This is a genomic window from Neorhizobium galegae (assembly GCF_021391675.1).
Taxonomy (GTDB): domain Bacteria; phylum Pseudomonadota; class Alphaproteobacteria; order Rhizobiales; family Rhizobiaceae; genus Neorhizobium; species Neorhizobium galegae_B.
Genome location: NZ_CP090095.1, coordinates 2,874,029 through 2,928,923, shown reverse-complemented (window position 1 = coordinate 2,928,923; position 54,895 = coordinate 2,874,029). Strand labels below are relative to the sequence as shown.

The 54,895-nt window shown below is 63.2% G+C and carries 56 protein-coding genes (2 of these 56 cut by a window edge); 25 read left to right on the top strand and 31 right to left on the bottom strand.

The window, feature by feature from the left end; genetic code table 11:
- Positions 1-719, bottom strand: the 5' portion of a protein-coding gene (locus tag LZK81_RS14530) for an extensin family protein (RefSeq protein WP_233953722.1). Its footprint begins 532 nt before the window's first position; 719 of the gene's 1,251 nt are visible here — the first part of the coding sequence; the start codon lies at positions 717-719; its stop codon lies off the left edge, out of view.
- 310 nt (positions 720-1,029) lie between these two features.
- On the opposite strand from LZK81_RS14530, the gene LZK81_RS14525 reads away from it, so the two are divergent.
- The gene (locus LZK81_RS14525; RefSeq protein WP_233953721.1) at positions 1,030-3,219 is read left to right on the top strand and encodes an anthranilate synthase; all 2,190 of its coding nucleotides are present in this window, start codon (positions 1,030-1,032) and stop codon (positions 3,217-3,219) included.
- Position 3,220: 1 nt separating this feature from the next.
- A complete protein-coding gene (locus LZK81_RS14520; protein ID WP_418936442.1) occupies positions 3,221-3,724 on the top strand; it encodes a GNAT family N-acetyltransferase in 504 nt (167 codons plus the stop codon).
- Between the two features lie 2 nt (positions 3,725-3,726).
- On the opposite strand, the gene LZK81_RS14515 is transcribed toward LZK81_RS14520, so the two are convergent.
- Together LZK81_RS14515 and LZK81_RS14510 are read right to left on the bottom strand one after the other, a co-directional pair.
- A complete protein-coding gene (locus LZK81_RS14515) occupies positions 3,727-4,143 on the bottom strand; it encodes a GFA family protein (RefSeq protein WP_046603810.1) in 417 nt (138 codons plus the stop codon).
- Between the two features lie 57 nt (positions 4,144-4,200).
- Complete coding sequence (locus LZK81_RS14510; RefSeq protein ID WP_233953720.1) at positions 4,201-5,148, bottom strand: LysR substrate-binding domain-containing protein; 948 nt, start codon at positions 5,146-5,148, stop codon at positions 4,201-4,203.
- A gap of 183 nt (positions 5,149-5,331) precedes the next feature.
- Here LZK81_RS14510 and LZK81_RS14505 point away from each other — a divergent pair, with 183 nt between their 5' ends.
- From LZK81_RS14505 to queF, 3 genes are all read left to right on the top strand, one after another.
- Positions 5,332-6,912 carry an MFS transporter gene (locus LZK81_RS14505; RefSeq protein ID WP_233953719.1) on the top strand — a complete coding sequence of 527 codons (1,581 nt, stop codon included), beginning with the start codon at positions 5,332-5,334 and terminating at the stop codon, positions 6,910-6,912.
- Positions 6,913-7,102: 190 nt separating this feature from the next.
- Entirely contained in the window at positions 7,103-7,972 is an 870-nt protein-coding gene (locus tag LZK81_RS14500) for a cation diffusion facilitator family transporter (RefSeq protein ID WP_233956565.1), read from the top strand.
- Entirely contained in the window at positions 7,969-8,433 is a 465-nt protein-coding gene (queF, locus tag LZK81_RS14495) for a preQ(1) synthase (RefSeq protein ID WP_046603813.1), read from the top strand. Before LZK81_RS14500 ends, queF begins: the two co-directional genes overlap by 4 nt.
- Positions 8,434-8,795: 362 nt before the next feature.
- On the opposite strand, the gene LZK81_RS14490 is transcribed toward queF, so the two are convergent.
- Both LZK81_RS14490 and LZK81_RS14485 read right to left on the bottom strand, forming a co-directional pair.
- Positions 8,796-9,644 (bottom strand): DUF2076 domain-containing protein, encoded by an 849-nt coding sequence (locus LZK81_RS14490; protein WP_233953718.1) that lies wholly within the window; start codon positions 9,642-9,644, stop codon positions 8,796-8,798.
- Between the two features lie 97 nt (positions 9,645-9,741).
- The gene (locus tag LZK81_RS14485) at positions 9,742-10,326 is read right to left on the bottom strand and encodes a HupE/UreJ family protein (RefSeq protein ID WP_233953717.1); all 585 of its coding nucleotides are present in this window, start codon (positions 10,324-10,326) and stop codon (positions 9,742-9,744) included.
- A gap of 215 nt (positions 10,327-10,541) precedes the next feature.
- Here LZK81_RS14485 and LZK81_RS14480 point away from each other — a divergent pair, with 215 nt between their 5' ends.
- Complete coding sequence (locus LZK81_RS14480) at positions 10,542-11,132, top strand: ATP-dependent Clp protease proteolytic subunit (protein WP_233953716.1); 591 nt, start codon at positions 10,542-10,544, stop codon at positions 11,130-11,132.
- Positions 11,133-11,229: 97 nt separating this feature from the next.
- Here the strand turns inward: LZK81_RS14480 and LZK81_RS14475 are convergent, their stop codons facing one another.
- The 4 genes from LZK81_RS14475 to LZK81_RS14460 form a co-directional block, all read right to left on the bottom strand.
- Complete coding sequence (locus tag LZK81_RS14475; RefSeq protein ID WP_046609227.1) at positions 11,230-12,264, bottom strand: MerR family transcriptional regulator; 1,035 nt, start codon at positions 12,262-12,264, stop codon at positions 11,230-11,232.
- Between the two features lie 104 nt (positions 12,265-12,368).
- Positions 12,369-15,062: an EAL domain-containing protein gene (locus LZK81_RS14470; protein WP_233953715.1), complete on the bottom strand. Its 2,694-nt coding sequence runs from the start codon at positions 15,060-15,062 to the stop codon at positions 12,369-12,371.
- Between the two features lie 253 nt (positions 15,063-15,315).
- Positions 15,316-16,287, bottom strand: a complete 972-nt coding sequence (locus LZK81_RS14465) for a class I SAM-dependent methyltransferase (protein WP_233953714.1) — start codon at positions 16,285-16,287, stop codon at positions 15,316-15,318.
- Between the two features lie 177 nt (positions 16,288-16,464).
- Entirely contained in the window at positions 16,465-17,409 is a 945-nt protein-coding gene (locus LZK81_RS14460; protein WP_233953713.1) for a GGDEF domain-containing protein, read from the bottom strand.
- Positions 17,410-17,692: 283 nt separating this feature from the next.
- On the opposite strand from LZK81_RS14460, the gene LZK81_RS14455 reads away from it, so the two are divergent.
- From LZK81_RS14455 to leuA, 4 genes are all read left to right on the top strand, one after another.
- A complete protein-coding gene (locus tag LZK81_RS14455; RefSeq protein WP_046609229.1) occupies positions 17,693-18,871 on the top strand; it encodes a benzoate/H(+) symporter BenE family transporter in 1,179 nt (392 codons plus the stop codon).
- A gap of 38 nt (positions 18,872-18,909) precedes the next feature.
- A complete protein-coding gene (locus tag LZK81_RS14450; RefSeq protein WP_233953712.1) occupies positions 18,910-19,173 on the top strand; it encodes a BrnT family toxin in 264 nt (87 codons plus the stop codon).
- Positions 19,160-19,396: a type II toxin-antitoxin system BrnA family antitoxin gene (gene brnA, locus LZK81_RS14445; RefSeq protein WP_233953711.1), complete on the top strand. Its 237-nt coding sequence runs from the start codon at positions 19,160-19,162 to the stop codon at positions 19,394-19,396. Before LZK81_RS14450 ends, brnA begins: the two co-directional genes overlap by 14 nt.
- 326 nt (positions 19,397-19,722) lie before the next feature.
- Positions 19,723-21,432, top strand: a complete 1,710-nt coding sequence (gene leuA / locus LZK81_RS14440; protein WP_233953710.1) for a 2-isopropylmalate synthase — start codon at positions 19,723-19,725, stop codon at positions 21,430-21,432.
- Between the two features lie 265 nt (positions 21,433-21,697).
- Here leuA and LZK81_RS14435 read toward each other — a convergent pair whose 3' ends face one another.
- From LZK81_RS14435 to LZK81_RS14425, 3 genes are all read right to left on the bottom strand, one after another.
- On the bottom strand, positions 21,698-22,543 hold the full coding sequence (locus LZK81_RS14435) for an anti-sigma factor family protein (RefSeq protein ID WP_233953709.1): 846 nt from the start codon (positions 22,541-22,543) through the stop codon (positions 21,698-21,700).
- Positions 22,544-22,545: 2 nt separating this feature from the next.
- Positions 22,546-23,031 (bottom strand): RNA polymerase sigma factor, encoded by a 486-nt coding sequence (locus LZK81_RS14430; protein WP_046603823.1) that lies wholly within the window; start codon positions 23,029-23,031, stop codon positions 22,546-22,548.
- 98 nt (positions 23,032-23,129) lie between these two features.
- A complete protein-coding gene (locus tag LZK81_RS14425) occupies positions 23,130-24,083 on the bottom strand; it encodes a metallophosphoesterase family protein (protein ID WP_046609374.1) in 954 nt (317 codons plus the stop codon).
- Positions 24,084-24,148: 65 nt separating this feature from the next.
- Here LZK81_RS14425 and LZK81_RS14420 point away from each other — a divergent pair, with 65 nt between their 5' ends.
- On the top strand, positions 24,149-24,637 hold the full coding sequence (locus LZK81_RS14420) for an NUDIX domain-containing protein (RefSeq protein ID WP_233953708.1): 489 nt from the start codon (positions 24,149-24,151) through the stop codon (positions 24,635-24,637).
- Between the two features lie 207 nt (positions 24,638-24,844).
- Here the strand turns inward: LZK81_RS14420 and LZK81_RS14415 are convergent, their stop codons facing one another.
- Positions 24,845-25,834: a glutathione S-transferase family protein gene (locus LZK81_RS14415; RefSeq protein ID WP_233953707.1), complete on the bottom strand. Its 990-nt coding sequence runs from the start codon at positions 25,832-25,834 to the stop codon at positions 24,845-24,847.
- A gap of 261 nt (positions 25,835-26,095) precedes the next feature.
- Here LZK81_RS14415 and LZK81_RS14410 point away from each other — a divergent pair, with 261 nt between their 5' ends.
- Positions 26,096-26,614, top strand: coding sequence for a GNAT family N-acetyltransferase (locus LZK81_RS14410; protein ID WP_233953706.1), 519 nt, complete (start codon positions 26,096-26,098; stop codon positions 26,612-26,614).
- A gap of 76 nt (positions 26,615-26,690) precedes the next feature.
- Entirely contained in the window at positions 26,691-28,004 is a 1,314-nt protein-coding gene (locus tag LZK81_RS14405) for an MFS transporter (RefSeq protein WP_233953705.1), read from the top strand.
- A 7-nt stretch (positions 28,005-28,011) separates the two neighbouring features.
- Here the strand turns inward: LZK81_RS14405 and LZK81_RS14400 are convergent, their stop codons facing one another.
- The 6 genes from LZK81_RS14400 to LZK81_RS14375 form a co-directional block, all read right to left on the bottom strand.
- Positions 28,012-28,431 (bottom strand): GNAT family N-acetyltransferase, encoded by a 420-nt coding sequence (locus LZK81_RS14400; protein WP_046603828.1) that lies wholly within the window; start codon positions 28,429-28,431, stop codon positions 28,012-28,014.
- A gap of 40 nt (positions 28,432-28,471) precedes the next feature.
- Positions 28,472-28,888 (bottom strand): GNAT family N-acetyltransferase, encoded by a 417-nt coding sequence (locus tag LZK81_RS14395; RefSeq protein ID WP_233953704.1) that lies wholly within the window; start codon positions 28,886-28,888, stop codon positions 28,472-28,474.
- 4 nt (positions 28,889-28,892) lie between these two features.
- Complete coding sequence (locus LZK81_RS14390) at positions 28,893-30,959, bottom strand: hypothetical protein (RefSeq protein WP_233953703.1); 2,067 nt, start codon at positions 30,957-30,959, stop codon at positions 28,893-28,895.
- A 303-nt stretch (positions 30,960-31,262) separates the two neighbouring features.
- Entirely contained in the window at positions 31,263-34,103 is a 2,841-nt protein-coding gene (locus LZK81_RS14385) for a DUF4159 domain-containing protein (RefSeq protein ID WP_046603831.1), read from the bottom strand.
- Positions 34,100-35,023 carry a DUF58 domain-containing protein gene (locus LZK81_RS14380; RefSeq protein ID WP_037076391.1) on the bottom strand — a complete coding sequence of 308 codons (924 nt, stop codon included), beginning with the start codon at positions 35,021-35,023 and terminating at the stop codon, positions 34,100-34,102. Before LZK81_RS14380 ends, LZK81_RS14385 begins: the two co-directional genes overlap by 4 nt.
- 25 nt (positions 35,024-35,048) lie before the next feature.
- A complete protein-coding gene (locus tag LZK81_RS14375) occupies positions 35,049-36,062 on the bottom strand; it encodes an AAA family ATPase (protein ID WP_046609376.1) in 1,014 nt (337 codons plus the stop codon).
- A gap of 235 nt (positions 36,063-36,297) precedes the next feature.
- Here LZK81_RS14375 and LZK81_RS14370 point away from each other — a divergent pair, with 235 nt between their 5' ends.
- The 3 genes from LZK81_RS14370 to LZK81_RS14360 are packed head-to-tail and all read left to right on the top strand — an operon-like array spanning position 36,298 to position 38,812.
- Entirely contained in the window at positions 36,298-36,921 is a 624-nt protein-coding gene (locus tag LZK81_RS14370) for a DUF1285 domain-containing protein (RefSeq protein WP_233953702.1), read from the top strand.
- Positions 36,918-37,553 carry a CoA pyrophosphatase gene (locus LZK81_RS14365; RefSeq protein ID WP_046603833.1) on the top strand — a complete coding sequence of 212 codons (636 nt, stop codon included), beginning with the start codon at positions 36,918-36,920 and terminating at the stop codon, positions 37,551-37,553. The genes LZK81_RS14370 and LZK81_RS14365 overlap by 4 nt, the downstream gene beginning before the upstream one ends.
- The gene (locus LZK81_RS14360; RefSeq protein ID WP_233953701.1) at positions 37,550-38,812 is read left to right on the top strand and encodes a CCA tRNA nucleotidyltransferase; all 1,263 of its coding nucleotides are present in this window, start codon (positions 37,550-37,552) and stop codon (positions 38,810-38,812) included. Before LZK81_RS14365 ends, LZK81_RS14360 begins: the two co-directional genes overlap by 4 nt.
- Positions 38,813-38,895: 83 nt before the next feature.
- Here the strand turns inward: LZK81_RS14360 and LZK81_RS14355 are convergent, their stop codons facing one another.
- The 3 genes from LZK81_RS14355 to hemF form a co-directional block, all read right to left on the bottom strand.
- Positions 38,896-39,087 carry a DUF1059 domain-containing protein gene (locus LZK81_RS14355; protein WP_046603835.1) on the bottom strand — a complete coding sequence of 64 codons (192 nt, stop codon included), beginning with the start codon at positions 39,085-39,087 and terminating at the stop codon, positions 38,896-38,898.
- A gap of 103 nt (positions 39,088-39,190) precedes the next feature.
- Positions 39,191-39,457, bottom strand: a complete 267-nt coding sequence (locus LZK81_RS14350) for a hypothetical protein (protein WP_046609245.1) — start codon at positions 39,455-39,457, stop codon at positions 39,191-39,193.
- 127 nt (positions 39,458-39,584) lie between these two features.
- Positions 39,585-40,499: an oxygen-dependent coproporphyrinogen oxidase gene (hemF, locus tag LZK81_RS14345; protein ID WP_233953700.1), complete on the bottom strand. Its 915-nt coding sequence runs from the start codon at positions 40,497-40,499 to the stop codon at positions 39,585-39,587.
- Positions 40,500-40,674: 175 nt separating this feature from the next.
- Between hemF and LZK81_RS14340 the strand changes: the two genes are divergently transcribed.
- Positions 40,675-40,932: a hypothetical protein gene (locus tag LZK81_RS14340; RefSeq protein ID WP_046603838.1), complete on the top strand. Its 258-nt coding sequence runs from the start codon at positions 40,675-40,677 to the stop codon at positions 40,930-40,932.
- A gap of 9 nt (positions 40,933-40,941) precedes the next feature.
- Here LZK81_RS14340 and LZK81_RS14335 read toward each other — a convergent pair whose 3' ends face one another.
- The 5 genes from LZK81_RS14335 to LZK81_RS14315 form a co-directional block, all read right to left on the bottom strand.
- Positions 40,942-41,370, bottom strand: a complete 429-nt coding sequence (locus LZK81_RS14335) for a hypothetical protein (protein WP_233953699.1) — start codon at positions 41,368-41,370, stop codon at positions 40,942-40,944.
- Positions 41,371-41,530: 160 nt separating this feature from the next.
- Positions 41,531-41,833 carry an addiction module antidote protein gene (locus tag LZK81_RS14330; protein WP_233953698.1) on the bottom strand — a complete coding sequence of 101 codons (303 nt, stop codon included), beginning with the start codon at positions 41,831-41,833 and terminating at the stop codon, positions 41,531-41,533.
- 3 nt (positions 41,834-41,836) lie between these two features.
- Positions 41,837-42,133: a type II toxin-antitoxin system RelE/ParE family toxin gene (locus LZK81_RS14325; protein WP_233953697.1), complete on the bottom strand. Its 297-nt coding sequence runs from the start codon at positions 42,131-42,133 to the stop codon at positions 41,837-41,839.
- Between the two features lie 61 nt (positions 42,134-42,194).
- Positions 42,195-42,674, bottom strand: coding sequence for a redox-sensitive transcriptional activator SoxR (gene soxR / locus LZK81_RS14320; RefSeq protein ID WP_326491512.1), 480 nt, complete (start codon positions 42,672-42,674; stop codon positions 42,195-42,197).
- A 71-nt stretch (positions 42,675-42,745) separates the two neighbouring features.
- Positions 42,746-43,225, bottom strand: a complete 480-nt coding sequence (locus LZK81_RS14315; protein WP_233953695.1) for a tRNA (cytidine(34)-2'-O)-methyltransferase — start codon at positions 43,223-43,225, stop codon at positions 42,746-42,748.
- A gap of 380 nt (positions 43,226-43,605) precedes the next feature.
- On the opposite strand from LZK81_RS14315, the gene LZK81_RS14310 reads away from it, so the two are divergent.
- From LZK81_RS14310 to LZK81_RS14295, 4 genes are all read left to right on the top strand, one after another.
- A complete protein-coding gene (locus tag LZK81_RS14310; protein ID WP_233953694.1) occupies positions 43,606-45,462 on the top strand; it encodes an ABC transporter ATP-binding protein in 1,857 nt (618 codons plus the stop codon).
- A gap of 130 nt (positions 45,463-45,592) precedes the next feature.
- Positions 45,593-45,862 (top strand): ribbon-helix-helix domain-containing protein, encoded by a 270-nt coding sequence (locus LZK81_RS14305; protein WP_046603843.1) that lies wholly within the window; start codon positions 45,593-45,595, stop codon positions 45,860-45,862.
- A complete protein-coding gene (locus LZK81_RS14300; RefSeq protein ID WP_052753492.1) occupies positions 45,859-46,188 on the top strand; it encodes a type II toxin-antitoxin system RelE/ParE family toxin in 330 nt (109 codons plus the stop codon). The genes LZK81_RS14305 and LZK81_RS14300 overlap by 4 nt, the downstream gene beginning before the upstream one ends.
- A 67-nt stretch (positions 46,189-46,255) precedes the next feature.
- Positions 46,256-48,118 (top strand): ABC transporter ATP-binding protein, encoded by a 1,863-nt coding sequence (locus LZK81_RS14295; RefSeq protein ID WP_233953693.1) that lies wholly within the window; start codon positions 46,256-46,258, stop codon positions 48,116-48,118.
- Positions 48,119-48,127: 9 nt separating this feature from the next.
- Here LZK81_RS14295 and LZK81_RS14290 read toward each other — a convergent pair whose 3' ends face one another.
- The gene (locus LZK81_RS14290) at positions 48,128-49,066 is read right to left on the bottom strand and encodes an endonuclease/exonuclease/phosphatase family protein (protein WP_233953692.1); all 939 of its coding nucleotides are present in this window, start codon (positions 49,064-49,066) and stop codon (positions 48,128-48,130) included.
- Positions 49,067-49,458: 392 nt separating this feature from the next.
- On the opposite strand from LZK81_RS14290, the gene petA reads away from it, so the two are divergent.
- From petA to LZK81_RS14270, 4 genes are all read left to right on the top strand, one after another.
- Positions 49,459-50,037, top strand: coding sequence for a ubiquinol-cytochrome c reductase iron-sulfur subunit (gene petA / locus LZK81_RS14285; RefSeq protein WP_046603845.1), 579 nt, complete (start codon positions 49,459-49,461; stop codon positions 50,035-50,037).
- Positions 50,038-50,050: 13 nt separating this feature from the next.
- Positions 50,051-51,322, top strand: a complete 1,272-nt coding sequence (locus LZK81_RS14280; RefSeq protein ID WP_046603846.1) for a cytochrome b — start codon at positions 50,051-50,053, stop codon at positions 51,320-51,322.
- A 27-nt stretch (positions 51,323-51,349) separates the two neighbouring features.
- Positions 51,350-52,225: a cytochrome c1 gene (locus LZK81_RS14275; RefSeq protein ID WP_046603847.1), complete on the top strand. Its 876-nt coding sequence runs from the start codon at positions 51,350-51,352 to the stop codon at positions 52,223-52,225.
- A 112-nt stretch (positions 52,226-52,337) separates the two neighbouring features.
- Positions 52,338-52,877, top strand: coding sequence for an adenine phosphoribosyltransferase (locus LZK81_RS14270; RefSeq protein ID WP_233953691.1), 540 nt, complete (start codon positions 52,338-52,340; stop codon positions 52,875-52,877).
- Positions 52,878-52,923: 46 nt separating this feature from the next.
- Here LZK81_RS14270 and LZK81_RS14265 read toward each other — a convergent pair whose 3' ends face one another.
- The 3 genes in view from LZK81_RS14265 to ychF are tightly spaced (at most 21 nt apart) and all read right to left on the bottom strand, a layout consistent with a single transcriptional unit that may run on beyond the window.
- Positions 52,924-53,391, bottom strand: coding sequence for a MaoC family dehydratase (locus tag LZK81_RS14265; RefSeq protein WP_046603849.1), 468 nt, complete (start codon positions 53,389-53,391; stop codon positions 52,924-52,926).
- Positions 53,388-53,858 carry a MaoC family dehydratase gene (locus tag LZK81_RS14260; RefSeq protein ID WP_046603850.1) on the bottom strand — a complete coding sequence of 157 codons (471 nt, stop codon included), beginning with the start codon at positions 53,856-53,858 and terminating at the stop codon, positions 53,388-53,390. Before LZK81_RS14260 ends, LZK81_RS14265 begins: the two co-directional genes overlap by 4 nt.
- Positions 53,859-53,879: 21 nt before the next feature.
- Positions 53,880-54,895, bottom strand: partial view of a redox-regulated ATPase YchF gene (gene ychF, locus LZK81_RS14255; RefSeq protein ID WP_233953690.1) — the 3' portion only. It continues 88 nt past the right edge of the window; only the last 1,016 of its 1,104 coding nucleotides appear in the window; the start codon falls outside the window, past its right edge; the stop codon is at positions 53,880-53,882.

The following is a 54,895-nucleotide window of genomic DNA, read 5'->3' as shown; positions in this document are numbered from 1 at the left end:
CAGGCCTTCAGCTCGCCGGGGTCTTCCTTGACGAGCGGCGGCGGGGGCGGTGGGGGTGGGGCCTCGGCCTTTTGCTCGTCCGGCTTGGTTTCGTTCGGTTTAGCGTCGTCCGGCTTGGCCGCATCCTGTCCTGGTGCCGCCGGCTGGCCGGGCTTGTCTGCCGGCTGCACATCGGCAGCAGTCGTGCCGGGTTTCGGCTGCGGCTTCGGAACTTCGGCCTCATGTGCCGGTTCCGACGCGGTGCCGGGCTGCTCGACGACGGGCGGGCTTGGGGGCGGGCTTTGCGCCGGGCTGAGGGACGGGCCTTGCGGATTTTCGTTCGGCCGGCTTTGTCCCACAGGCAGCTGGGCCACAGGCGGCGGTGCCTCTGGTCGCGGAGGTTCCTGAACCACCGGCTTGGCACTGCTGTCTGCTTGCCGAGGTGCCTCCGCCGGCTTCTCCGCCTCTCCGGCGGCGGGTTTCGGAATCGGGATGGGAACATTGGCCGGCGCCGGCGGTTCAGGTGCTGGGCCGCGTGCCTGCGATTTTGGGGACGCGCGGCGACGCGGGGCGCGGTTACGCGATTCGCCATCCTGCAGAAGGCGGGTCAGGAAGTTCACCTCCACGACGCCCGCCGGGACGCCGGAATGTTGCGCCTGCGGTATCGGTCTTTCGGGCGGCAACCCGGCCCCGATGATCAAGGGCAGGCCTGCCAGAATTGCGATCCACGAATGCTGCATGCCGTATCCTTCTCGGCTGGGTTTCTTCGACCCTTAAGGGACGATAAACGCCGATCGCCGGTTTTGGTCGCATCGGAGCCCCAGAATTCTGTTTGGGGGGCATGGAAATTCGCTTGCGTGGCTCAAAAACCCCAGCTAACAATTCGGCCCATGATGAACTCGATGAACATCGCTAACTGGTGGCCGGCACGCTCAACGCGGCCTTGACCAGTCATGTCCATCGACAAGACCACAAGCCGCCCGGAACCCGAGGCGGCTTTTTTGTTATCCGCCGCAGGGACCCGGGCAAAGACATTGGAGAGGCAGGACAATGGTAACGATCATTCGGGATGACGGTTCGGAGGTTTACGAGACGAGGGGCGGGATTGCGGTCAGCCGGCAGCGGCGCGCCGCACCCTATGCGGATGCGATCTCCTCCTATGTCGACAGGCTCGACGAGCGGCGCGGCGCGGTGTTTTCCTCCAACTACGAATATCCGGGCCGTTACACCCGCTGGGACACGGCGATCGCCGATCCGCCGCTCGGGATCTCCTCGAATGGCCGCAAGGTGTGGATCGAGGCTTTCAACGGCCGCGGCGAGGTGCTGCTCGGTTTCGTCGCGGACAAGCTGAAGACCGTGGCCGACCTGACGCTCGGGGCGCGGACGGACCGCCGCCTCGACCTTACCGTCAACGAGCCGACCCGCGTGTTTACCGAGGAAGAGCGCTCGAAGATGCCGACGGTGTTTTCCGTGCTGCGGGCGATCGTCGACCTGTTCCATTCGGAAGCGGATTCGGCGATCGGCCTGTTCGGCGCCTTCGGCTACGACCTCGCCTTCCAGTTCGATGCGATCAAGCTTTCGATGTTGCGGCCGGAAGACCAGCGCGACATGGTGCTGTTCCTGCCGGATGAAATCCTCGTCGTCGACCATCATGCCGCTAAGGCCTGGATCGACCGCTACGACTTTTCCAAGGACGGGGTGACGACGGAAGGCAAGGACCAGGAGATCGCGCCCGATCCCTTCCAGCGCAACGATACGATCCCGCCGAAGGGCGACCATCGGCCGGGCGAATATGCCGCTCTCGTCACCAAGGCGAAGGAAAGTTTTCGGCGCGGCGACCTGTTCGAAGTGGTGCCGGGCCAGAAATTCATGGAGCGCTGCGACTCGAAGCCCTCGGAAATCTCCAACCGGCTGAAGGCGATCAATCCGTCGCCCTATTCCTTCTTCATCAATCTCGGCCACCAGGAATATCTGGTCGGCGCTTCGCCGGAAATGTTTGTGCGGGTGTCGGGCCGGCGCATCGAGACCTGCCCGATTTCCGGCACGATCAAGCGCGGCGAAGATCCGATCGCCGACAGCGAGCAGATCCTCAAGCTATTGAATTCCAAGAAGGACGAGTCCGAGCTCACCATGTGCTCGGATGTCGACCGCAACGACAAGAGCCGTGTCTGCGAGCCGGGTTCGGTGAAGGTGATCGGCCGCCGGCAGATCGAGATGTATTCGCGGCTCATCCACACGGTCGACCATATCGAAGGGCGGCTGCGGCCGGACATGGACGCGTTCGACGGCTTCCTGTCACACGCCTGGGCCGTTACCGTCACCGGCGCGCCAAAACTTTGGGCGATGCGGTTCATCGAGAACCATGAAAAGAGCCCGCGCGCCTGGTATGGCGGGGCGATCGGCATGGTGGGCTTCAACGGCGATATGAATACCGGGCTGACGCTGCGCACGATCCGTATCAAGGACGGCATTGCCGAAGTGCGGGCCGGCGCGACGCTGCTCAACGACAGCGATCCCAACGAGGAAGAGGCTGAAACCGAACTGAAGGCGTCCGCCATGCTGACAGCGATCCGTGATGCAAGGGCCGGCAATGCGGCCAAGGTGGGCCGCGACGTGGCGCGGGTGGGGCAGGGGGTGAAAATCCTGCTCGTCGACCACGAGGACAGCTTTGTCCATACGCTTGCCAACTATTTCCGCCAGACCGGCGCCACCGTCTCGACCGTGCGCACGCCGGTGCCGGAAGAGGTGTTCGACCGTTTCGATCCGGACCTCGTCGTGTTGTCGCCCGGTCCCGGCAATCCGAAGGATTTCGACTGCAAGGCGACGATCAAGTTGGCCCGCTCTAAAGGCCTGCCGATCTTCGGCGTCTGCCTCGGCCTGCAGGCGCTTGCGGAAGCCTATGGCGGGGAGCTCCGGCATCTGGCGGTGCCGATGCACGGCAAGCCGTCGCGCATCCGGGTGCTGGAGCCGGGCATCGTCTTCTCGGGGCTCGCAAAAGAAGTGACCGTCGGGCGCTACCACTCGATCTTCGCCGACCCGAAGACGCTGCATCCGGATTTCATGATCACCGCCGAAAGCGAGGACGGCACGATCATGGGCATCGAGCATGTCAAGGAGCCGGTGGCGGCGGTGCAGTTCCACCCGGAATCGATCATGACGCTCGGCGGCGACGCCGGCATGCGGATGATCGAAAACGTCGTGGCGCATCTGTCGCGGCGGGCGAAGACCAAGGCGGCGTAAAGTGTTGTCCGAAGCCATCCCGATCGAATCCATCCGCGAGGAGCATATCGAGAGCTTTCACAAGGCTCTCGACACGGTCTCGCGCGAGCGAAAATACCTGAGCTTCCTTGAGGCGCCGCCGCTTGAAGACGTGCGGCCCTTCGTGCTCGACAACATCGAGAATGGACATCCGCAGGTGGTTGCCGTTGTTGGCGGCGAGGTGGTCGGCTGGTGCGACATCCGTCGGCATCCGCGCCCGATCCATGCCCATTGCGGCACGCTCGGCATGGGTATCATCCCCGGTTACCGCGACAAGGGTCTCGGCACGCGGCTGATCCGCGCTGCGGTCGGGCAGGCCCGCGAACGCGGCTTCCATCGCGTTGAGCTGCATGTGCACGCGGACAATGTGAGAGCGATCGCGCTCTACGAAAAGGTCGGTTTCGTGCGGGAAGGCGTGGCGCGGGATGCGGTGAGGATCGACGGTCGGTATATCGACAGTATCAGCATGGCGGTGATCTTCGGATAGGATCAATCCCGCTCCTCGAACGAAGCGCCGCCGGTTTCCTGCGGCAGGTCGTCGGTGATTTCGACCCAGGGCGCTTTCGATGTGGCGCTGAAGTGCATTGCGGCCGTCATGCCGGGATCGTCGTCGAGCGTGCCGAGCCGGAAGCCGAGTTCGCTGGGGTCGGAGGCATCGGCCTTGTAGATCGGCGAGCCGCAGCAGCTTGCGAAGAAGCGCCGGACGCCGGGGCTGGATTGCCAGCTTGAAAGCAATGCCTCTCCCGAAACGAAATGGAGTGCCGACGGTGCGAGGCCGGCCGTCGTGCCGAAACTCGATCCGGATTGCTTGCGGCACCGCCAGCAATGGCAATAGGTGATCGGGCCGATGAGTTGGCCGTGGATTTCGTAGCGGACCTGTCCGCAGGCGCAGGAACCCTTCAGCATATTTCGTTCCTCTGGCATATCCGAGATCGTGTTTCTGCGTTGATTGCCGGCTCGGGGTCAGCCGTTCGATGCGGCCAGCAGCGAAGCCTCGGGTGCCACCGGCAGCTTCTCGCAGGTCTCGGCAAACAGTTTCTCGCTCAAAAAATCGACGAGCACCCGCACCTTCGGTGACAGATGCCGGCTGGAGGGCCAGAGGAGGTGGAACTGGCCGGGGGCGTTGAGGTGTTCGTCCAGAATGGTCCGCAGCCGGCCATCGGCGACGGGTTGCCTTGCCAGGAAATCCGGCATGCAGCCGATGCCGAGGCCGGCAATGACCGTGTGGCGGAGCGCCTCCATGTTGTTGCAGGTGAGCGCCGTGCGCAGGCGCGGCTCGGGGCCTTCGGGTGGCAGGGTGATCGGCCAGTCCTGGATCTTGCGGCTGTTCGGATAGCGGAAACGGATCGCCAGATGACCGTCAAGTTCGCGCGGGCATTCTGGAGTGCCGTGGCGTTCGAGGTAGGAAGGTGCGGCGCAGAGAAGCATCTGGAACGGTCGCAAAGTCCGCGACATCAGCCGTGAATCCGGCAGGTTGCCGCTGCGGATCGCCACGTCCACCTCCTCGTCGATCAGGTCGACGATCCGGTCGTTGAAATCGAGATCGAGTTCGATCTCCGGATAACGCTCGACGAATTCCGGCAGGACCGGCAGCAGAAGATGATAGGTGACGATCGGTACGCTGACCCGGAGCTTTCCGCGCGGCACGGCGACAGCGCTCGCCAGCGAGGCTTCGGCGTCGTTCAGGTCGTCGAGCACGCGGCGGCAGCGTTCGTGGAAAAGCCGGCCCTCTTCGGTGAGACGCAGGCTGCGGGTCGAGCGCTGGAAAAGCCGGACGCCGAGTTCCTTTTCGAGACTGGTGACCGCCTTGCCGACGGCCGAAGCCGACAGGCCGAGCACACGGCCGGCGGCGACGAAACTGCCGAGATCGGCGGTGCGAACGAAGGCCGTCAGTCCACCCAGGCGATCCATCTGTCGTCTCCCATTCGAGCGTTTCCTTCCGCCATGTAAGGAACAGACGCGGTATTTTCCAAGCATTATATCGAATCTATCTTGTGTTGGTCCATTCGACGCCCCGGCCGGGCGGGCTCAGGCGGTGGTTTCTCCCAAGGCCACCAGCCTTTCTCTTTGCTCCAACACAGCGGAATCTCCGAGATGAGAGACAACACACATGCTGTAACGGCAGCCGGACGGCTGTTCGTCCTGATCGCAGTCTGCTGCGCGGCGGCTGCTATGCCGCTGACCTTTACCGGCACTGCCGTCGGCCTGCCCGCCATCAGCCGGGCGCTCGGCGGCGACCCGATCGCCCTCAACTGGGCCACCAATGCCTTCATGCTCACCTTCGGCAGCACCTTGATGGCGGCCGGCGCACTCGCCGACAGTTTTGGGCGCAAGCGGATTTTCCTCTCCGGCCTCGCCGTCTTCGCGATCTTTTCGGTCGGTCTCGCCTTTGCGGGTAATATCGTCTGGTTCGACGTGCTGCGAGCGCTGCAGGGCATCGGGGCGGCAGCCGCCTTTTCCGGCGGCATGGCCTCGCTTGCCCAGGAATTCGACGGCGCGGCGCGGCTGAGGGCATTCAGCATCGTCGGTGCCAGTTTTGGCATCGGGCTCGCCTTCGGGCCGATCGCGTCCGGATGGATGATCGCGATGTTCGGTTGGCCGGCTATCTTCGTGCTGGTGGTGGCGCTTGCGGTGGTCGCGCTGATCCTCGGCGCGATCTTTATGCGGGAATCGCGCGATCCGGACGCCTCCGGCCTCGATTGGAAGGGGGCGCTCAGCTTCACCGCGGCGCTGACCGCTCTGACCTTCGGCATGCTGCAGGCGCCGGAAAGTGGCTGGGGCGATCCGCTTGTCGTCGTCATGCTGCTGGCCGCCGTCCTGCTCTTCCTCGCTTTCGGCCTGATCGAACGGACGGTAGCGCGGCCGATGCTCGACCTGACGCTGTTCCGTTATCCGCGTTTCGTCGGCGTACAGTTGCTGGCGGCGGCGCCGGCCTATGCGTTCGTGGTGCTGCTCATCCTCCTGCCGGTGCGGTTTATCGGCATCGAAGGCATGGACGAGATCGCCGGCGGGCGGATGATGATCGCGCTGTCCGGACCGCTGCTCGTCCTGCCGATCGCGGCCGGACTGCTGACGCGCTGGTTCGCGCCGGCGACGATTTGTGGCGCGGGCCTGGCGATTTCGGCGGCCGGCCTGTTCTGGCTCGGCCAGTTCCCGGTCGGCTCCGAGCCGGTGGCGCTGATCGCGCCGCTGCTGACGATCGGCGTCGGCATCAGCCTGCCCTGGGGGCTGATGGACGGTCTTGCCGTCAGCGTCGTGCCGAAGGAACGGGCCGGCATGGCGACGGGCATCTTCAGCACGACGCGCGTGGCCGGCGAGGGAGTGGCGCTTGCCGTGGTGACGGCGGTGCTTTCGGCGCTGACCAGTTCGAACCTTGGCCCAACTGCCGGCGACCAGGCGGGCGCCATCGCCCAGCGGCTGGTGACGGGCGATATGCGGGAAGCGGCAGAACTGCTTCCGTCTATGGGGCAGGCAGCCTTGCTGCAAGGCTATAGCGACGGGTTCTCATCGCTTCTGTGGCTGCTGACCGCGATCACGGCGTTGACGGCTCTCGTCGTGTTCTTCTTCCTCGGGCGGGGAGGCGAGACGGTGGAGGATATCGAGGAGGAGGCGGAGCTGGCGGCCGTGGCCGCGATGCCGTCCGACGAAGCCGGATTGTGCCAGCCAGCCCTCTGACAACCGGCCCTTTGACAAACGGGCTCATCTGCGCCATATGCAGGCCATCCGAAACCGCCGCAGCGAGACCATCTCGCTGCGGCGGTTTCGCCGTTTTGGGCCTTCGGTCCTGCAAATCATTCGCACGCGCAAAAAGGAAGACATCGTGGCGAGGGAAGTCAAAATCGTCGAGCGGCTGGCCTTCTGGGGCATGCCGCTGTCGCTCGGCGTCATGTCCTTGAAGATGCTGGCCTGGTGGGTGACTGGTTCGGTCGCGCTGCTCTCGGACGGGCTGGAATCCTTCGTCAACGTCGCTGCCGCCTTCATCGCCTATTTCGTGATCCGCTACGCGCAGCGGCCTGCCGACCACGACCATCAGTTCGGCCATCACAAGGCGGAATATATTTCGGCGGTGGTCGAAGGCGGGCTGATCATCGTTGCGGCATTCCTGATCATCAACGAGGCCTGGGACGGGCTGTTCGCGCCAAAGTTGCCGGATGCGCCGGTGCTGGGCCTGGCGATCAACGCGCTTGCCGCCGTCATCAACGGCGTCTGGGCGACGACGCTGATCCGGGTCGGTACGGCGCATTATTCGCCGGCCATGGTGGCCGACGGGCAGCACATCATGTCCGACGTGGTGACCTCGGCCGGCGTGCTCGTCGGCCTCATCCTTGCGCTTGCGACCGGTTACGCGGTCCTCGACCCGGTACTCGCCATCCTGGTTGCGATCAACATCCTCTGGCAGGGCTACAAGGTGATCGCCCATTCGGTCGGCGGGCTGATGGACAAGGCTCTGGAGCCGGACGAGGAAGCGGCGGTGCGCGAGGCGATTGCTACCCATTCCGTCGGCGCGCTCGGCGTCCACGACCTGAAATCGCGCCGGGCGGGGGCAGCAGTCTTCATCGATTTCCATCTGGTCGTGCCGGCAGGTATGAGCGTCGAAGAGGCACATGCGATCTGCGACCGCTTGGAAGATGCGATCAAAGAGATTATTGCGGGCGCCACATTGGCGATCCATGTGGAGCCCGAAAGCGAAAATCCGCATGGACAGAAGGTCGAATTCGAAGGAACAGGCAAATGACGATGACGGATGTCAGCGGGCTCTCGCAGCTCGGATCCCAGGTGGAGGCTCCGCAGAGCCCCGAAACCGCAGTGCTGGAAAAGGTGCCGAACGGCAACCAGGGCACCGATTACGTGGTGCGCTTCACGGCGCCGGAATTCACCTCGCTCTGCCCGATGACCGGCCAGCCGGATTTCGCGCATATCGTCATCGACTATATTCCGGACGGGTTCCTGGTGGAATCGAAGTCGCTGAAACTGTTCCTGCATTCGTTCAGGAACCACGGTGCGTTCCACGAGGACTGCTCGATCTATATCGCCAAGCGGATCGTCGATCTGCTCCAGCCGAAGTGGCTGCGGATCGGCGCCTACTGGTACCCGCGCGGCGGCATCCCGATCGACGTGTTCTGGCAGACCGGCGAGGCGCCGGCCGGCGTCTGGCTGCCGGAGCAGGGGGTGGCGACGTATCGGGGACGTGGGTGAGGCGCGACGGCTTGCCGGCAAAACGCTCCAGTGGAGCGTTTTGAGCGCCGGGATGGTGCGGCAGACTCTTTCATCCCGTCACTTCAAAACCGAGCGAGTGTGGCGTGCGATCGATATTGATGTTGCAATCCGCCCGCCCCCCTCTGCCCTGCCGGGCATCTCCCCCACGTGTGGGGAGATCACAAGTGGGGCGACCGCCGTTCCCCGACAGACCTCGAACAGCCAGACCACGCAGAATGAGACGTGGAACTGGATGCGGTGAGCAAGCGCCCAGCCAATCTCCCCACCTGTGGGGGAGATGCCCGGCAGGGCAGAGGGGGGCGGGCGCACTCTAACATAGAAGATCAGCCTTCCGCCCCCGCCTACACGTTCATCGAATCGTCGCTGCCGATATCGCTGTTGTCGAAATCCGCCTGGTCGTCGGAAAAATTGTCGTCGGTGTAGTCGGCCTGCTGCCAGCCGTCGTTCGAGCCCGCCTTGTCGGCTGCGTCGTTGCTGTTGGCGGGGGCATTGCCATCCGAGGCCTGGCGGATCGCGTCATCCCCGAAATAATTGTTGTTGACGACGGTTTCCTCGGCCGGGGCGTTGCCGCTTCCGAATGGGTTCGCACCGGCGAGGGGCGAGCCCAAGCCGAGGGAGTTCATGTGGCTGCCGAAAATGCCCGACAGCGAGTTGGCGAGCAGCATGCCGCCGGCGACGCCGGCTGCGGTGCCGAGCGCGCCGCGCAAAAAGCTGCCGCCGGCCGAGGGGGCCGACATCTGGCCGCTCCAGGGGGCGGCGGACGGCGGGGGTGCGCGATAACCGTCGTCATAGTCACTGCCGGTGCGGTAGTTCTGGCGCGGGGCGCTGCCCCATGGGCCTGGCTGGGGGCCGGTTTGAATTCCCGGACGGGGAGCCGGCGGTGATTGCTGGGGCTGGCCGCTGCCGAAGACCGAGCTCAGGAACCCGCCGCTCTGTTCGGCGCGGTGATGTTCGCTTGTCTCCGCTTCGAGCTGGTGGATACGGTCTTCCAGTTCCCGGATCCGGTTGGCGGCGGCTTCCAGGCCCTTTTCCTGCACGATCACGGCCTGGGCCAGATAGTAGGTGGCGTAGGGTTGTTCACGGGTCGCCTGGTCTATCAAGGTCTCGGCATCCCGGTCGCGCGGCGTGGCGGCGGCAGTGCGGATGCGGTCGAAAAGGGCAGTCAGAAGCTGGCGTTCTTCCGGTGACATGTTTGCCTCCTTGCAGGCGTTTGCAGTCACCAAGAAGGTAGGCAGGGATTCCGGCATTTCAAAGCCGGAATCCCTTACATTTCGGTAATCTTCGGGCTCAGCCGAAGGCCAGCGACAGGCCGAGAAGCGCGGTTCCTGCGCCGAGGATACGGGCGATGTAGGGGCTGAAGCGGGCGATGCCGAGGCCGAGCGCGATGCCGGCTGCATGCAGGAATGCGGTGGCGATCATGAAGCCGATGCCGAACTGCACTGCACCTGCCGAGCCGAGCTCGCCGCCATGGGCGTGGCCGTGGAACAGCGCGAAGACGCCGACGACGGCCGCTGCCGCAGAAACCGGCAGTTTTACTGCGGTTGCGACGAGCAGACCGAGGCCGATCACCGAGGCGAGGATCGCCGGTTCGACGAAGGGGAGGCTGGCGCCACCGAGGGCGAGGAGGAAGCCGGCGGCCATGGTGCCGACGAAAGCCAGGGGGACGATCCACAGTGCATTGCGGTTGCTGCCGCTCGCGATCTGCGCGGCCCACAGGCCGACCGCGACCATGACCAGGATATGGTCGGCGCCGAACAGCGGATGCGAGAAGCCAGCCAGCAGCGAACCATGTTCCTCAGGGTTAAGATGGGCGAAGGCAGGTGCTGCGGCGGCGGCAAGAATGGCGGCGGTGAGCGAAAGGCGTTTGAGCATTTGGGTCCCCTGGAAATTATGTGCACGCGGAATGACTTGCGAAGATAGGCAAGCGCTTTGTGGCTGTCCATCGGCAATTGCCGCGGCAGAAGGCTCGGTACTACGTCATTCACCTTAGTCCGTGGAAGGTGCCGTCTTAGACTCTGAGCTCCATTGTTTTACGGCGGCGAACACATTATGTCCGGTATATGAATCTGATGCAGGAGACTCTCAGCGTGCTCGACGACGAAGACGACAAGGACGACAAGATCAAGGAACTGCCGCTCGGCAAGGAAACGGAAGCGAATCTTTTCAAGTCGCGTTCGATCTTCATCTACGGAACGATCACCCAGGAATTGGCGCAGAAGGTCTGCACCCAGCTCGTGGCGCTTTCGGCCGCCAGCGACGACGACATCCGCATCTATGTGAGCTCGCCCGGCGGCCACGTGGAATCGGGCGACTCGATTCACGACATGATCAAGTTCATCAAGCCGAAGGTCTGGATGATCGGCACGGGCTGGGTCGCATCGGCCGGCGCGCTGATCTACGTGTCCGTTCCGAAGGAGTGCCGCATCTGCTTGCCGAACACCCGCTTCCTGCTTCATCAACCGTCCGGCGGCACCCGCGGCATGGCATCCGACATCGAGATCCAGGCCCGCGAAATCATCAAGATGAACGAGCGGCTGAACAGGATCATGGCCGAAGCAACCGGCCAGTCGGTCGAGAAGATCGCCGCCGACACCGACCGCGACTATTGGCTGTCCGCCGAAGAAGCCAAGGTCTACGGCCTGGTTTCGAGGATCGTGACGTCGCAGAGCGAAATCTGATCCTTCACCGCATTTGTGAATTGAAAAGCCCCGCCGGTTGCCACCGGCGGGGCTTTTTGTTGTTTGCGGCTCGCGTATCGAGGACGGCGCCTGCGGTTCAGGCGACCTGCGGACGCCAGGCGATGACGCCTTCCGTGCGGGCGCGGACGTCGGGAGCGGCAAGGCAGGTGGCGACGGCCTCATAACCCGGTGCACCCGGGACGGGTGCGACGCGGCTCGGGGGGCTGTGGTTGGCGGGGCAAAGGATGATCGCCTCGTCCGGTCCGACGGCGCCGAGATCGAGGATCGCCGAGGAGCGGGTCATGATGAAGAGCGGGCAGGCGCCGGGACCGCGGTTGCGCAGATAGGCTGAGACCGCCTCCTGCGATGGCTGGTCCAGACCCTGCTCGATCATGTCGATGACCGGGATGCGGGCCGCGTCGGCTTCGATGGCGACGAGGAGGGCGGTGAGGGCAGGCGTTGCCGCTGCTCCTTCGTCGAGGAGCCAGGCGAGCGTCTGTTCGACGCATGCTTTCAGGGCCGGATCGGCTTCCATCCGTGCCCGGGCGTCGGCGGCATCGTTTTCTGCCCGATCGAGGTCAACGAAGATTGCGCCCGGCAGATGTTCGGCGATCGCCTTGGCGAACCGCGTCTTGCCGCTGCCGAGCGGGCCGATGATGTAGTTGATCGGTCTCATATCCCTGAGCTCGAAGCGTTCGCCGCCCCAGGGCCAGGGAAGGTCGAAAGCGGCGGCGATCTCGGCCGCCGGCCGCGCCAGCCGGGCGAGCTCCTGCATCCGGGGCGGTTCGCCGCCGGCAAGGCCTGTGCGCAGGTTACGGACTTTTTCGACCGTCTCGGCGATCCGGCGGGCCTCCGTTTCAAGCCGCGCCTGATGGGCGGCAAGCGCAGGAGCAAGGTCCTGCGCCTCGCCCTTCAGCACCCGCGCCACCTGTGCGAGGCTGAGGCCAAGGGCTCGCAACGCGGCGATCTCGCCGGCGCGGGTCATTTCGACCGGGCCGTAGGTCCGCCATCCGGCCGCGGTGCGGACAGGAGCGATCAGGCCGCGCTGCTCATAGAGGCGCAGCGCCTTCGGGGATATGCCGAGCCGTTCGGCGGCGTCGGACGGGTTCAGGTAGTGTGCGGAAGAACTCAAGGAATCACCTCGTCGGTTGTTGACCGCTCCTCCTATCGGGGCAGCCCCAGGGGCCGGGTCAACATCTGTTTTGCGAGGCGCGATTTTTTCCGAAGGCGGTTCGCTCAGCGGACCAGCGCCGCCGATGGCGCGAACCACGTATGGTTGCCTGCCCGCCAGTCCGTCGCGAAAGTGATGAACTCGTTGGCCGGCATCGGTTTTGCGAAGACGTATCCCTGCAGGGTCTGACAGCCGAGGCTGCGCAGGATGTCCACATGCGCTGCCGTCTCCACCCCTTCGGCGACGATCTCGATGCCCTGGGAGCGGCCGATCTCGATGATCGAGGCGACCAGCCGGCGCTGCGAGCCGGCGGCTTCGAGCGGCGCAATCAGCTTGCGGTCGATTTTCAGCCGCTTGGGCCCGAGTTCGAGAAGGCTGACGATCGAGGCATGGCCGGTGCCGAAATCGTCGATTTCGATATCGATCCCGAGCGCCTTGAGGTCGAGAATGGCGGATCTCAGATCCTTGTCCTGATCCTCGAAGGAGATCGATTCGAGAAGTTCGAACGAAAGGGTTCCGGGCGCGATCGGCAGTTCGGCCAGTCTTTTGAACAGCCTCTCGTCCTTCAGGCGCTGCGCCGAGATGTTGACGGAAAGATGCGGGATATCGAGCCCGAGCGCGCTCCATCTTGCCGATTGGAAGAGCGCCTTTTCGAGAATGATCGCATCGATATCGGCCGACCGGTGCAGGCTCTCGGCAATCGCCAGGAAACTGTCCGGTGCCAGCAGGCCGCGTTTGGGATGCTGCCAGCGCGCCAGCGCCTCGACGCCGACTATGGCGAGCGAATGCGCATCGAACTGGGGCTGGAAAAAGGGGATGATCTGGTCGCCTTCGAGCGCGCTCAGGAACTCGTCGGACATGCGCTTGCGCAGCACGACCGCCGAGCGCAGTTCCTTCGAGAAAACCTCGACGCGGTTGCGGCCGCGCTTCTTGGCTTCATAGAGCGCGATATCGGCATTGATCAGCAACTGGCTCAGTTCCTCGCCGGCTGCGGTCTGGCAGGCGATGCCGGCGCTGCAGCCGATGCGACATTCATGCCCGTCGATATCGATGGGGCGGGCAAGGGTGTTGACGATCGACTGCGCGAGGTATTCGGCCCGGCGCTGCGGCTCGGCCCCGCCGGTCACGACGACGAATTCATCACCGCCGATGCGCGAGGCGAACTCGTCGTGGTCTATCAGTTCGAGCAGGCGGGACGTGGCCGCCTTCAGGACCGCGTCGCCCGCCGCGTGGCCAAGCGTGTCGTTGACCTCCTTGAAGCGGTCGAGATCGATGTGGATGAATGCCAGCCGGTGGCCCGCAGCCTGGTTCTCTCCGGCGGTCATGAACTGGTCGAGGAAGCGCCGGTTCGGCAGGCCCGTCAGGGCGTCGTGCAGCGACTGGTGTTCGAGCGTGCGCCTTGCCGAACGCAGTTCGTCGTTCTGCAACTCGGCCTTCGTCTGGGCCTGCCGCAGTTCGGAATGCAGCGTAACGTCCCTGGTGACGTCCCAGTTGGCGCCGACCACCCGCTTGACGCCTCCCGCGGTCCGGTAGGTGGCTCCGTGCGCACGGATGTGGCGGATCTCGCCGCTGCGGGAGACGACGCGGAACTCGGTACGGTAGCTCGTTTCATCCTTGAGCGCCTTGCGGAAGCAGGCCTCGGCGGCTTCCAGGTCGTCGGGATGCAGCGCATCGCGCCAGTCCACGTATTCGCGGACATCCCTGTCCGGCGCGTCGTAGAGCTCGCGCATGCGCTGGTCCCAGATCAGCGTGTCGGTCGAAGGTTCATATTCCCAGACGCCGACGCCGGAGGCCTGAAGCGCAAGTTCGAGGCGCTGGGACAGCGTTTCCAGCTGTTCCTCGCGCTGCTGCAGAGTAAGAATGTTGCCGTGGCGCTGTTTCATCAACAGCCCGGCCCAGAGGAGTGGGGCGGCGATGCAGAAGGCGATCAGAAGGGCGGTGATCCGGAAACCAAACATGTCCGGCGGCGAGCCCTGCCACCCGTCTTTCGGGACTGCGGCGAGGTACCAGGTGTCGTAGCCAAGCTCGATCCTCGATTTGACTGGGTCTTGCGAAAATATGGTGCCGGTTCCGAGGAATATGTCGCGCTCGGCGGGGATGGGCCGCTGCGAGATTGCGATGTCCAGTGTCTGGCGCTGGGTATTGACGTTGCTGTCCGCGTAGAGTCTGTCGAGGTCGATGACCGCCGAGACGACCCCCCAGAACCGGCCGTTGGCAAGCGAGAAGACCGGATAGCGGGCAATCAGCCCCTGGCCGCCCTGTACCAGATTGACCGGGCCGGTGATGACGAGCGTCCGCCGCTCGACGGCTCTCATCACGGCATCACGCTGGAGCTCGTTGGTGCGGTAGTCGAGGCCGAGGGCTTTCTTGTTCGCCTCTTCGGGGTAGACAAGGCCGACTACCAGATCCTTGGCGGCGACGACGTTGCGCAGCTGGGACGGAACCCCGAAAACCCGCTCAGAGAGCGCCGTGAATTGCGGCTGGTTCATGTTCGGATTGGCGGCAATCGCGGCGATGAGCCCATAGATCAGGTTGACGTTGCCGCGGATATTGGTTTCCAGGCTGGCCGCAACCCGGGCCAGTTGCTCGGCTGCCTTGACCTGCTGCGCCACGTGGTATTGTTCGCGTTTCTCGATGTCGGCGCGGACCACCCCGACCAAGAGGCCGGCAACAGCAAGTATGGCCGGAAAGAAATAGCCGAGGCCGAAGAACTGAAGACCAGACGATTTCGATTTCGAGATGAAGGGCAGCGAGGTCATGGAGATTTCCGATGGTGTCCCCCACTGTCGCCGACAAAATTTAAGATTGTCTAATTTATCCCCACATCAGTTAGATTAGGCGCGGATACCGCCGGTCCAAAGACCGGCAGGGTGGGAAAAACGATTGCCGCATCGACCATCGCCACTGGCGCCCCTCAAGGAGGACGCCTTTCGCGTCATCCGGGCGCAGGCCTCGCCTCCAGCTTCGACGATCTCGTCCAACCGCCTGGCCGCATCGACGCATTGGAATTGCCTATACCGGCGTGCGCTTCGGCGCGCCCGGCCGGCGCCCGTAGACGGCGACGGAATCGTATTTCTTCTCGTCGGAGGCAAAGGCCGTCGAAAGAAGAAGCTGGATCGACCGCAGCACCGTGTGCCGCCTGCCTGAAGGACGGGTGGTATATTCGCGGGTCCGGTCGTAGATCGAGGCCTCCCATTGCCGCCAGCTCGCATGGTGGTGGCGGGTATAACCCATGTATTGGAAGCTGGAGAAGGTGAAGCCGCCGAGGCTGATCACCTTGCGAAGACAGGCGGGCGTAAAAAAGTAGAGATGACGCGGCGCGTCGAACATGGCCGAGCAGACGCCGAGGCTTTTGAAATGGGTGGCCGCGCAGTTGGGCACTTCGCAGAACAGTATCCCACCCGGGCGCGTCAGGAAGAAGGCCTTCTGGAGCGCCAGGATCGGGTCTCGGCAATGTTCCAGCACATGGCGCATGATCACGAGATCGCAGCTCTGTCCCTTGAGATCGGCCGGAAGCTCCTCGCAGGTGCCCGCAAGCACCGTGATCCCCGCCTTGGCCGCCTCGGCTCTTGCCGCTGCATCCGGCTCGACGCCGAGGACGTTGAAGCCGAGCGCCTTGAAACGGCCGAGGAGCTCACCGCCGCCGCAGCCGAGGTCGCATATCGAGGCGCCTGGCGGCAGATCCTTGGCGATGCGCTCGGGATCGAGCGACTGGCCCTTGTCGAGGCGCCAGGCGGCGTGGAGCAGCGCCCTGTCGAGGAGGGTCTGATTGACCTCCACGAGATGGCCCTGCCCGTGGGTGTAATACCGGGCGGTATCATAAAAAGACGGAATTTCTTCCGGGTTGGGCATGGGGCTGACGGCGCCGAGCCCGCATTCCGTGCAAACCACGAAGTCTTTATGGGGGTTTTCGGCGCCCTTGATCGGGTCGAGCGGCATATGCGTCCACGGGGCAGTCTGCCCACCGCAGGAAAAGCAGGTCATCTCGTGCTCCGCCAAAGATGGCCGCAATTTGCCGACGATACCGATCTTCAACAACATGCCCAAAGTGATGATCTACCGATGGAGTATGTTGTTATAATTGGGGAATGGCGCTTGCTAATCCGCGTGTGTGCCGATGCACAGCACTCTGTTTTTTACCGGAAGGGATTTCGGCCGTGCCTATGCGGGGCTGATCCGGTTCCGGCCGGCACGCTTGGAACGGTAGAGGCCGTCGTCGGCCCGTTTCAGAATGTCCTCGGAAGAGGCATCCGCCGCCAGAAATTCGCTCAAGCCGCCGCTGATCGTGGCGTGATGGCCAAGCGCCTCCCGGACCTCGGTGGCGACGCGCTGGCGCAGCCGGTTGGCGATGACGATGCCGTGCTCCTGCCGGGTGGCGGGCATGACCACGACGAACTCGTCGCCGCCGAGGCGGGCGAGAAAGTCGGTCTTGCGCAATTCCAGGCGACAGACGCCGGCGATCGCTTTCAGAACCGCATCGCCGACCGCATGGCCGAAGTCGTCGTTGACGGTCTTGAAGTGATCGATGTCGAACATGAATACGGATGTCGGGATATGCTCGTCGCGAAAAAGCTCGAACTTCAGGGCGAGCACGTCCATCAGCTTGCGGCGATTGAAGAAGCCGGTCAGCGCATCGGTCTCGCTTTGGTGGCGCAACTGGTTCTCGACGGCGTTCTTTTCCGTGATGTTGCTGGCGACCCAGACGACCGCATCCTCGCCGTCGACCTGGAAATCGAGCGCCTGGACACGGCCTTCAAACCAGATCGCGTGGTCGGGGCCATCCGTCTCCAGTCCCTTCACGTCGCTGCCGGAGAGGCTGTATTCGACGATATGCAGGGAACGCGAGGCGAGCGCCTTTTCGATTTCCCGTATGAAGCGGTTCGCCTTCTCCAAGACGAGGACGTCATGGACGCTCTTGCCGACGAGATTGCTGCCATCATGATAATAGCGGGTGTCCTTGCCGCCGAAGAGCGCGGCATAACGGCCGCTGCGGGTCAGGACGAAGCATGGATCCGGGAGCGCCGACAGAATGAAATAAAGCTGATCGCGGGAAAAGGCGGTTTCCTGTCCGATCTCGATCTCTGGCGCAAGGTGAGCTGCCGTCATTGCGTTTCCCGGGGCGTTGATGCAATCCGGACTGCATGGCCGGACCGACCGGAAGCAACGGGCGCACTGTCCAGAGACTACCGCCAAACTCCTTCCAAATTATCAACAGATGCGAATATTCGCAGGCACGAACAAAGGCGGGGCCGGCAGCAGGCAAAGGCAAATGGCCGGCCGCAGCCATGGCTTTCCCACTCGGCCGTACCTTTTGCGGCAAACGCGCCTTGCCTTTGCCGGCGGGCCTATGTTCGATTGCGGACTTTCAAATTCATGAGTCCCCGCCCGCATGTTCAAGGATTTTTCCGTTTCGGCCCTAATGATGGGGCTGCTCACAGCCTTTGTCGGGTTCATCAGCTCGTTTGCGGTCATCATGCAGGGGCTGCAGGCGATGGGTGCGACCGCACCGGAAATCGCCTCGGCGCTCCTGGCGCAATCGATCTCGATGGGCTTGCTGGCGATCGTGTTCTCGAGCTGGTACCGGATGCCGATCAGCATCGCCTGGTCGACGCCGGGGGCAGCGCTTCTATCCGGCATCAGCATGATCGAGGGCGGGTTTCCGGCCGTGGTCGGCGCCTTCGTGGTCTGCGGCGTACTGATCATTCTCTCCGGCCTGTTCCGGCCGCTCAGCCGGGCGATCCGGCTGATCCCGGCGCCGCTCGCCAATGCCATGCTGGCCGGCATTCTCCTGGGCCTCTGCCTCGCGCCGGTGAAAGCCGTCGCCTTCAATGCGGCGCTCGGCCTGCCGATCGTGCTGACCTGGATGGTCGTGGTTTCGAGATGGCGTCTCTGGGCGGTGCCGGCCTCACTCGGCGCGCTGATCCTGGTGCTGGTCTTCGGCGTCGACCTTGCACCGGACGCGATGGCGCAGATCGGCGCGGCGATCCATCCGAGCCTCACCTTCGTCACGCCGGTCTTCACTCTGCACGGGGCGATCTCGGTGGCGCTGCCGCTGTTCATCGTCACCATGGCCTCGCAGAACATTCCCGGCATCGCGATCCTGAAGGTGCACCACTACGAACCGCCCCCGGGCGTGATGTTTGCCGGCACCGGTATCTTCTCGATACTCGGCGGGCTCGTCGGCGGCGTGCCGGTCAACATGGCGGCGATCACGGCGGCAATGTGCGCCAGCGAGGATGCCCACCCCGATCCCGCCAAACGCTACTGGGCGGCGATCGTCGCCGGCTTCGGTTACATCGTGTTCGGCCTGATCGCCGGCGGCATTATCGCCTTCGTGTCGCTGGCGCCGCCGATCCTGCTGCAGGCGGTCGCAGGCCTCGGACTGATCGGCGCCTTTGCCAACGCGGCCTTTGCGGCCTATCGCGACCCGGAAACGCGCGAAGCCGCCGCGATCACGTTCCTCGTGACGGCGTCGGGTCTTTCGTTCGCAGGTATATCCGGCGCCTTCTGGGGGCTTGTCGCGGGTGGTGTGATGATGGGATTGCAGCGGGCCGTCCGGCGTGCTTGAATTGCTGGAACTGGTATAATTTCTATACTATATTGGTCATGTTGTTCGAATTCGATCCTGACAAGAGCGCTGCCAACAAGGACAAGCACGGAATCGATTTAGTGGAGGCGCAGGCGCTATGGGCGGACGAAAAACTGTTCATCATGCCGGCCAAAGATGATCGGGAGCCGCGTTTGATGGTGATCGGAGAAATGGACGAGAAGCTTTGGTCCGCTATCTGCGTCTACCGTGGAGAGAGAATCAGAATTATCTCCGTCCGCCGGTCGCGCAAACTTGAGGTAGAGGTTTATGAAAGCCGGTAAGCTCGACGAGATCATTGACAAGGGCGAGGAAGACGTCCTTGAATATTTCGATGTCTCCAAAGGGTATCGCCCCAATCTCGAACCCAAGCGCGTCAATATCGATTTTCCGACCTGGGTCGTGAACGGACTGGATCAGGAGGCGCAACGCCTTGGTGTTACGCGGCAGTCGCTGGTGAAACTCTGGATCGCCGAGCGGTTGGAAGCAAGCCGCCGGGGCAAGTGAAAGCCCACTTGCCTCTCTCCTACTCTGCGGTTATACACTTCGCCCATGACCATGACAGGCGCAATCATGTCCGACCGTTCGTCTACCCGCCGCTCCGCGGCCGGGACGATGGTATTTGCGCTTTCCTCGCTTCTTAGCCTCGACCTTACGCGCGGTTGCCGGGTCCGTTGAGGAGCGCCCGGCGGCCGAAAGCCCGCCCGGCATAAGAGCTCCTCTCACGAACATTCAAGACCGAGCCACAAAAGACCGCTAAAGGTCCGCATTGCCGACGGCCTATCCAACAGACGGATGCCGAGCGACGCGTGAAGCGAGAAGAGACGACGACAATGGACGCCAAGACCCATTCCATCAAGAACGGCATGCCCGATGCGGCGGTGAAATACCGCGCTTACCCGATCATCAACATTCCCGACCGCACCTGGCCTTCGAAGGTCATCGACAAGGCGCCGATCTGGTGTTCGGTGGACCTGCGCGACGGCAATCAGTCGCTGGTCAACCCGATGGGCCATGACCGCAAGGCCCGCATGTTCCGCATGCTGCTCGACATGGGCTTCAAGGAAATCGAGATCGGTTTCCCGTCGGCCTCGCAGACCGATTTCGACTTCGCCCGCTGGTGCGTGGAAGAGGGCGGCGTGCCGGAAGACGTTTCCATGCAGGTTCTGGTCCAGTGCCGGCCGGAGCTGATCACCCGCACGTTCGAATCGCTGGAAGGCGCCCACAAGCCGATCATCCATTTCTACAATTCGACTTCCGAACTGCAGCGCCGCGTGGTGTTTGCCAAGGACGTCGCCGGCATCAAGCAGATCGCCGTCGATGCGGCGAAGATGATCACCGACATGGCGGCCAAGGCCGGCGGCGGTTTCCGTTTCCAGTATTCGCCGGAAAGCTTTACCGGAACCGAGCTGGAAGTGGCGCTGGAAATCTGCAATGCGGTCACCGAGGTGATCAGGCCGACTGCCGAGGACAAGCTGATCCTCAATCTGCCTTCGACGGTGGAAATGGCGACCCCCAACATCTATGCCGACCAGATCGAATGGATGTGCCGCAATCTCGACAACCGCGAAAACATCATCATCTCGCTGCATCCCCATAACGACCGCGGCACCGGCATCGCCGCCACCGAACTCGGCCTGATGGCCGGCGCGGACCGTGTCGAAGGCACGCTGTTCGGCAATGGCGAGCGCACCGGCAATGTCGATGTGGTGACGCTGGCCTTGAACATGTACACGCAAGGGATCGATCCGGAGCTCGACTGCTCCGATATCGAGCGGATCAAGGCGGTCTACGAATATTCCAACCAGATGGTCATTCCCGAGCGCCATCCTTATGTCGGCGAACTGGTCTATACGGCCTTTTCCGGCTCGCACCAGGATGCCATCAACAAGGGCATGAAGGCGATTAAGGTCGCCAACCATCCGGTCTGGGAAGTGCCTTATCTGCCGATCGATCCGCGTGATGTCGGCCGTTCCTACGAGGCGATCATCCGCATCAATTCGCAGTCGGGCAAGGGCGGCATCGCCTATATCCTGGCGGAGGACTACGGCTTGAACCTGCCGCGCAACCTGCAGGTCGAGTTCCGCGAGGAAATCCAGCGGATCACCGACGAAGAGGGCGTGGAGCTTCCCGCCAAGCGCATCTATGAGAGCTTCATCGAGCGCTACGTGGAACAGCCCGGCGGACGGCTGAAATTCGTCGATCACCACACCTTTCCGGCCGGGGTCGATCACAAGGGCGTTCGCGTCGTCGCAGCGGAGATCATCGACGGCGGCGAGGTGAAGCGGATCGAAGGCAAGGGTACGGGGCCGATCGACGGCTTCATCAACGCGCTCTCGACCTATCTCGGCATCGAGCTGTCGGTCGCCGACTATTCCGAACATTCGCTGCAGCACGGCTCCAACGCGTCCGCCATCGCCTATGTGGAGATGGAGCACCCGAACGGAAAACTGTTCGGCGCGGGCATCAACAAGAACATCGTCGCGGCCTCGCTGGAGGCGATCGTCTCGGCGGCGAACCGGGTGTTGGCGGCGAAGGGGTGAGCGGAGAGCCTTTTACCGCATAGCGATAGGAAAGAAGCCGCCCGAATCTTCGGGCGGCTTCTTGGTTCATAGGGTGGGCAGTTTTACTTGCTCGACGTCGCGCTGGCGAAGGCAAGGGCAGCCGCAAAGACGACAAATGCACCTACGATGAAGCTGACGACGACGATGGTTTCGGTTGGCATGATGACCTCCAATGGTTTGAATGGAAGTTATGCCGGGCCCATAGATCGGGTGTTTGAGCTAGGTCAACTGCGGCGCTTCGACCCTAAATCAGCCCCGCCGCCTTGGCTGCGATATCATCCAGATCCGCCGCAGACGAGGGGCCGACGACCATGTAGGTGGCGAGCGGCGTGACCCAGGAGACGAGGCCGGTGTCGTTGCGGATTTCCTCGATCGAGCGGTTGCCCTCGGGCCGGGTCTTGGTGAAGGAAATGGCGATCACGTCGCCGTCTCCTTCACCGTCGGTCCGGCGGTAGAGAAGCTGCCCGACCGGCCCGCCGCCAGCAGCAAACAGGCGGGCGCCCTGGAAGGTCAGACCGCTGGCGCTGAGATCGGGGATCCGAAAACCGACGCCGGTATTGGTGGTCAGCCATTCGAGGATATCGGCAGGCCTGTCGGCCGGGATTTCAGCAAGATGATTGGTCTGGCGTGCATAGAGCCGGTAATGGGCAATGATATCGTCCAGCCAGTCGCGGCTGCTGCCGCCGGGCATGGAAATCATCGAAAACTGCGGCACGGCCGGGTTGCCGCCGATCATATAGCCGATGCCGCCGCCGAGCACGAAAAACAGGGCGCAGGCAGCCACTGCCTGTAGGCCGGACGGCTTGAAGGAAAGCGTCGGGCGCGGCCCATGCGGCAGGCGTACGGCCCGGCGCGGCAGCGGCGCATTCTTGATGGTGCGTACCAGATCGAGCGGCACCGGCTCCTTCAGCATCTCGTCAAACGCGCGCCGGCCGAGATCGGCGCCGCGCTTCAGCGCGTCGTGCAGGGACCGGGCCTGCGGGTCGTTGACCAGAAATTCCTCGACGTCATGCCTGTCATCGTCGCTGGTCCGGCCATCGATATAGGCGGAAAGCCGCAGTTCGAGCGGCGAGGGTTGGGGGATGTTCATCCTCACGCTCTCCGCTCGCTCGTTTCGGCGGCGGCCGCCGCCAGGCTGAGACGTGCGGTGCAAAGGCGGGCGGCAAAGAGATCCGGCTGGATGCCGAGAATGGCTGCCGCCTCCGCATAGGCGAAACCTTCCACATCGGCGAGCAGGAAAACGCTCGCCAGCCCGTCTGGCAGGCAAGCGAGGGTGTCCTTCTTCGACGGACGGGAACTTCCGGCCGTGGAAGCGTCATCGGCGGCATTACCCTCAGCGCGACGGCGCTTCTTGGCTTCATCCACGAATGTGCTGCGGATCATGCTGAAAAGCCAGCTTTCCAGCCGGCCCTCGCCCTTCCAGTGATGGCTTTTCTGGATCGCCCGGCCGGCCGCTTCGCGCACCAGATCATCGGCCTCGGCCGCACTTCCCGTCAGCGTCAGCGCAAATCGGCGCAGGCGCGGCAGGAGCGCTACGAGATCGCGCCGGATGTCGGTCGATGGGCTCGGTTGGGTCATGGATAGGGGCGATTTACCTATGATCTACTGCAATAATCAGAACGAGCTATTAGTTATGACGAGATTGTGGCGATTCCGCAACAATCACGGCATTGTTTCTACAACATTCTCGCCACTTGCGGAATCGACATGGTCGCCGGCTCGTGGCCGTAGAGAAGCCGGCTGTTGTCGAGCGCTACGCCGTCGCCCCGTTCGGTGAGGCTGTAACGCTCGCAGAGCAGGTTCCAGGCGCCGGCTTCACCGGACAGCGTGAAGAGATTGTAGGCGGCGCGGGGCTTGTGCCCGCCGGGACCTTGGGAGGCGGAGGCGATGCCGACCACAGGCACGTTGCCGCTGTGGCTTCGCAGCCAATAGAGCGTGTTGAGGTGGGTATGGCCGTGCAGCACCAGTTCCGCGCCGCCGGTGGAGATCGCGGCTGCGAAACGCCGGATGCCGAGCATGCGCTTGTGCGAGGAGGCAGCACCCCGGATCGGCGGATGGTGGATCAGCACCACCCGGAAGAGACCTTCCTCTCCCGCCATCTTCAACAGGTTGACGGTTTCGCGAGCCTGCCGCGAGCCGTAATAACCCGAGGCCGAAAAGGGCAGGGTGGCATTGGAGGTCGAGCAGCCGATGATTGCGAGCGGACCCCGCCGGCGCAGGGTCGGGAAGATATGGTCGTCTTCGGGCCATTCGGCCGGATCGTCGTCGCTCTTGATGAACGGGTACCATTCGTTGACCGACTTGTCGTGCGCGCCCGGCACATAGGCGTCGTGGTTGCCGGGCACGACCGTCGTGTCATAGGGCTCGCCGATGGTGCGCAGCCACTCGCCGGCAAGCCGCGTCTCGATCTTGGTCGCCAGGTTGACGAGGTCGCCGGTGATGACCATCTGATCCGGTTCGCGCGTCTTCAAATCGCTCAAGAGCAGGTCGAGTGTATTGACGAAAAGGTGCTTGCGCCGATTGCGGTGCCAGTTCACAAACCCGGTGATCCGCTTCGAGAACAGCTCGCGAAGCGTCAGTTTTGGAAGCGGCCCCAGATGGATGTCGGAAATATGCGCGAATTTGAACATGGCGCACACATAACGCATGAGGGCGGAAATCGTTATCGATTTTCTGGACGCTCCCGGAGTTATGAATGAGCGGCGAAGGCGTGCCGGAAATCCGCGGTTTGCGGACCCGGATCGTCGTCTGGCTGCTGCACCGTGCCTTCATGATGACGCGCGGCATGACACTCGGGGTGCGCGCCGCCTGCTTCGATGCCGAGGGCCGCATCTTCCTCGTTCGCCATACCTATGTGCCCGGCTGGTACATGCCGGGCGGTGGCGTCGAGCGCGGGGAGACGGTTCTCGACGCGCTGCGCAAGGAATTGCGCGAGGAGGGTAATCTGGAGATCCGCGGGGAGATCGCGCTTTTCCACGCCTACTACAACCGCAATGCCAGCAGGCGTGACCATGTGCTGTTCTATCGGGTGACGGTGGAGCAGACTGCGCCGCGTGCGCCGGATCGGGAGATTGCCGAGAGCGGCTTTTTCGCGCTCGATGCGCTTCCGGAGGATACGACCGCAGCGACGCTGCGGCGGTTGCGGGAGTTGAGGGGTGAGGCGGAGAGGGCGGATTACTGGTGAGGAGGTGAGCGAGGGATCCAAGTTTGCCCCTCATCCGCCCTGCCGGGCACCTTCTCCCCGTTCTGACGGGGAGAAGGGTAGATGCCGCACCGTCTCCCCCAGCCTCAAGTTTTGGTTTGGAAGGGACTGGGAGCTTGTCGCTTGCGTCCTTCGCCCCGCTTGCGGGGAGAAGGTGCCGGCAGGCGGATGAGGGGCGGATGCGTCAAATCACGCCGCCCGCTTCACGTTCTCCCGACCATGCGGCGCATCGAGATCCATCACCGGGCCGACGGGGACGATGCCGGTCGGGTTGATGGTCCTGTGGCTCTCATAATAGTGGTGCTTGATGTGGAACAGGTTGCAGGTCTCGGCGACGCCCGGTTGCTGATAGAGATCAGCGAGATAGCCGGACAGGTTCGGGTAGTCCGCGATGCGGCGGATGTTGCACTTGAAGTGGCCGACATAGACCGGATCGAAGCGTAAGAGCGTGGTGAACAGGCGCCAATCGGCCTCCGTCGTCGTGTCGCCGAACAGGTAGCGGCTGCCGGAGAGGCGCTTTTCCAGCGTGTCGAGCGTTTCGAACAGCCGGGTGACTGCGGCTTCATAGGCGTCCTGGACGGTCGCGAAACCGGCCTTGTAGACGCCATTGTTGACCGTGTCGTAGACGAGCGCGTTCAGTTCATCGATCTCGCCGCGCAGAGCTTGCGGATAAAAATCCGTCGTCGAGCCGGTCAGGCCGTCGAAGGCGCTGTTGAACATGCGGATGATCTCAGAACTCTCGTTCGAAACGATGGTGTTTTCAAGTTTGTCCCACAGGACCGGCACGGTGACGCGGCCCGAATAATTGGGATCGGCCTTCAGGTAGACCTGGTAGAGATAGTCCGAGCCGAACAGGTCGTCGCCGGTGGCGCCGTCGCGTTTCCTGAACTCCCAGCCGTTTTCCAGCATCAGGTAATCGACGACCGAGACCGAGACCAGGTCCTCGAGCTTCTTCAGCTTGCGGAAGATCAGGGTGCGGTGCGCCCAGGGACAGGCATAGGAGACATACAGATGGTAGCGCCCGGCTTCGGCCTTGAAGCCTTGCCTGCCGGAGGGACCGGCGGAACCGTCCGCGGTCACCCAGTTGCGGAACTGCGATTCGGCCCGCTTGAAATGACCCTTGTTTTCCGTGGTGTCGTACCAGATGTCCTGCCATCTTCCTTCGACGAGCCTGCCCATGGTTATCTCCTTGGAGTTTCCTTGAGGTGATAGATACGGCACCGGCTGCCGAATACGAGGCAGGATTTTATGAACGGTGTGTTTTTGCGTTGGACGCGGGAAATTTTTCCTGCTAATTCGCTTCCCGGATTTTAAGGATAATTCCCTCCATGACCGAAGTACGGACACTGCGACGACGCTGATCATCGACCACGACGCTTCAACAGGCGTCATCGAGATCCTTTGTCCTGTCCGCTCTCTATCCTACGGCTTCGGTCCCCTATGTCTCAGCACAACGTTCTTTATAAGCACGACCTCGTTTATCTCACGGAAGACTCGTCCCATGACGAGGTCATCGAACTCATCAACGCGGAAGCCTTCGGCCCCGGGCGCCATACCCGCGCCGCCGCCCGCATCCGCGAGCAGGGGCCGCATGACCGGACACTCTCCTTCGTCTGTGCCGATGACGGCGAAACGATCGCTTCGGTCAGGATGACGCCGGTCCATGCGGGTTCGGTGAAGGGCCATCTGCTCGGGCCGCTTGCGGTGCGGCCGTCGCACAAGAACCAGGGCATCGGCCGCGAACTGGTGCGGATCGCCATCGAGGCGGCGAAACGCAAGGGTTCGGAAGCGGTGATCCTGGTCGGTGATCCACCCTATTACGGCCCGCTCGGTTTCGAGAAGGTCGCCTATAATGCGCTGCAGTTTCCGGGTCCCGTCGATCCCGGCCGGGTGCTCGTCGTGCCGATCGGTGATGATGTCCATCCGCGGCTGAAAGGCGTCATCGGCTGGCGCGAATAGGCCAATTCCTTTAAGCCTCTCGGGGATCGGTCGGCCATGCCGGCCGTACGATTCGAAAAGTGCGAGGGACAGGCGGATGGCTGCGATCACCATGGACGAGGCGCTGGACCGCGCCGGAGCGGGGACCTATCAGCGACGGCTGATGGGTGTTTTCGGCCTCGTCTGGACGGCCGATGCGATGCAGGTGCTGGCGGTCGGTTTCACCGCCGCCTCCATCGCGGCAAGTTTCGGGCTGACCGTACCGCAGGCGCTGCAGACCGGCACCGCCTTCTTCCTCGGCATGCTGCTCGGCGCGCTCGGTTTTGGCCGGCTCGCCGACCGGATCGGCCGCCGCCGGGTGCTGATCGTCACGGTCGCCTGCGACGCGGTGTTCGGCACGCTTTCGATCTTCGCTCCGGATTTCACCATCCTGCTTCTGCTGCGCTTCCTGACCGGGGCTGCCGTCGGCGGCACGCTGCCGGTTGATTATGCGATGATGGCGGAATTCCTGCCCGCCAGGAACCGCGGCCGCTGGCTGGTTCTGCTCGAAGGTTTCTGGGCGATCGGAACGCTGATCGTCGCGCTTGCCGCCTGGGCCGCAAGCCTTGCCGGCGTCGCGGATGCCTGGCGTTATATCTTCGCGGTCACCGCCATTCCGGCGATCGCCGGCATCGGCCTGCGTTTCCTGGTGCCGGAATCGCCGCTTTACCTGATGCGGGCCGGCCGCAACGAGGAGGCCAAGGCGATCGTCGAGCGGATGCTTGCCGTCAACGGCCATCCGCCGCTCGGGGCAGGCACCGACCTCGTCTCGCCGCCGCCGGTCAAGACGACCGGCATCTTTTCAGGCGATCTGCGCCAGCGCAGCATCATGATCCTGGCGATCTGGTTCCTGGTCTCGGTCTCCTATTACGGCGTCTTTACCTGGATGCCGGCAAGGCTCGCCGGCGAGGGCTTCGGTTTCGTGCGCGGTTACGGCTTTCTGGTACTGGTCGCACTCGCCCAGCTTCCAGGGTATGCGCTTGCCGCCTATGGCGTGGAAAAATGGGGGCGCAAGCCGACGCTGATCGGCTTCTGCCTGCTCTCGTCGCTCGGCTGCCTGATGTTCGTCGTCGCACCCAGCGCCCTCCTGGTCGGGGCGGCATTGCTGATCATGAGCTTTGCGCTGCTCGGCACCTGGGGCGCGCTTTACGCCTATACGCCGGAACTCTATCCGACCGCGTCGCGGGCGACAGGCATGGGTGCGGCCGGCGCAATGGCCCGTCTCGGCGGGCTGCTTGCGCCGTCGCTGGTCGGTTATGTCGTGGTCCAGGGTCTCGGCCTGACGATCGGCATTTTCGCCGGCCTGCTGGTGATCGCGGCGATTGCCGCCACGATGATCAATGCCGAGACGCGCCAGGTCTCCCTGGCCTGAGCGCCGGTCAGAACCGCTTTTCCAGCCACGTCACCGAATGGCCTCCTTCGAGGCCCTTCAGCGTGCCGATCTCGGTGTAACCCTGCTTGAGATAAAGCTTGAGCGCCTCGGGGTTCATGGTGTCGATATAGGCTCCGATTGCGCCCCGGGCGCGGGCCTCGGCCTCCGCCATGTCGAGCATGCGGCCGGCGATGCCCTGGCCGCGCAACTCGTCCGGCACATAGAGCATCGAGATATAGAGCCAGCCGCGGCCGGTATAGCCGGTCAGTCCGCCGATCAGGTCGCCATCCTCGCCATGCAGCGGCACCGCCAGTTCCCGGCGGTTGCTTGGGCCGAAAGTTATAGCATTATGAGTCATCAGCCGTTCGAGGATGAAATCCTCCTCGTCCGCGTTCATGCCTTCGGTGAGTTTCAGCTCGATATCCATGCGGCGCTTCTTCGTCCCATTTTCGGAGCGAATGGATAGACTACAGAGCTTTCCTGAGGAAGGTGCGGGTGCGGCCCTTCGGAAATTCCGGCAACTCGCCAAAGATTTCGTAGCCCTGGCGCAAATAGGCCTTGCGGGCAACCGGGCTGAACGTGTCGATCCAGGCGCCGTGGCAGCCGCGGGCGCGGGCTTCCTCCTCGGCTTGGCTCAGCAGCTTGCCGGCCATGCCTTCGCCCCGCAACGCGTCGGGAATGAACAGCCACTGGGTAAAAAGCCAGCCCCAGGCGGTGTAACCGGAAAGCCCGCCGATCACCTTGTCCTCGACGTCGCGGATCAGCACGGCGAGCGGCTTGCGCTCGGACGGGCCGACATCGGCGTCGTTGAAGGCGGTCAGTCCTTCGCCGATCACGGCCAGTTCCTCGGGGGAGGGCGAGGCGGTCACGTCAAGCTGCGTCATGCCTTTAACGACCCTCGCGCCACCACATGGCCGCGACCGCAAAGAGCAGGGCGGAGAGGCCGGCGAAACCGGCAAACAGCGGCAGCGTGTTGATGCCCCGCAGCACCGTCTCGTCGGTCAGGCGGATGACCATGCGGTCGGGATCGTTGACGCGCACTTCGCCGCGCACCGGCAGGATGTCCGGCAGCGAGATGCTGTCTCCGGACGCGACGCGGGTCACGAGGCCGCGGGTCTTGTCGGCATAAGGCTTCAGCGTGGCTTCGGTCGAGATCATCGCCTTGAATTCCGGCGCATCGACGGTGCCGACATGCACGAGCGTCGAGAACTGGCCGTTGGTGACCTCGAACAAGCCGGTTTCTTCCATGCGGCGTTCCACCCGGTACTGGCCGGGGCCGGCAGCCGTCATCGGCACGGTCTCGGTGCGGCCGGACGGGTATTTGATGGTGGCCGGGCCGGGATCATCGCCGATCGTCTGGCGGGTCGCTTCGAGCGTGCGGCCGACGGCACGGGCGGTCAGCGCCTCTTCCTCGAGTTCCGGTTCCTTCATCAGCCAATGGGCGATGCGGCGATAGAGCGACACATGCGGGCCGCCGCCTTCAAAACCGCGGGCCCAGAGCCAGCCCTGGTCGGAGAGCAGCATGGCGACGCGGCCTTCGCCCTGGCGGTTGAGCACGAGCAGCGGACGGTCGCCGTCGCCTTCCATGACGGTCTGGCCCTGCGGCGTGTCGACGTCGATGGTGCGGAACCAGCGGCCCCAGGCGGGCGGATTGGCGTTGGAGCCGTCGAGCCCGCGGGTCACGGGATGCTTTTCACCCTCCGGCGACAGATGCGGATAGAAGGCGGCGCTGTGCACTTCGCCGGTCGGGGCGGCCGGCAGGACCCGTTCGAGCGGAGTCGAGGCGATCGAATCCTCGCCGGCATGTTCGGGGCCGGCGGCGATCAGCAGCGCGCCGCCATTGTTCACGTATTGGGCGATGTAATCGTAATAGAGGATCGGCAGCACGCCGCGGTGCTTGTAGCGGTCGAAGATGATCAGGTCGAAATCCTTGATCTTCTCGACGAACAGTTCGCGGGTCGGGAAGGCGATCAGCGACAGTTCGTTGATCGGCGTGCCATCCTGTTTTTCCGGCGGGCGCAGGATGGTGAAGTGGACGAGGTCGACGGACGCGTCGGACTTCAACAGGTTGCGCCAGGCGCGCTCGCCGGCATGCGGCTCGCCGGAGACGAGCAGCACGCGCAGGTTCTGGCGGATGCCGTCGATGACATGGACGGCGCGGTTGTTGGCGATGGTCACCTCGCCCGGAAGCTCGGCGACCGAAAATTCCATGACGTTGTTGCCGCCGCGCGGAACCGTGAACGAGAAAGGCGTCTCCTGGCCGGGCGTGGCGCGCAGCGTCGCGGTCTGCTGGCCGTTCATGCGCACGGTGACCTGGGCGGGGCCGCCGCCGGTGCGGCCGTCGTCGAAGACCCGCAGCGTCAGTTCCTGCTCCTCGCCGACGATGCCGAAGCGCGGGGCACGCACCACTTCGACGCGACGGTCGAATTCGTCCGGCTTGCCGGTGATCAGGCCGTGGACGGGCGCGTTGAAGCCGAGGTCCTGGTTGATGCCGGGCAGGTCGTGGATCTGGCCGTCGGTGAGGAATACCGCACCGCCGATACGGGCCGGCGGTACATCTGAGATCGCCGAGCGCAGGGCGGTGAAAAGCTTGGTGGACGGTGTATCGGAATCGCCGTCGTCATCCACCTCGACGACACGCGTTTCGATGCGCGGGTAGCGGGAGAAACGGTCCTGCAGGCTCGCGAGCGCCTCGTCGGTCTGTTCCTTGCGCTGGGCGGTATCCTGGCTCTGCGACCGGTCGACGATGATCGGCACCACGGTCGAAAGCTGGTCGCGATCCTCCTGCAAGAGCGTCGGGTTGGCGAGCGCCAGAAGCAGGGCGACGAGCGCCAGCGTGCGCAAAGTGGCGCCGCGGATGCCGCGCCAGAAAGAGAGGCCGGCGAGTATCAGCGCGAAGACGCCGAGCGCGGCAAGGATCGGCCAGGAGAAGAAGGGGGCGAATTCGATGGTCATGAGGATTTCCCTCTATGGGCCGGGGACGCCGCATATGGTGAGATGACGGTGCGGCAAACTCCCAATGATCTCCCCCTTGAGGGGGAGATGTCACCAGAGGTGACAGAGGGGGGTGGCGCCGCGAACTCAACTGCCGAAGAGTGTGCCGCGGCACCCCCTCTGCCCTGCCGGGCATCTCCCCCACAAGGGGGGAGATCGGCGTGCGGCACCGTCTTCGCACACAAGCACCATCGGAATGGGGGTTGCCGGCAGAAACGATCGAAGAACGGTGGCTGGTGAGTGGAGGGCGTTCATCGGCTGTCCTTACTGGCCAAGCCGTTCCAGAAGCGCCGGGACATGCACCTGGTCGGCTTTGTAATTGCCGGTCAGCATGTACATCATGATGTTGACGCCGGAGCGATAGGCATATTCGCGCTGCATCTCGTCCGGGGGGACGGTCGGCAGAACAGGCCCACCCTGACTGTCGACGGCCCAGGCGCCGGCAAAATCGTTGCCGGTGATCAGCAGCGGGGTCACGCCGTCGCCGCTGGAGGAGAGCTGGGCGCCGGTGTTCTTGGCTTCCTGCCGCGCCTCGACCCAGAGGGGGCTGCCGGTGTAGCGGCCGGGGAAATTGGTGAGCAGGTAGAAGGAACGGGTCAGCACGTGGTCGGCCGGCGTCGGCTCCAGCGGCGGGATGTCGATATTGGCGAGGATCGCCTGCAGGCGTTCGCCATTCGGCGTGGTGCCGCCGCCGTCGAGCGACGAATACTGGTCGCGGGTGTCGAAGAGCACCGTGCCGCCATTGCGCATGTAAGCGTCGATGCGGGAGATCGCCGCTTGGCTGGGCATCGGCGCGGTGGCGGAAATCGGCCAGTAGATGATCGGGTAGAAGGCGAGTTCGTCCTTGGTGATGTCGAGGCCGACCGGCGCGCCGGGTTCCAGCGTCGTGCGGTAGGTGAGGAACTGGCTCAGCCCTTCGAGGCCCTGTTCGGAAATGCTGTCGACGTCCCGCTCGCCTGTCACGACATAGGCGAGGTGGGTCGTGTCGAGGCGTTCGAGGATCTGCTCGTCGCCGGGTTTGGTGCCGGCGCCGGGCGCCATTTCCTGTGCCTGGGATTGGCCGGGCATCAGGGCGAAGAGGCCGAAGGCGAGGGCCGCGATCATCGCCGCGGCACTGCCGGCTGTCCGGCGGCGGGTCGGCACGCGGGAGAAGGCGCCGTTCATGAAGAGCACCACAAGGCTGTCGAGGATCAGGAGCGCGAAGGCGGCTGCAAACAGCGCCGGGCGCAGCGACACGGCTTCGCCGCCCGCAAGGCCTTCGCGCACCAGCGGGCGACCGGCTGTCGTCGGATCGAAGCGGGCGATCACGGTTTTGGGCGCCAGCAGGTTGACGGCAGTGAAACCGTCTTCCGTGCCGTAGAGGCCCGGCGGATGGTCGAAGCTCGCGACCGGCACCTGGTTGGCGGCAATCGCGATCGGACGGGCCGTTCCGGTTTCGGTGGTGAGGACGCCGTCGGCGGTCAGAAGGCGATAAGGGGCGAGGGTCGCGGCAGCGGCATCGGTGGCAGAGCCGGACGAGACAGCACCGCCGGCGCGCGCGAGCTGGACGAGACGGCGGAGCATTTCGACGAAATTGCCAGACAGCGGCAGGTTCGACCAGGTCGCCTCGGCGCTGGTGTGGAAGAGCACGATGCGGCCGGCCTCGACTTCCTTTTCGGTGACCAGAGGCGTTCCGTCGGCAAGGCTTGCCCAGGTGCGTTCGGCAAGATCCGGCGTCGGTTCGGCGAGAACCTGGCGGGTGACCGTGATGTCGGCGGCGCGCGGCAGGCCGGCGAAGGGGCCGAAGCCCGGGAAATCGGCGAGCGACTGTGGCTCCGACCAGGACATGGCGCCGCCGAGAGCGCGTTCGCCCTGGCGCAGGATGACCGGCACCAGCGGATCGTCGGCGGGCGCTGCGGCAAGCCGCGGGCCGGCAAAGCGGATCAGCGTGCCTCCTTGAGCGATCCATCGCTGCAGCGGCGCGTAGGTTTCCGAGGGTAGGCGGCCGACATCGGCGAGGATGATGGCGGACGGATTGCCCTGCAGGATCTGCGGGATGGCGACCGAAAGATCGGCGGTGTTCGGCTGGATGACGTCCGCATAGGGCAGGAGCGCGCGGCTGATGTAATAGAGCGGCTGCAGGAGCGGCTGGAAGTCGCTGCCGCTTTCGCCGGCGAGAAGCGCGATGCGGCGGCGCTTGAAGCCGTCGTCGAGCAGATGCGCGGCGCCGGCCGTGGCAAGCCCGTCAATACTCAGCCGGGCGAAATCGTTGCGCAGTTCGAACGGCGAGGCGATCTCGGCGGTGGCGGTTCCGGAGCCTGCGGCAAACTGCAGGGTGCCGGAAGCGAGCGCGCGTCCTTGCGCGTCCAGCGCGTTGACGTTCATCTGCTGCGCCGATGCCGTCGAGAGACGGGTCGCCGTCACGGACATGGCGGCGGCATTGTTCACCGCGTCAGTCAGCGCTACGGCGCTGTGGCCGTCGCCTTCGATCAGCCGCATCTCGGCGGGCGAGAGGGCTGCGAGCGTCGACATGGCGTCGTTGTCGCTGCCGGCGGCCATGCCGTCGGAGAGGATGGCGAGCGTGCCGGGACGGGTGCCGTTCATGGCTTCGCCGACGGCCTTGGCGGCGCGGGCGCGATCCGGAACCAGCGGTTTGGGGCTGGCGGCCGTCAGCTTGTCGCGGGCAGCCGCTGCGGTGCCGGGCACGGCCTCATGGCTGGCATCGGCTGTGAAGGTGATCGATACCGGTACGTCGGCGCTTTCGGCGTCATCGATCAGGAGGTTGGCGGTCTGGACGCGGCGCTCCCAGTCGGCCGCGGTCGCCCAGCCGTTGTCGACGACAAGCACCAGCGGGCCGCCGGCATTCAGGGAGTTGGCGCGCGGGTTCATCACCGGATCGGCGATCGCCAGGATCACGGCGGCGGCCAGCAGCATACGCAGCAGCGTCAGCCACCAGGGGCTTTTCGACGGCGTCTCCTCGCGCTTGAGAACCGTTGCGAGAATTCTCAGCGGCGGAAAAACTTCCGCCTTCGGGCGCGGCGGGGTGAGCCGCAGCAGCCACCAGATCACGGGCAGCGCGATCAGGCCGAAGAGAATGGCGGGATTTGCGAAGATGAGCGCGCTCATGACCTGCCCCCGCCCGGTTTTTGCGCCGGCAAGCCCGACAGATAACCATGCACGGCGACCAGCGCCTCGGAGGCGAGATGGTCGGTCCGGTGGAAGACAAAACTCCAGCCGAGGCGACGCAGCGATTCACCCAGTGCATCGCGGCGGGCGAAATAGGCGCGCTGGTAATCCTCGCGGATCATCTCGGCGCGGCCGGAGACGAGCTTTTCGCCGGTTTCGGGATCGGTGAATTCGGTGCGGCCGGTATAGGGGAAAGTCTCCTCTGCCGGATCGGCGATCTCGACCACATGGCCACGCAGGCCGCGGCGGCCGAGCGGGGCGATGCGTTCCATCACCCGGTCGGCATCGTCGAGGAAATCGCCGATCAGCACGATGTCGCTATGGCCACGGATCATCGCGGTGTCCGGCAGGCCGGTCGTCAGCGGCGCGTGCATGATCGAGGCGGCGAGCCGTTCGGCGGCGTTGCGGGCCGATACCGGCTCCATGATGCCGGGGCAGCCGATCCGCTCTCCGGACCTAGCGAGGATCTCGGCCAGCGCCAGCATCAGCACCAGCGCACGGCTTTCCTTGGAAGCGATGGCGAGCGTCGACTTGTACATCATCGACGGCGACATGTCGGCCCACAGCCAGACGGTGTGGGCGGCTTCCCATTCGCGTTCGCGGACATAGGTATGGTCGTCGCGGGCGGAGCGGCGCCAGTCGATGCGAGACAGGCTTTCGCCTTCGGCATATGGCCGGAACTGCCAGAAATTTTCGCCGATGCCGCGCTTGCGGCGGCCATGCCAGCCGGCGATCACCGTGTTGGCGATACGCTTGGCTTCCACCATGCAGTCCGGCACAAGCGTCGCGCGGGCCTGGGCTCGGGAGAGGAGTTCGCTACTCGGTGTCTGCTCTACGATCTGGCCAATGGTGGATGCCACGCAGGTTCCTTTCTAGCCGGCGGACTTAGCCGCGGGCCTGCTTCACCAGGCCGGCGATGACGTCGCGTACCGACATGCCTTCGGCGCGTGCCGCAAACGTCAGCGCCATGCGGTGTTCCAGAACCGGCTCGGCAAGCGCATAGACGTCGTCGAGCGATGGGGCGAGGCGGCCTTCGTAGAGGGCGCGCGCACGGGCCGTCAGCATCAGCGACTGGCCGGCGCGCGGGCCGGGACCCCAGGCGACATGCTTGTCGGTATGGGCATTGCCATGGCCGGGGCGGGCGGAGCGCACCAGCGACAGGATCGCGTCGACCACCTTGTCGCTGACCGGCATCTGGCGGATCAACACCTGGATTTCCTGGAGCCGGGCGGAATCGATGACGCCGCGAGCCTTGCCTTCCGATGTGCCCGTGGTTTCGAGCAGGATCTGCCGCTCGGCGGCAAGTTCCGGATAAAGCACGTCGACCTGCAGCAGGAAGCGGTCGAGCTGCGCTTCAGGCAGCGGATAGGTGCCCTCCTGCTCCAGCGGGTTCTGGGTCGCGAGCACGTGGAAGGGGGCGGGGAGATCGTAACGCTGGCCGGCGACCGTGATATGGTATTCCTGCATGGACTGCAGCAGCGCCGACTGGGTGCGCGGCGAGGCGCGGTTGATTTCGTCGGCCATCAGCAACTGGGCGAAGACCGGCCCCTTGATGAAGCGGAAGGAGCGACGGCCGGCATCGTCGGTATCCATGACTTCCGATCCGAGAATATCGGACGGCATCAGGTCGGGGGTGAACTGGATGCGGTTGGCAGCGAGGCCGAGTACGGTGCCGAGCGTGGTGACGAGCTTGGTCTTGGCAAGGCCTGGGACGCCCACGAGCAGTGCATGGCCACCGGAGAGAACGGCCAGCAGCGTGTTCTCGACCACCTTTTCCTGACCGAAGATCACCTTGGCGACTTCGGCTCGGATGGCTGCGATGTCGGAAAGGGCCGTTTCGGCGGCGGCGATGATGGCTTTCTCATCGAGGACGGTATCGGTGGAATTCATCAGGCCCATGTCGCTCTCCATCATCCAAAACTGGCTGGCATCCAGAACCGGCAGGCACTCAGAAACCGACTGGCTTTCCGAGACCGGGCTCTTCATATCCCGGCGTCGAATCGCTGCATCGCAGCATCCGGCTTATCCGATCAAACTTATTCCCCGAAACATGGCTGACAAGCACGTATTGAATGACTATCTCGTGAGGAACAATTGCTTTGGTGAATGCTTAAGGTCGAACCGGGACTGAAAGATGGCGGCGCAAACGATAAATTCGGCACCCGATGCCGCAGGGCTTGCGGCCCTGATTTCGCGCGCTTCCGAGCAAACCGGCGACGGAAAGCGCGGTTTGCCGCCCGTCGACAAGTGGAATCCACCCTTCTGCGGCGATATCGACATGGAAATCCGTGCCGACGGCACCTGGTTCTACATGGGCACGCCGATCGGCCGCGCACCGCTGGTGCGGCTGTTTTCAACGGTGCTGCGCAGGGACGAGGACGGCAGGACCTACCTCGTAACACCTGTGGAAAAAGTCGGCATCCGGGTCGTGGACGCGCCCTTTCTTGCCGTGGAGATGCAGGTGACGCAGCGTGAAGGCCGGCAGGCGCTCACGTTCAGGACAAATGTCGGTGATGTGGTCGAGGCAAGCGCGGAACATCCCTTGCGCTTCGAAATCTCGGGCGAAAACCGCGAGCTGAAACCCTATCTGATGGTGCGCGGCCGGCTGGAGGCGCTCGTTTCCCGCGCGGTCATGTACGATCTCGTGGAACTGGGCGAGGCGATCGTGATAGACGGGGTGCCGATGTTCTCCGTCCGCTCCGGAACGGAGGTCTTTCCCGTGATGCCCAAGGCCGAATTGGACGCCTTATCGCAATGAGTGACTTTCCCATCTTTTCGGCCGGCGATTTCCGCCGCCGGGCGCTGAACCAGAACGGTGGGCCGATCGATCACGCCTGGCGCGATCACGGCGACCATCTGCTCAATCCGACGCTGGTGGATTTCGCCGCGGGGCTGAAGCTGAAGGACGCGGCGGTGCTGGTGCCGGTCGTTGACGACGGCGACGAAGCGAAGGTGATCCTGACGCAGCGGACATCGACGATGCGCAAGCATTCGGGACAGATCGCCTTTCCGGGCGGCGGGATCGATCCGCAGGATCGGTCGCCGGAACAGGCGGCGCTGCGCGAGGCGGAAGAAGAGATCGGCCTCGACCGTTCCTTCGTCGAAACGCTGTCGCGCCTGCCGACCTATTACGCGGCGACGGGGTTCCGCATCACGCCGGTGCTCTCCGTGGTCAGGCGCGGCTTCGAGATCACGCCCAATCCGGCCGAGGTGGACGACGTCTTCGAGGTGCCGCTGTCTTTCCTCATGAACGAGGCGAACCACCAGCGCGGCAGCCGCGAATGGGACGGCAAGGAGCGGCACTTCTACGTGATGCCCTACGAGGAACGAAACATCTGGGGCATTACCGCGGGCATCCTGCGCACGCTCTATGAAAGGCTTTATGCATGACCAGTGTAGCCGACGAGGCCTGGTTCCGGGACCCTGCGCTGCAGCGAATCCTGGCCCTGCTCAATACCGACGGCGGCGAGGCGCGGGTGGCGGGCGGCGCGGTGCGCAATGCGCTGATGGGGCTTCCCGTTGCCGATGTCGATGTCGCCACCACGCTTCGTCCGGAAAAGGTCGTCGAGCGGGCCGTTGCCAGTGGGATCAAGGCAGTACCGACCGGTTTCGAGCATGGCACCGTAACGCTTGTCATCGACGGCCACGGCTTCGAAGTCACCACGTTGCGTCGCGACATCGAGACCGACGGACGGCGGGCCAAGGTCGCTTTCGGCACCGACTGGCAGGCGGATGCGGAACGGCGGGATCTGACGATCAACGCGCTTTATGCGGACGCTCAGGGTGTTGTCATCGACCTCGTGAGCGGGCTGCCGGATATCGAGACGCGCACTGTGCGCTTCATCGGCGAAGCCGCCGAGCGGATCGCCGAGGACTACCTGCGCATCCTGCGCTTCTTCCGCTTTTTTGCCCACTACGGTTCCGGCCGGCCGGATGCGGATGGCTTGAGGGCCTGCGCCCGCGCCAAGGACAAGCTTTCGACGCTGTCGGCCGAGCGGGTCTGGGCGGAAACCAAGAAGCTGCTGTCCGCCGCAGATCCTTCCCGCGCGCTGCTGTGGATGCGGCAGGCGGGCGTGCTCACCGAAATCCTGCCCGAGACGGAAAAGTGGGGTATCGACGGCATTCACGGCCTCGTGGCGGCAGAGAAGTCGCTCGGCTGGACGCTCGATCCGATATTGCGGCTGGCGGCGATCGTGCCGCCGGATGCCGAGAGGCTGGATGCACTCGCGAAGCGGCTCAAGATGTCGAATGCGGAGGCCGCGCAACTCGCTACCTGGGCGAATGCGCCGGTGCCACCGGACGAGGTGACGGATGTCGGCTTCGACCGGCTGCTCTACCGGCAAGGCGCGGAGGGATTGGTCATGCGGCTGAAACTCGCACTTGCCTCTGCGCGAACCGCGGCCGAAGGCGATCCGGCGGCGATGCGCAAATCCGCACGGCTGTCGGTATTGCTGAAGAGGGCGGAGAACTACGAGAAGCCGATCTTCCCGCTCGGCGGTGCCGATATCGTCGCAGCCGGCGTGCCGGCCGGAAAGCGGGTGGGGGAAATTCTGAAGGAACTGGAAGACTTCTGGGTGGAGCGCAATTTCACCCTCGACCGGGCGGCGCTGACCGCCCGGCTGGAGGATATGATCCGAAGTTCGCTCTGATGTCAGGCAACTCGCTGCCCTGACATCGCTTGAAGGTGAGGCCGCGAGCGTTATGCGCCAGAACGGCTGGCGCTCGGTAGGCGTCAGGCCGCGGCCGCTCCGTTTTCGTCGCGAACGCGCGCCTTGATGTTCTCGACCATGTTTTCGCGAATGATCTCTTCCCCGTGCACCGCGCGCAGATGCTCCACGGCGCGGCGGACCACTTCGGCGTCCTCGTCGGCACGGGTATGCCACTGGCAACCGGGCACGAGCGTCCCGCATTCGAACAGTCGCATGACATTTCCTCCTGTTAGCGTTGGACTGGAGCCGGCGGATATCTCCCATATCCGCCGGCTCCAATCTCGATAACTCGGAAACTACAAGGACCGTTCCCGACGCTTATTCGGAAAGCGCCCAGGCGTGGAAGACGGAAGCCTGTTCCTGACCCTTTTCCCGCGCCGCCTCGTCATTGGCGGCCGACATGGCAACCGACTTGCCGGCAAGCTGGCGCCTTACCTGGTCCACATAAAAGGAATGGGGGAGCTCACCGCCGGTTCTCGCGCGCATTTCCGTCGCGAGGCGGTCGATCATGTCAGCAGTATCAAGGGAACGGGCGTCCTTGTCCTCAGACGCATCCAGCATTGGCATGCTATTCGGTGCCATCATGGCGATCCTCCTCCGGTACAACCAAGGGGACGCTACCACCATCGCATTGATTCCGATATCGCATTTGTTAAGGATGAGATATTGGGGCCAATTTATACCCGAAATCGTTAATTTTGTGATCTTTGATCTAAGGCCACCTTACAACCGGAGGCAGTGACGACAGAATGGACTCGACGTTGCCGCCGGTCTTCAACCCGAAAATGGTGCCCCGGTCGTAGAGCAGGTTGAACTCGACATAGCGGCCGCGGCGGATCAGTTGCTCGTCGCGATCATACTCCGTCCAGGGTTTGTTGAAATTGGCACGGACGATCTTCGGGTAGACGAGATTGAAGGCCCGGCCGACATCCTGCACGAAGGCGAAATCCGCATCCCAGCCGCCTTTTTCCTCGACCGGATGCAGCCAATCGAAGAAAATGCCGCCGACGCCGCGCGGTTCGTTGCGGTGCTTCAGGAAGAAATACTCGTCGCACCAGGTCTTGTAACGATCATAATCGGCGACCGCCTCGTGGCGCTTGCAGGTGATCTCCATGACCCGATGGAAGAGGGCGCTGTCGGGATCCGTCTGGGAGCGGCGCCGGTCGAGCACTGGGGTGAGATCGGCGCCGCCGCCGAACCACTGGCTCGACGTCACCACCATGCGGGTGTTCATGTGGACGGTCGGCACGTTGGGATTGACCGGATGGGCGATCAGCGAGATGCCCGACGCCCAGAAACGCGGGTCTTCCTCCGCACCCGGCATCTGGCTGCGGAAATCGTCGGAAAATTCGCCGTGTACGGTCGAGGTGTGGACGCCGACCTTCTCGAAGACGCGTCCCTCCATCATCGACATTCTGCCGCCGCCGCCGGCACCGCCGTCGCGCAGCCAGTCCTTGGGCTTGAAGCGGCCGGGCTCCTGATCGGAGAGAGGTCCGGTCAGTTCGGCCTCGAGGCCTTCCAGCGAGGCGCAGATCGTGTCGCGCAGGCTCTCGAACCAGGCTCTCGCCGCCGCCTTCTTGTCTTCGATGTCCTCAGGCAACCCCTTGGGCAATACCGGCCGTTCCATGTCTCTATTCCTCTCGCCATCCCCTTGGCGCGATTCGCATTTTTCCAATCGGGGATTAGCATTTCTGGCTTTCGCGAGCCATTCCATCGGTTGTCGCGGGTGGAAAATGAGACTCGCAAAGCGTGTCGCCTGGCATTATCTTTACCGCATAAACAGGTGCTGATCAGAGGCTTTCATGGCAAAGTTCACACCCCCGCCGCTCGACGGGCTGAAACGCAGGATCGACCGCCACCGGCAGGAAAAGGCCGGCGAGCGACAAGGCATGTTCGTGCGGCAGACTTTCCAGCTCTCGCGGGAAGAAGCGCGTGAAAAGGCGCGCGAATGGTTTCAGGAATTTCCGAAGGCAGCCTACTGGACCGAAGTGGAAAGCTGGCGCCAGCTCGAAGGCGACCAGATCGAATTCACCATGCGCCGGCTGCCGACGGCGGATTGATCCGAGCCGTCACTTCGGGTCCTCATAGGTGTAGAGCGCGCACATTTCGGCGCTGCTCTTCGGCGGATTTCTCCCCGTAAATACGGCGATCGCCGACATTCCCTTGGCGGACGCCCAGTTGGCGACATAGGTCACGTCGCCCGATCCGCAGAGCTGGTTGCCGTTTTCGAGTTCCGGATCGGCCGGTTCCGCGACGCGGTAGACCGATCCCGGCACCCGCCTGCCGTCCACCCGGAAATTATCAGCAACGAGGTCGGAGAATTCGAGAGTTTCCTCATTCTCGAAGGTGATGCCGAAGTCGTCGAGCCAGACGTCCCCGGTGACGCTCATCGCCGTCTTGCTGACCGCGGTGTAGTGCTCGGCCTCCTGGGCGCAGACGGACGAAGCCATCAGGGCGAGGGCGGCAACAGTCATCGGGTAGCAGGGCAGATTGCGCATCTCGGTCCTTGAGGGCTTGGGGCTGGAAAGAAGAAGCTCGATTGCGGAAACATATGCGATCTCCGATGTTTGGCCCATGGGCTTCGATCGGTTTGACATGTGTTTTTCAAAAGATGCTAAACAGTCGGGAGACCGACGATCCGCCAGGTACCGATCGCGCTTAGGCGGCATCCTCCGCCTTGACGAGAACCGGCGTGAGTTCGAGGCCGAGGGCTTTCATCACCTTCAGGACCGTCGCGAATTCCGGGTTTCCTTCACCGCTCAGGGCCTTGTAAAGGGCCGCGCGGCTCATGCCGACATCGCGGGCGAGCTTGCTCATGTTCTGGGCCCTCGCGACGATGCCGAGGCATTTGGCGATGAAGGCGGGGTCACCGTCTTCGAATGCGGCGATCATGAACTGCTGAATATCCTCATCGCTGTTCAGGTGTTCCGCGATGTCGAACCGCCGTATTTCCAAAGCCATAGCTTACTCCTTCCATTCCTTGGCGAGGCGTTTCGCCTCGGCGACGTCCCTGGTCTGGCTGCTTTTGTCGCCACCGCAAAGCAATAGGACAACGATATCGCCTCTTCGGCTGAAGTAGATGCGATATCCCGGACCATAATGGATCCGCATCTCACTAACCCCTTCTCCGACTGGTTTGACGTCACCCAGATTGCCTTCTTCAGCGCGGGCGATGCGACCGAAAATCCTGGTCACTGCGTGCCTGTCGCGCAGGTCGTCTACCCAGTCATCGAAAACCTTGGTCGAGTATACCGTGAACATGCGGACTGTACTCTATGGAGTGCATTTTCGCAATCAACTTAAACTAAACCTATCCGTGCAATCAATCCGTATCCACATGATCTTCCACTTCCAGCAAGATCGGCCCCGCGCCTTTTTCGCCAAGCATGTCGAGCGGGTTCCTCAGCGGGCAGTCCTCCATCGACAGGCAGCCGCAGCCGATGCAGCCGGTCAGGTGGTCGCGCAGTGCCGTGAGGCTGGCGATCCGCGCGTCGAGCTGGCGTTTCCAGGTTTCCGAAAGCCGCTGCCAGTCCTTGGCGGTGAGCGGCCGGTCGTGCGGCAGGACGGAAAGCGCCTCGGCGATATCGACAAGCGGTATGCCGGTCTTCTGAGCGACCTTGATGACCGCGACCCGGCGCAGCACGACGCGCGGATAACGGCGCTGGTTGCCGCGGTTGCGGCGGCTCTGGATCAGTCCCTTGGTCTCGTAGAAATGCAGGGTGGACACCGCCACGCCGCTGCGTGTCGCGACTTCCCCGACCGTCAGTTCAAGCTCCAGCCGCCCGTCCGGATTTTTCTTCATCATCGCTGTTGACCTCAATATTACTTGAGGTTTTATAGCAGGAGCTCCGTGAAAGAAAACCGGAGCCCGGTTCAATGAAGACGAAAATCGTTCTGCCGCAGCGCCTCGCCGGCGATCATGGCCGCCGACATGGCGACGTTGATGGACCGCTGGCCTTCGACCATGGGGATGAGGATACGGGCGTCGGCCGCCTCATGCACATGATCAGGCACGCCGGCGCTTTCGCGGCCGAAGAGCAGGATGTCGTCCGGCTGGAATTCGAAGCGGGTATAGGGCAGGGCGGCCTTGGTGGAGGCAAGCACGACGCGCCGGCCGTTCGCCTTGCGCCATTCTTCGAAGCGCTGCCAGTTGACGTGGCGGGCAAGCGTGACGCTGTCCAGATAGTCCATGCCGGAGCGCTTCAGGTTCCGGTCGGAAATGTCGAAGCCGGCCGGCTCGATGATATCGACCGACAGGCCGAGGCAGGCGGCGAGCCGGAGGATCGTGCCGGTATTGCCGGGAATATCCGGCTGGTAAAGGGCGATGCGGAGCCCGCGGGAGGTGTCACTCATACACCGTCCTTACGGGAAACCGAGGCTGCGGCTCAAGCCCTTTCGATGCGCGGCATGGCTGTGACGATCGGGCAACAGAAAAGCTCAGGGTGGCGGGATACGGCGATTTTCCCTTTTCAATTTGTACTCGAGAGGGTAGAAGGCTTGCGTCACTCAACGCCCACTCAAGGAGGCCTACATGGATATGACCGTGCTTTCGCGCCTCCGCCGCCAGATTACTCGCTTTCTGGCCTAGGCGTTTCGCGGTTTCTCGCAAACTCTTCCCTTCCTGACTCGTTACGTGGCCGACATCCGGCCTCGATATCCTAGGTTTTCGTCGCCCGATTCTGGCCGCCTTGCGTGCCGATCCGTGCGGCAATCCGATTTACGGAGCTTCTTTCATGTTCTCGTGGTTCGAACGGCGCGTTGATCCCTATCCGGACGAAGCGCCCTCACTACCGCCCGCCGGCCTCGCGGCCTTCCTGTGGCACTATACCAAGCCGGTCTGGCCCTGGGTCGTCATCATGTCGACCTGTACGATGCTGATTGCGGTCGGCGAAGTGGCGCTGTTCCAGTTCCTCGGCGATATCGTCGACTGGCTGACCAACGCCGATCGGGCGACCTTCCTTGAAAGCGAAGGGCCGAAACTGTTCTTCATGGCCTTCGTGGTGCTGATCGGATTGCCGGCGGTCGCGACGCTGAACTCGCTCATCATGCACCAGATCCTGATGGGCAATTTCCCGATGATCGCCCGCTGGCAGATGCACCGCTTCCTGCTCAGGCACTCGATGACGTTCTTCGCCAACGAGTTTGCCGGGCGCGTCTCGACCAAGGTGATGCAGACCTCGCTCGCGATCCGCGAAACGGTGATGAAGGTGCTCGACGTGTTCGTCTACGTCTTCACCTATTTCATCTCGATGATCGCGATCGTGGCGGCCGCCGACCTGCGCTTGGCCGTTCCGCTCGTCCTGTGGATCGTCTTCTACTCGATCACGGTCGCCTATTACGTGCCGCGTCTGAGGAAGATTTCGGCGGAACAGGCGGATGCGCGCTCGATGATGACCGGCCGGGTCGTGGATAGCTATACGAATATCGCGACCGTCAAGCTCTTCTCGCATGCAGGAAGGGAAGAGGCCTATGCGCAAGACGCGATGGACGTATTCCTGAAAACCGTACATGCGCAGATGCGCAAGGTGACGGGTTTCCAGGCGCTGGTCTACTTCTACAACTGCGTTGCCCTGTTTGCCGTCGGCACGTTGTCGATCTGGTTCTGGCTGGACAGCGCCATCTCGATCGGGGCGATCGCGATCGCCATCGGCCTTGCAATGCGCATCAACGGCATGTCGCAATGGGTGATGTGGGAAGTGTCGGCGCTCTTCGAAAACATCGGCACCGTCTATGACGGCATGTCGATGATGACCAAGGCGCATGACGTGGTGGACCAGAAGGGCGCTTCGACGCTCACCGCGAAAAAGGGCCATATCCGCTACGACAACGTCCACTTCCACTATGGCAAGGGCAAGGGCGTCATCGAAGGCCTGACGCTCGATATCCCGGCCGGCCAGAAGGTCGGTCTGGTCGGCCGCTCCGGCGCCGGCAAGACGACGCTGATGAACCTGCTGTTGCGCTTCTACGATCTGGAGGGCGGCCGCATCACCATCGATGGCCAGGACATATCGACGGTGACGCAGGACAGCCTGCGTTCGCTGATCGGCGTGGTCACCCAGGATACCTCGCTGCTGCACCGCTCGATCCGCGACAACATCGCCTACGGCAAGCCGGAGGCGACCGACGCGGACATCATCGAGGCGGCAAAGCGGGCAAACGCCTGGGAGTTCATCGACGGACTTGCCGACATGCAGGGACGCAAGGGTCTCGATGCGCATGTGGGCGAACGGGGCGTGAAGCTGTCGGGCGGCCAGCGGCAGCGCATCGCGATTGCCCGCGTCTTTTTAAAGGATGCGCCGATCCTGGTGCTCGACGAGGCGACCTCGGCGCTCGACTCGGAAGTCGAAGCGGCGATCCAGGAGAACCTGTTCGCGCTGATGGAAGGCAAGACGGTGATCGCGATCGCCCACCGGCTGTCGACGCTCACCGAAATGGACCGGCTGATCGTGCTCGACCGCGGCCGGATCATCGAGGCCGGCACGCATCGCGAACTCGTCGCGAACGGCGGCATCTATGCCGACCTCTGGAACCGTCAGTCCGGCGGCTTCATCGGCCATGAGGATGTGATCGAAGAGGCGGCGGCGGAGTAAGCAATGAAAGCCCCTCGATTGCTTGAGGGGCTTTCATTATTTTGCGTGCAATGGTTTCCGCAGAGCCAAGGCTCTTAACAATTCCCAATAGATAGGATAATTTAGTAGCGCGAATAAAATCCGGTGCGCCATGGCTACGATTACCATTTCTCTTCCCGATACCCTGAAGGACTTTGTCGAACTCCAGATGGCGACGAAGGGCTACGGCAATATCAGCGAATATTTCCGTACCCTCTTGCGGGACGCGCAACAGAGAGAGAATGACGAACGCTTGAGGGCTTTGTTGCTGGAGGGGCTTTCCTCCGGAGAAGGGCATATCGCTACGCCTGAGTTCTGGAGCGATTTAAAGGCAGAGGCGGCGCTCCTTCTCGACAAGAAAGCGAAGAAGTCTTCGTCTTGATAGTCATCATCAAACCCGCGGCCCGATCCGACATCTTGCGGCAAGTCGACTATTACGGGGGCATCGGGCTGCGAGATATCGGGGAAAGGTTCCTCGTTTCCGTTCAGTCATCGATCGATGTCCTGACAACAGCACCTTTGGGCGGCTCTCCCCGATACTTTGCCGATGAGGAACTCCTAGGTCTAAGATCTTGGCCGGTGAAGTCATTTGAGGCATTCCGTATCTACTACATTCCACAGGATGATCGGTTGATCGTCGTGCGCGTTCTTCACGGGCGGCGAGACGTGGAAGGAATATTCGACGAAGATCCCGATGCCGATCATTAAGAAAATGTAAGCCGCCGCCCGGCCGCTTTTGCTTTGCCGCCGATCAGAATCCGCCTATATCCGGTCCATGTTGAAATCGGTCTTCCGCATATTCGAGAGCTTTATCAAGCCATTTGCGAGGCGGGACGACCTGAAGCCGCCGGTGGGCCTGATCGGCTTCGTCTGGTTCTATGTCAGTCAAGCCAAACTTCCCTTCTTCGCTATGCTGGTGCTTGGCGGTCTTGCCGCCGGCGTCGAGGCGGCGATGTTCTGGTATGTCGGCCGGCTGGTCGATATTCTCGACACGACCCAACCTTCCGAGGGATGGTCGGGGCTGCTTGTCGACCACGGGACCGAACTGGTGGTCATGGCGCTGGTGGTCGGCATTGGCCGCTTCCTGATCGGGCTGATGACGGCGCTGGTCGACCAGCAGATCATCACGCCCGGTTTCTACAACCTGGTGCGCTGGCAATCGTACATCCACGTATCACGCCAGTCGCTCTCCTTCTTCCAGAACGATTTCTCCGGCCGTATCGTTACGAAAGTCTGGTCGGCCGGGCAGGCGACCGGCGACGTTCTGACCTCCTTCATGGAAAGCGTCTGGTTCGTCGGCATCTATTCGGTCTCGACCATTGCGCTGGTCGCGGGGCTCGACTGGCGGCTCGCTGTGGTCGTCGTCGCATGGCTTTCGATCTTCGCGGTGCTCGCCAGATATTACGTGCCGCGTATTCGCGAACACTCCAAGGCCTCGGCCGAGGCCGGATCGATGATCAGCGGCCGCATGGTGGACGCCTATTCGAACATTCAGACGCTTCGTCTGTTCGGCCGCGACGAGGCGAACGACCGCTACATGCTATCCGGTTTCGAGAGCTTCCAGGACACGATCATCGCGTTCACCCGGCTGCTGACCAGCGTGCGCGCCTCCATGGCCTTCCTCTCCGGCACGATGATCGTCACCATGGCGGCGATGAGCGTGCATCTGTGGCTCTCCGGCCTGATCTCGTCCGGTGCCGTCGCCTTCACTATGGCGCTGATGCTGAGGCTGAACTTCCTGCTCGGCCGGCTGATGACGCAGCTCAACGGCATCATGCGCAATATCGGCACGATCCAGAACTCGGCCGAGCTGATCTCGCAGCCGATCGGGCTGGTGGATGCGCCGAATGCGACGCAGCTGGTGGTGAAGCGCCCGGAAATCCGCTTCGAGAATGTCAGTTTTCACTACGGCAAGGCGAAGGGCGTCATCGACGATCTGTCGCTCACCATCCGGCCGGGAGAGAAGCTTGGCATCGTCGGGCGTTCCGGCGCCGGCAAGTCGACCCTCGTCAACCTGCTCCTGCGGTTCTACGATCTCGAAGGCGGCCGTATCCTGATCGACGGGCAGGATATCGCCAGGGCGACGCAGGAATCGCTGCGCGCCCAGATCGGCATGGTGACGCAGGACACTTCGCTGCTGCACCGGTCGATCCGCGACAATATCCTGTTCGGTCGGCCGGATGCGACGGAAGCGCAGCTCGTCGAGGCGGCGCGCAAGGCTGAAGCCGACACGTTCATCGCGGCTCTCGAAGACCAGCGCGGCCGCAAGGGTTTCGACGCGCATGTGGGCGAGCGCGGCGTCAAGCTTTCCGGCGGCCAGCGCCAGCGCGTGGCGATCGCCCGCGTGATGATCAAGGATGCGCCGATCCTGGTGCTCGACGAGGCCACCTCGGCACTCGACTCGGAGGTGGAAGCGGCGATCCAGTCGAACCTGAAGCGGCTGATGCAGGGCAAGACCGTGCTCGCCATCGCCCACCGGCTCTCGACCATCGCAGCGCTCGACCGCCTCATCGTCATGGACAAGGGCCGGATCATCGAGGACGGCACACACAACGAACTGATTGCGCGGGGAGGGCTCTATTCGGAGCTCTGGGCAAGGCAGTCCGGCGGCTTCCTCGCCGCGGACGCAGCCCAATAGCGCTGCGGCTCACTGTCCGGTAACGGCGATCTCGGCGATCAGCCCGAAGTGGTTGGAGCCGTGCGGCTGGGGAATGCGGGTCAGCGACTTTATCTTGAGCGGCGCCCGCGCATAGACATGGTCGATCGGCACGCCGAACGCGCCCGCCCGGATCGGCCAGGTGGCGGGCTCGAAGCCGGCAGTCGCCAGGTCGGCATTGCGGAGGAACCGGCGCATGTTCGGCGCCAGGCTCGAGGCGTTGAAATCGCCCGAGAGCAGCAGGGGACCGCTCGTCTCGCTGATCGCGAGAGCGGCGCGGGTCAGTTCCACGGAGTGAAAATTGTCGAAATACGGCTTGGTCGTATGCATGCCGACGAAATGGATCGTTTGGCCGCGGACGGTCACCTTGGCGAGGATAAAGCGATCCGGAAAGATCTCGCTGAGCGATTGTACCGTCGGCGCTTCGATCGGCACCTTCGATAGCATGAGCTGGTCGCAATCCTCGATCAGCATGCCGCAGCCCACCCGGTAGGGATAGGTCTTCGCCAGCTCGTCCATATAGACCCTGAGCGGGGCGGCTTCCATGATGTTGACCAGGTCGGCGCCGGACGACCGGATCGTTTCGACGATGTCTTCCGCATTGGCGAAATTGTCGTTGAGGATGTTGAAGGACATCAGCTTGATGGTCGGTGCATTCACCTCCGCAGGTGTCATCGATGCGGCGAAGTCGCGGCTCATCAGCACCGCGTGGCCGACAAAGAGGAGCGTGGCGGCGAACAGCAGCCAGACCAGAAAGTGGCGCTTGACGAGAAGGGCTACGACCATGGCCGCGACGCAGCCGAGTGCCGCGTGCAGCTGCAGGCTGTAAAGCGTTCCCAAAATCCAGTGGGGGTGTATGTAACGCGTCCCGATCGCCATCAGCACAAGCGACACGATGACGCAGATGGCAACCGATAGTGTTTGTCTCATTCGGGTCTGTCCGGGACGGCCGCCTTCTGTCGTGGGCTTGGCCTAACATGAGGCCCGATTTGTTGCAATGCGGTGCCCGGCAGGGCAGTTAACGGGAAGTGCGCCATCCTCGTTGTTTCGCTTGGAAAACGCCTGATTTTTCCGGGCCGAACAGACCAGTGCAGGCCTTGTTTCTCAGGCCTGTGCTCTGCCTGTCACGCTGGTCCGGAACCCTCCGGGTTTTCCGGCGACAAACTGGTCGGCACCCCTTGCCAAGGCTGGACATATTTTGCGATCAAGCATAGAACGCGCCGGATTGCTGGGGAATCTATGGTCGAATTGTGTTCAACTGAGATTCGCCCGGACGGGGGCAGAGCGGTTTCCGCGAATTGCGTGAGAAGGATGATTGAGCCGTGAGCGAGCACGACACACATAGCGAAACACTGGGCGAGCCCACTCGCCGTGATTTCCTTTATCTGACCACCGGCATGGCCGGCGCTGTCGGCGCTGTATCTGTTGCCTGGCCCTTCATCGACCAGATGCGCCCGGACGCCTCGACGCTGGCGCTCGCCTCCATCGAAGTGAATGTCGGTGCTCTCCAGCCGGGCATGTCGCTGACCGTCAAGTGGCGCGGCAAGCCTGTCTTCATTCGCAACCGCACGCCGAAGGAAGTGGAAGAGGCGAATGCCGTGGCGCTGGCGGATCTCAAGGATCCCGTCGCCCGCAACGCCAATCTGCCAGCCGACGCGCAGGCAAGCGATATCGATCGTTCCGCCGGCCAGGGCAAGGAGAACTGGATCGTGATGATCGGTTCCTGCACCCATCTCGGCTGCGTTCCGCTCGGCCAGTCCGGCGATTTCGGCGGATGGTTCTGTCCGTGCCACGGCTCTCACTATGATACGGCGGGCCGTATCCGTAAGGGCCCGGCGCCGCAGAACCTCGCCATTCCGAATTTTGCATTTGCGTCCGACACAGTGATCAGGATCGGGTGAGGGGATAATATTTATGAGCGGTCATTCCACATACCAGCCATCGACCGGCATCGAAAAGTGGATCGATTCGCGGCTTCCGCTGCCGCGCATGATCCATGACAGCTTCATCTCCTACCCCGTTCCCCGCAATCTGAACTATGCCTACACGTTCGGCGCCATGCTGTCGGTCATGCTGATCGTGCAGATCATCACCGGCGTGGTGCTCGCCATGCATTATACCGCTTCGACCGGCATCGCCTTCGACTCGGTCGAAAAGATCATGCGCGACGTGAACCATGGCTGGCTGCTGCGCTACATGCATGCCAACGGCGCCTCGTTCTTCTTCGTCGCCGTCTACCTGCATATCGCCCGTGGCCTCTATTACGGCTCCTACAAGGCACCCCGCGAAATCCTCTGGATCCTCGGCGTGGTGATCTACCTGCTGATGATGGCGACCGGCTTCATGGGCTACGTTCTGCCCTGGGGTCAGATGTCCTTCTGGGGCGCGACCGTCATCACCGGCTTCTTCTCGGCCTTCCCGCTGGTCGGCGAATGGATCCAGCAGTTCCTGCTCGGCGGCTTTGCCGTCGACCAGCCGACGCTGAACCGCTTCTTCTCGCTGCACTACCTGCTGCCCTTCATGATCGCCGGCGTCGTCATCCTGCACATCTGGGCCTTGCACGTCACCGGCCAGACCAACCCGACCGGCGTTGAGGTGAAGACCAAGACCGACACCGTCGCCTTCACGCCCTATGCGACGATGAAGGATGCGCTCGGCGTCTCCGTCTTCCTGATCGTCTACGCCTGGTTCATCTTCTATATGCCGAACTACCTCGGCCACCCGGACAATTACATCCCGGCCGACGCCTTGAAGACCCCCGCTCACATCGTTCCGGAATGGTACTACCTGCCGTTCTACGCCATGCTGCGCGCGATCACGTTCAATGTCCTCTTCATCGACTCCAAGCTTGGCGGCGTTCTGGTGATGTTCGGTTCGATCCTCATCCTGTTCTTCCTGCCCTGGCTCGACACGTCGAAGGTCCGCTCCGCCGTCTACCGTCCCTGGTACAAGCTGTTCTTCTGGCTGTTCGTTGCCAATGCGATCATGCTCGGCTGGCTCGGTTCCCAGCCGGCGGAAGGCATCTTCACCGCGCTGTCGCAGATCGGCACGCTGTACTACTTCGGCTTCTTCCTGGTGATCATGCCGCTGCTCGGCCTGTTCGAAACGCCGAGGCGCATTCCGAACTCCATCACGGAAGCGGTTCTTGAGAAAAAGAACGGCAAATCCGCCGAAGCCCGCGCCTGACGCCTGCGACCGAGAGGGATTAGAATTATGAACAAGCTTGTTACAAGCCTCGTCTCGCTGGCCTTTCTGGCGGGAATGGGCGTCGCCTCGGCCGTGGCGCAGGAAAATCACGCTGCGGCCCCGGCCGCGGAACATGCGGAAACGCCGCATTTTCCGATCCACCATCCCAAGGAAACCGACTGGAGCTTCGCGGGTCCTTTCGGCCATTATGACAAGGGCCAGCTCCAGCGCGGCCTGAAGGTCTATACGGAAGTCTGTTCCGCCTGCCACTCGATGCGTCTGGTCTCCTTCCGCACCCTGGAAGACCTCGGTTATTCGGAAGCCCAGGTGAAGGCGTTCGCGGCCAACTACAAGGTTCAGGACGGCCCGAACGACGAAGGCGAGATGTTCGAGCGCACCGCCGTTCCGTCCGACCACTTCCCGTCGCCCTTCCCGAACACCCAGGCTGCCGCTGCCGCCAACAACGGCGCAGCACCGCCGGACATGTCGCTGATCGCCAAAGCCCGCGGCGTGACCCGCGGTTTCCCGCAGTTCGTCATCGACATATTCACCCAGTACCAGGAAGGCGGACCGGATTACATCCATTCGCTGCTGACCGGCTACGAGCAACCGCCGGCCGGGGTCGAGGTTGCTCCGGGCACCCATTACAATCCGTATTTCGCCAGCGCCGCCGCGCTCGCCATGGCTCCGCCGCTCAGCGCCGACCAGGTGACCTATGACGACGGCGCGCCGCAGACGGTCGATCAGTATGCCAAGGATATCTCGGCCTTCCTGATGTGGGCTGCCGAGCCTCATCTCGAAGATCGCAAGCGCACCGGTTTCATGGTGATGATCTTCCTGGTGATCTTCACCGGCCTGATCTACCTGACCAAGAAGTCGGTCTATGCCAGCAAGGAACACTGAGGTTTTACCTCGTGATTGCGAAAAGGCGGCCTGCGGGTCGCCTTTTTTGTTGGGAGGGGAGCCATCAGTTGCTAGGCTCGGTCTCCTTCCTGCCGCCAAATATGTGGGTCACATGTCTTCCAAAAACGCTCTCTCCGCCGCCATCCGTTCCATCCCGGATTATCCGAAACCGGGCATCATCTTCCGCGACATCACCACGTTGCTCGGCGACGCCGTTGCCTTCAGGCAGGCGGTGGATGAGCTGGTGGCACCCTATGCGGGCCTGGGTATCGACAAGATCGCCGGCATCGAGGCGCGCGGCTTCATCCTCGGCGGCGCGCTGGCGCACCAGTTGAGAGCCGGTTTCGTGCCGATCCGCAAGAAGGGCAAGCTGCCGCACCAGACCGTTCGGATGGCCTACAGCCTCGAATACGGCACCGACGAGATGGAGATCCATGTGGATGCGGTGAGGGCCGGCGAGAAAGTGATCCTCACCGACGACCTGATCGCGACAGGCGGCACCGCGGAAGGTGCGGTAAAGCTGCTGCGTCAGCTTGGCGCCGAGATCGTCTCGGCCTGCTTCGTCATCGACCTGCCGGATCTCGGCGGTCGCCGGAAGCTCGAAGCGCTCGGCGTGGAAGTCAGAACGCTGGTCGAATTTTCAGGTCACTAAGTCCCGGCCACGAAGGCGGGCCGGGCGAGGGGCTTGCACGGAAACTTCAAGCGAATTCCAGCACAGTGCCTTCGTAGCGCATCACCACCTCGCCATGCTGATTGACGCCGTCACAGACGGTCATGTTGATCCAGGTGCCGGGACGCGAGGCGAGCGAGCGGCTCTCTGTCAGCGCGACGGAATAGGTGACGCTGTCGCCGGCATAGACCGGTTTCAGCCATTGCAGTTTTCTGAAGCCGGCCGAAGGACCGAGCTTCGGGGCTGTGATGCCCTCGCTTTCGAGCCGCGCAACCTCGGTTTTCCAGTAGGCGATATAGGTCTTCATCCAGCCGGCGCAGGTATGCCAACCGGAGGCGCAGAGGGCGCCGAAAACGTAGTTTTTCGCTGCTTCGGCATCCACGTGGAAGGGCTGCGGATCGAATTTCTTCGCGTAGCGGACGATGTCCTCGGCGGTGAAGAGAAGCGTACCGGTGATGATTTTCTGGCCGGGTGGAGAAAGCTCGATCAGCCTCATGCAGCGTCCTCCCGGGCGTCCCGCAGCCGCATCATGATCGGGTTCTCGCCGCGCATGACGATCTCGCCGCGCTGGTTCTCCACTTCGTGCAGGAACTTGACGATGCCGATGCCCGGGCGTGAGCGAAGCGAGCGGGATTCGAGCACGGTCGAGCGGCCGGACAGCGTGTCGCCGGCCAGAACCGGCCTTTTCCATTCCATGAACTCGATGCCCGGCGATCCCTCCGACGAGGAACTGGACAGCCAGCCGTCGAACATCATGCGCATGAACATGCTCGCCGTATGCCAGCCCGAGGCCGACAGGCCGCCGAGGATGCTTGCCCTGCCGGCCGCCTCGTCGAGATGCATTGGCTGCGGATCGAACTCGGCGGCGAATTCGACCATCTCGTCTGCCGTCACCAGCTTGGATGCGAGCGGGAAAACCCGCCCCACCGAAAAGTCCTCGAAATAATATGCGGCTTCCGTCATGTGGCCCTCCCGCCCACGGTCTCAGGTGTTGAAGCGGAAGTGGATCACGTCGCCGTCCTGGACGACATATTCCTTGCCTTCGTCGCGGCCCTTGCCGGCTTCCTTGGCGCCGACTTCACCCTTGAAGTTGATGTAGTCGTCAAAGGCGATGGTGAAGGCGCGGATGAAGCCGCGTTCGAAGTCGGTATGGATGACGCCTGCGGCGGCAGGGGCCTTGGTGCCGCGCACGATCGTCCAGGCGCGGGTTTCCTTCGGGCCGACGGTGAAATAGGTGATCAGGTCGAGCAGGTGGTACCCGGCGCGGATCAGCCGGTCTAGGCCGGCTTCCTCAAGCCCGAGGGCCGACAGGAATTCCTTCGCTTCCTCTTCGGGAAGCTGAGCCACCTCCGATTCGATCGCGGCCGAGATGATCACGCATTCGGCGCCCTGCTCCTTGGCCATGACGGCGACGGCCTCAGTGTGCTCGTTGCCGGTCGAGGCATCGGCTTCCGCTACGTTGCAGACATAGAGGACCGGGTGTGAAGTCAGAAGGTTGAGGCCCTTCAGGATCTCGATCTCTTCGGGCGCCAGCGTCTTCAAAAGCAGGCGCGCCGGCTTGCCGTCGTTCAGGAGCTTGATAACCGCATCCATGACCGGCAACTGAGCAACGGAATCCTTGTCCTTGCTGGCGGCGCGCTTGCGGGTCTGTTCGACGCGGCGCTCCAGGCTTTCGAGGTCGGCGAGCATCAGCTCGGTCTCGATCGTGTCGGCATCGCCGACCGGGTTGATGCGCCCCTCGACATGGGTGATGTCGTCGTCCTCGAAGCAGCGCAGCACATGCACGACCGCATCCACTTCGCGGATATTGGCGAGGAACTTGTTGCCCAGGCCTTCACCCTTCGACGCGCCGCGCACAAGGCCGGCGATATCGACGAAGGAGATGCGGGTCGGGATGATTTCCTTGGAGCCGGCGATTGCCGCCAGCTTCTGCATGCGCGGATCGGGAACCGCCACTTCGCCGGTGTTCGGCTCGATCGTGCAGAAGGGATAGTTGGCCG

Excerpts from the sequence above, each read along its gene's own strand:
- LZK81_RS14525 (WP_233953721.1), top strand. The coding sequence starts at position 1,030 with ATGGTAACGATCATTCGGGATGACGGTTCGGAGGTTTACGAGACGAGG.
- LZK81_RS14515 (WP_046603810.1), bottom strand. The coding sequence starts at position 4,143 with ATGCTGAAGGGTTCCTGCGCCTGCGGACAGGTCCGCTACGAAATCCAC.
- LZK81_RS14510 (WP_233953720.1), bottom strand. The coding sequence starts at position 5,148 with ATGGATCGCCTGGGTGGACTGACGGCCTTCGTTCGCACCGCCGATCTC.
- LZK81_RS14505 (WP_233953719.1), top strand. The coding sequence starts at position 5,332 with ATGAGAGACAACACACATGCTGTAACGGCAGCCGGACGGCTGTTCGTC.
- LZK81_RS14500 (WP_233956565.1), top strand. The coding sequence starts at position 7,103 with ATGCCGCTGTCGCTCGGCGTCATGTCCTTGAAGATGCTGGCCTGGTGG.
- queF (WP_046603813.1), top strand. The coding sequence starts at position 7,969 with ATGACGATGACGGATGTCAGCGGGCTCTCGCAGCTCGGATCCCAGGTG.
- LZK81_RS14490 (WP_233953718.1), bottom strand. The coding sequence starts at position 9,644 with ATGTCACCGGAAGAACGCCAGCTTCTGACTGCCCTTTTCGACCGCATC.
- LZK81_RS14485 (WP_233953717.1), bottom strand. The coding sequence starts at position 10,326 with ATGCTCAAACGCCTTTCGCTCACCGCCGCCATTCTTGCCGCCGCCGCA.
- LZK81_RS14470 (WP_233953715.1), bottom strand. The coding sequence starts at position 15,062 with ATGACCTCGCTGCCCTTCATCTCGAAATCGAAATCGTCTGGTCTTCAG.
- LZK81_RS14465 (WP_233953714.1), bottom strand. The coding sequence starts at position 16,287 with ATGACCTGCTTTTCCTGCGGTGGGCAGACTGCCCCGTGGACGCATATG.
- LZK81_RS14460 (WP_233953713.1), bottom strand. The coding sequence starts at position 17,409 with ATGACGGCAGCTCACCTTGCGCCAGAGATCGAGATCGGACAGGAAACC.
- LZK81_RS14455 (WP_046609229.1), top strand. The coding sequence starts at position 17,693 with ATGTTCAAGGATTTTTCCGTTTCGGCCCTAATGATGGGGCTGCTCACA.
- LZK81_RS14450 (WP_233953712.1), top strand. The coding sequence starts at position 18,910 with ATGTTGTTCGAATTCGATCCTGACAAGAGCGCTGCCAACAAGGACAAG.
- brnA (WP_233953711.1), top strand. The coding sequence starts at position 19,160 with ATGAAAGCCGGTAAGCTCGACGAGATCATTGACAAGGGCGAGGAAGAC.
- leuA (WP_233953710.1), top strand. The coding sequence starts at position 19,723 with ATGGACGCCAAGACCCATTCCATCAAGAACGGCATGCCCGATGCGGCG.
- LZK81_RS14435 (WP_233953709.1), bottom strand. The coding sequence starts at position 22,543 with ATGAACATCCCCCAACCCTCGCCGCTCGAACTGCGGCTTTCCGCCTAT.
- LZK81_RS14430 (WP_046603823.1), bottom strand. The coding sequence starts at position 23,031 with ATGACCCAACCGAGCCCATCGACCGACATCCGGCGCGATCTCGTAGCG.
- LZK81_RS14425 (WP_046609374.1), bottom strand. The coding sequence starts at position 24,083 with ATGTTCAAATTCGCGCATATTTCCGACATCCATCTGGGGCCGCTTCCA.
- LZK81_RS14420 (WP_233953708.1), top strand. The coding sequence starts at position 24,149 with ATGAGCGGCGAAGGCGTGCCGGAAATCCGCGGTTTGCGGACCCGGATC.
- LZK81_RS14415 (WP_233953707.1), bottom strand. The coding sequence starts at position 25,834 with ATGGGCAGGCTCGTCGAAGGAAGATGGCAGGACATCTGGTACGACACC.
- LZK81_RS14410 (WP_233953706.1), top strand. The coding sequence starts at position 26,096 with ATGTCTCAGCACAACGTTCTTTATAAGCACGACCTCGTTTATCTCACG.
- LZK81_RS14405 (WP_233953705.1), top strand. The coding sequence starts at position 26,691 with ATGGCTGCGATCACCATGGACGAGGCGCTGGACCGCGCCGGAGCGGGG.
- LZK81_RS14400 (WP_046603828.1), bottom strand. The coding sequence starts at position 28,431 with ATGGATATCGAGCTGAAACTCACCGAAGGCATGAACGCGGACGAGGAG.
- LZK81_RS14395 (WP_233953704.1), bottom strand. The coding sequence starts at position 28,888 with ATGACGCAGCTTGACGTGACCGCCTCGCCCTCCCCCGAGGAACTGGCC.
- LZK81_RS14390 (WP_233953703.1), bottom strand. The coding sequence starts at position 30,959 with ATGACCATCGAATTCGCCCCCTTCTTCTCCTGGCCGATCCTTGCCGCG.
- LZK81_RS14385 (WP_046603831.1), bottom strand. The coding sequence starts at position 34,103 with ATGAGCGCGCTCATCTTCGCAAATCCCGCCATTCTCTTCGGCCTGATC.
- LZK81_RS14375 (WP_046609376.1), bottom strand. The coding sequence starts at position 36,062 with ATGGGCCTGATGAATTCCACCGATACCGTCCTCGATGAGAAAGCCATC.
- LZK81_RS14370 (WP_233953702.1), top strand. The coding sequence starts at position 36,298 with ATGGCGGCGCAAACGATAAATTCGGCACCCGATGCCGCAGGGCTTGCG.
- LZK81_RS14365 (WP_046603833.1), top strand. The coding sequence starts at position 36,918 with ATGAGTGACTTTCCCATCTTTTCGGCCGGCGATTTCCGCCGCCGGGCG.
- LZK81_RS14360 (WP_233953701.1), top strand. The coding sequence starts at position 37,550 with ATGACCAGTGTAGCCGACGAGGCCTGGTTCCGGGACCCTGCGCTGCAG.
- LZK81_RS14355 (WP_046603835.1), bottom strand. The coding sequence starts at position 39,087 with ATGCGACTGTTCGAATGCGGGACGCTCGTGCCCGGTTGCCAGTGGCAT.
- LZK81_RS14350 (WP_046609245.1), bottom strand. The coding sequence starts at position 39,457 with ATGATGGCACCGAATAGCATGCCAATGCTGGATGCGTCTGAGGACAAG.
- hemF (WP_233953700.1), bottom strand. The coding sequence starts at position 40,499 with ATGGAACGGCCGGTATTGCCCAAGGGGTTGCCTGAGGACATCGAAGAC.
- LZK81_RS14340 (WP_046603838.1), top strand. The coding sequence starts at position 40,675 with ATGGCAAAGTTCACACCCCCGCCGCTCGACGGGCTGAAACGCAGGATC.
- LZK81_RS14335 (WP_233953699.1), bottom strand. The coding sequence starts at position 41,370 with ATGCGCAATCTGCCCTGCTACCCGATGACTGTTGCCGCCCTCGCCCTG.
- LZK81_RS14330 (WP_233953698.1), bottom strand. The coding sequence starts at position 41,833 with ATGGCTTTGGAAATACGGCGGTTCGACATCGCGGAACACCTGAACAGC.
- LZK81_RS14325 (WP_233953697.1), bottom strand. The coding sequence starts at position 42,133 with ATGTTCACGGTATACTCGACCAAGGTTTTCGATGACTGGGTAGACGAC.
- soxR (WP_326491512.1), bottom strand. The coding sequence starts at position 42,674 with ATGAAGAAAAATCCGGACGGGCGGCTGGAGCTTGAACTGACGGTCGGG.
- LZK81_RS14315 (WP_233953695.1), bottom strand. The coding sequence starts at position 43,225 with ATGAGTGACACCTCCCGCGGGCTCCGCATCGCCCTTTACCAGCCGGAT.
- LZK81_RS14310 (WP_233953694.1), top strand. The coding sequence starts at position 43,606 with ATGTTCTCGTGGTTCGAACGGCGCGTTGATCCCTATCCGGACGAAGCG.
- LZK81_RS14305 (WP_046603843.1), top strand. The coding sequence starts at position 45,593 with ATGGCTACGATTACCATTTCTCTTCCCGATACCCTGAAGGACTTTGTC.
- LZK81_RS14295 (WP_233953693.1), top strand. The coding sequence starts at position 46,256 with ATGTTGAAATCGGTCTTCCGCATATTCGAGAGCTTTATCAAGCCATTT.
- LZK81_RS14290 (WP_233953692.1), bottom strand. The coding sequence starts at position 49,066 with ATGAGACAAACACTATCGGTTGCCATCTGCGTCATCGTGTCGCTTGTG.
- LZK81_RS14280 (WP_046603846.1), top strand. The coding sequence starts at position 50,051 with ATGAGCGGTCATTCCACATACCAGCCATCGACCGGCATCGAAAAGTGG.
- LZK81_RS14275 (WP_046603847.1), top strand. The coding sequence starts at position 51,350 with ATGAACAAGCTTGTTACAAGCCTCGTCTCGCTGGCCTTTCTGGCGGGA.
- LZK81_RS14270 (WP_233953691.1), top strand. The coding sequence starts at position 52,338 with ATGTCTTCCAAAAACGCTCTCTCCGCCGCCATCCGTTCCATCCCGGAT.
- LZK81_RS14265 (WP_046603849.1), bottom strand. The coding sequence starts at position 53,391 with ATGAGGCTGATCGAGCTTTCTCCACCCGGCCAGAAAATCATCACCGGT.
- LZK81_RS14260 (WP_046603850.1), bottom strand. The coding sequence starts at position 53,858 with ATGACGGAAGCCGCATATTATTTCGAGGACTTTTCGGTGGGGCGGGTT.